Annotated in this window: 49 protein-coding genes and 1 tRNA gene (1 of these 50 running past the window's edge); 19 read left to right on the forward strand and 31 right to left on the reverse strand. The window is 63.5% G+C overall.

The window, feature by feature from the left end:
- Nucleotides 1-170: 170 nt before the first annotated feature.
- The 3 genes from GWL_RS00005 to GWL_RS00015 are packed head-to-tail and all read right to left on the reverse strand — an operon-like array spanning nucleotide 171 to nucleotide 5991.
- Nucleotides 171-1622 (reverse strand): efflux transporter outer membrane subunit, encoded by a 1452-nt coding sequence (locus GWL_RS00005; RefSeq protein WP_008325237.1) that lies wholly within the window; start codon nucleotides 1620-1622, stop codon nucleotides 171-173.
- Between the two features lie 2 nt (nucleotides 1623-1624).
- Nucleotides 1625-4771, reverse strand: a complete 3147-nt coding sequence (locus GWL_RS00010) for an efflux RND transporter permease subunit (RefSeq protein ID WP_034349630.1) — start codon at nucleotides 4769-4771, stop codon at nucleotides 1625-1627.
- An 11-nt stretch (nucleotides 4772-4782) separates the two neighbouring features.
- Nucleotides 4783-5991 carry an efflux RND transporter periplasmic adaptor subunit gene (locus tag GWL_RS00015; protein WP_008325245.1) on the reverse strand — a complete coding sequence of 403 codons (1209 nt, stop codon included), beginning with the start codon at nucleotides 5989-5991 and terminating at the stop codon, nucleotides 4783-4785.
- A 594-nt stretch (nucleotides 5992-6585) separates the two neighbouring features.
- Between GWL_RS00015 and GWL_RS00020 the strand changes: the two genes are divergently transcribed.
- Nucleotides 6586-7230 (forward strand): TetR family transcriptional regulator, encoded by a 645-nt coding sequence (locus GWL_RS00020; protein WP_008325247.1) that lies wholly within the window; start codon nucleotides 6586-6588, stop codon nucleotides 7228-7230.
- A 157-nt stretch (nucleotides 7231-7387) separates the two neighbouring features.
- Here the strand turns inward: GWL_RS00020 and GWL_RS00025 are convergent, their stop codons facing one another.
- The 3 genes from GWL_RS00025 to GWL_RS00035 all read right to left on the reverse strand — a co-directional run bounded on the left by GWL_RS00025 (nucleotide 7388) and on the right by GWL_RS00035 (nucleotide 9184).
- Nucleotides 7388-7711: a rhodanese-like domain-containing protein gene (locus GWL_RS00025; RefSeq protein ID WP_008325250.1), complete on the reverse strand. Its 324-nt coding sequence runs from the start codon at nucleotides 7709-7711 to the stop codon at nucleotides 7388-7390.
- 27 nt (nucleotides 7712-7738) lie between these two features.
- The gene (locus tag GWL_RS00030; protein ID WP_008325252.1) at nucleotides 7739-8404 is read right to left on the reverse strand and encodes a protein-L-isoaspartate O-methyltransferase; all 666 of its coding nucleotides are present in this window, start codon (nucleotides 8402-8404) and stop codon (nucleotides 7739-7741) included.
- A 150-nt stretch (nucleotides 8405-8554) separates the two neighbouring features.
- Entirely contained in the window at nucleotides 8555-9184 is a 630-nt protein-coding gene (locus GWL_RS00035) for a TetR/AcrR family transcriptional regulator (protein ID WP_008325254.1), read from the reverse strand.
- 145 nt (nucleotides 9185-9329) lie between these two features.
- Here GWL_RS00035 and GWL_RS22670 point away from each other — a divergent pair, with 145 nt between their 5' ends.
- Entirely contained in the window at nucleotides 9330-9641 is a 312-nt protein-coding gene (locus GWL_RS22670; RefSeq protein WP_008325256.1) for a YkgJ family cysteine cluster protein, read from the forward strand.
- Here GWL_RS22670 and GWL_RS23560 read toward each other — a convergent pair.
- Entirely contained in the window at nucleotides 9638-9805 is a 168-nt protein-coding gene (locus GWL_RS23560; RefSeq protein ID WP_008325257.1) for a hypothetical protein, read from the reverse strand. The genes GWL_RS22670 and GWL_RS23560 overlap by 4 nt on opposite strands.
- A 502-nt stretch (nucleotides 9806-10307) precedes the next feature.
- Here GWL_RS23560 and GWL_RS00045 point away from each other — a divergent pair.
- The 4 genes from GWL_RS00045 (at nucleotide 10308) to GWL_RS00060 (ending at nucleotide 15883) form a co-directional block, all read left to right on the forward strand.
- Nucleotides 10308-11162, forward strand: a complete 855-nt coding sequence (locus GWL_RS00045) for an undecaprenyl-diphosphate phosphatase (RefSeq protein ID WP_008325258.1) — start codon at nucleotides 10308-10310, stop codon at nucleotides 11160-11162.
- A gap of 162 nt (nucleotides 11163-11324) precedes the next feature.
- Entirely contained in the window at nucleotides 11325-12197 is an 873-nt protein-coding gene (locus tag GWL_RS00050) for an undecaprenyl-diphosphate phosphatase (protein WP_008325259.1), read from the forward strand.
- Nucleotides 12198-12234: 37 nt separating this feature from the next.
- Nucleotides 12235-14088, forward strand: a complete 1854-nt coding sequence (gene recQ / locus GWL_RS00055; protein WP_008325260.1) for a DNA helicase RecQ — start codon at nucleotides 12235-12237, stop codon at nucleotides 14086-14088.
- A gap of 226 nt (nucleotides 14089-14314) precedes the next feature.
- Nucleotides 14315-15883 carry a methyl-accepting chemotaxis protein gene (locus GWL_RS00060; protein WP_008325261.1) on the forward strand — a complete coding sequence of 523 codons (1569 nt, stop codon included), beginning with the start codon at nucleotides 14315-14317 and terminating at the stop codon, nucleotides 15881-15883.
- A gap of 244 nt (nucleotides 15884-16127) precedes the next feature.
- Here the strand turns inward: GWL_RS00060 and trmB are convergent, their stop codons facing one another.
- The 5 genes from trmB to GWL_RS00085 form a co-directional block, all read right to left on the reverse strand.
- A complete protein-coding gene (trmB, locus tag GWL_RS00065) occupies nucleotides 16128-16847 on the reverse strand; it encodes a tRNA (guanosine(46)-N7)-methyltransferase TrmB (RefSeq protein ID WP_008325264.1) in 720 nt (239 codons plus the stop codon).
- 81 nt (nucleotides 16848-16928) lie between these two features.
- A tRNA-Gly gene (locus GWL_RS00070) sits at nucleotides 16929-17002 on the reverse strand.
- Nucleotides 17003-17096: 94 nt separating this feature from the next.
- Nucleotides 17097-17264, reverse strand: a complete 168-nt coding sequence (locus GWL_RS23565; RefSeq protein WP_175344293.1) for a hypothetical protein — start codon at nucleotides 17262-17264, stop codon at nucleotides 17097-17099.
- A gap of 74 nt (nucleotides 17265-17338) precedes the next feature.
- Nucleotides 17339-17992, reverse strand: a complete 654-nt coding sequence (locus GWL_RS00080) for an alanyl-tRNA editing protein (protein WP_008325268.1) — start codon at nucleotides 17990-17992, stop codon at nucleotides 17339-17341.
- A gap of 126 nt (nucleotides 17993-18118) precedes the next feature.
- The gene (locus tag GWL_RS00085; RefSeq protein WP_008325269.1) at nucleotides 18119-21058 is read right to left on the reverse strand and encodes an HD domain-containing phosphohydrolase; all 2940 of its coding nucleotides are present in this window, start codon (nucleotides 21056-21058) and stop codon (nucleotides 18119-18121) included.
- 417 nt (nucleotides 21059-21475) lie between these two features.
- On the opposite strand from GWL_RS00085, the gene GWL_RS00090 reads away from it, so the two are divergent.
- On the forward strand, nucleotides 21476-21685 hold the full coding sequence (locus tag GWL_RS00090) for a cold-shock protein (protein WP_006461922.1): 210 nt from the start codon (nucleotides 21476-21478) through the stop codon (nucleotides 21683-21685).
- 570 nt (nucleotides 21686-22255) lie between these two features.
- Here GWL_RS00090 and GWL_RS00095 read toward each other — a convergent pair.
- Together GWL_RS00095 and GWL_RS00100 are read right to left on the reverse strand one after the other, a co-directional pair.
- Entirely contained in the window at nucleotides 22256-24259 is a 2004-nt protein-coding gene (locus tag GWL_RS00095) for a transketolase (RefSeq protein ID WP_008325273.1), read from the reverse strand.
- Nucleotides 24260-24387: 128 nt separating this feature from the next.
- Nucleotides 24388-25275, reverse strand: coding sequence for a LysR substrate-binding domain-containing protein (locus GWL_RS00100; RefSeq protein ID WP_008325275.1), 888 nt, complete (start codon nucleotides 25273-25275; stop codon nucleotides 24388-24390).
- Nucleotides 25276-25558: 283 nt separating this feature from the next.
- Between GWL_RS00100 and GWL_RS00105 the strand changes: the two genes are divergently transcribed.
- Nucleotides 25559-26308, forward strand: a complete 750-nt coding sequence (locus GWL_RS00105) for an SDR family NAD(P)-dependent oxidoreductase (RefSeq protein ID WP_008325277.1) — start codon at nucleotides 25559-25561, stop codon at nucleotides 26306-26308.
- Between the two features lie 82 nt (nucleotides 26309-26390).
- A complete protein-coding gene (locus GWL_RS00110) occupies nucleotides 26391-27428 on the forward strand; it encodes a TRAP transporter substrate-binding protein (RefSeq protein ID WP_008325279.1) in 1038 nt (345 codons plus the stop codon).
- Nucleotides 27429-27470: 42 nt separating this feature from the next.
- On the opposite strand, the gene GWL_RS23570 is transcribed toward GWL_RS00110, so the two are convergent.
- From GWL_RS23570 to GWL_RS00125, 4 genes are all read right to left on the reverse strand, one after another.
- On the reverse strand, nucleotides 27471-27626 hold the full coding sequence (locus GWL_RS23570) for a hypothetical protein (protein ID WP_008325281.1): 156 nt from the start codon (nucleotides 27624-27626) through the stop codon (nucleotides 27471-27473).
- 266 nt (nucleotides 27627-27892) lie between these two features.
- Nucleotides 27893-28102, reverse strand: a complete 210-nt coding sequence (locus tag GWL_RS00115) for a hypothetical protein (protein WP_008325282.1) — start codon at nucleotides 28100-28102, stop codon at nucleotides 27893-27895.
- Nucleotides 28103-28287: 185 nt separating this feature from the next.
- On the reverse strand, nucleotides 28288-29940 hold the full coding sequence (locus GWL_RS00120; protein ID WP_034349633.1) for a PAS domain-containing methyl-accepting chemotaxis protein: 1653 nt from the start codon (nucleotides 29938-29940) through the stop codon (nucleotides 28288-28290).
- Nucleotides 29941-30280: 340 nt separating this feature from the next.
- The gene (locus GWL_RS00125) at nucleotides 30281-30874 is read right to left on the reverse strand and encodes a hypothetical protein (protein WP_008325288.1); all 594 of its coding nucleotides are present in this window, start codon (nucleotides 30872-30874) and stop codon (nucleotides 30281-30283) included.
- Nucleotides 30875-31068: 194 nt separating this feature from the next.
- On the opposite strand from GWL_RS00125, the gene GWL_RS00130 reads away from it, so the two are divergent.
- The 3 genes from GWL_RS00130 to GWL_RS00140 all read left to right on the forward strand — a co-directional run bounded on the left by GWL_RS00130 (nucleotide 31069) and on the right by GWL_RS00140 (nucleotide 34120).
- Complete coding sequence (locus GWL_RS00130) at nucleotides 31069-31512, forward strand: nucleotide pyrophosphohydrolase (RefSeq protein WP_034349635.1); 444 nt, start codon at nucleotides 31069-31071, stop codon at nucleotides 31510-31512.
- A gap of 54 nt (nucleotides 31513-31566) precedes the next feature.
- On the forward strand, nucleotides 31567-33135 hold the full coding sequence (locus tag GWL_RS00135) for a methyltransferase regulatory domain-containing protein (protein ID WP_008325293.1): 1569 nt from the start codon (nucleotides 31567-31569) through the stop codon (nucleotides 33133-33135).
- A 151-nt stretch (nucleotides 33136-33286) separates the two neighbouring features.
- Complete coding sequence (locus tag GWL_RS00140) at nucleotides 33287-34120, forward strand: GGDEF domain-containing protein (protein ID WP_008325294.1); 834 nt, start codon at nucleotides 33287-33289, stop codon at nucleotides 34118-34120.
- An 81-nt stretch (nucleotides 34121-34201) separates the two neighbouring features.
- On the opposite strand, the gene GWL_RS00145 is transcribed toward GWL_RS00140, so the two are convergent.
- The 4 genes from GWL_RS00145 to GWL_RS00160 all read right to left on the reverse strand — a co-directional run bounded on the left by GWL_RS00145 (nucleotide 34202) and on the right by GWL_RS00160 (nucleotide 37225).
- Complete coding sequence (locus tag GWL_RS00145; RefSeq protein ID WP_008325295.1) at nucleotides 34202-34723, reverse strand: hypothetical protein; 522 nt, start codon at nucleotides 34721-34723, stop codon at nucleotides 34202-34204.
- 137 nt (nucleotides 34724-34860) lie between these two features.
- Entirely contained in the window at nucleotides 34861-35625 is a 765-nt protein-coding gene (locus tag GWL_RS00150; RefSeq protein ID WP_008325296.1) for a YafY family protein, read from the reverse strand.
- A gap of 87 nt (nucleotides 35626-35712) precedes the next feature.
- On the reverse strand, nucleotides 35713-36084 hold the full coding sequence (locus GWL_RS00155; protein ID WP_008325297.1) for a VOC family protein: 372 nt from the start codon (nucleotides 36082-36084) through the stop codon (nucleotides 35713-35715).
- Nucleotides 36085-36211: 127 nt separating this feature from the next.
- Nucleotides 36212-37225: a bile acid:sodium symporter family protein gene (locus GWL_RS00160; protein ID WP_008325298.1), complete on the reverse strand. Its 1014-nt coding sequence runs from the start codon at nucleotides 37223-37225 to the stop codon at nucleotides 36212-36214.
- 126 nt (nucleotides 37226-37351) lie between these two features.
- On the opposite strand from GWL_RS00160, the gene GWL_RS00165 reads away from it, so the two are divergent.
- Complete coding sequence (locus tag GWL_RS00165; protein WP_008325300.1) at nucleotides 37352-38200, forward strand: LysR family transcriptional regulator; 849 nt, start codon at nucleotides 37352-37354, stop codon at nucleotides 38198-38200.
- 21 nt (nucleotides 38201-38221) lie between these two features.
- Here the strand turns inward: GWL_RS00165 and GWL_RS00170 are convergent, their stop codons facing one another.
- Nucleotides 38222-38620 carry a hypothetical protein gene (locus GWL_RS00170; protein ID WP_008325302.1) on the reverse strand — a complete coding sequence of 133 codons (399 nt, stop codon included), beginning with the start codon at nucleotides 38618-38620 and terminating at the stop codon, nucleotides 38222-38224.
- A gap of 107 nt (nucleotides 38621-38727) precedes the next feature.
- Complete coding sequence (locus GWL_RS00175) at nucleotides 38728-40365, reverse strand: DUF342 domain-containing protein (RefSeq protein ID WP_008325304.1); 1638 nt, start codon at nucleotides 40363-40365, stop codon at nucleotides 38728-38730.
- 257 nt (nucleotides 40366-40622) lie between these two features.
- On the opposite strand from GWL_RS00175, the gene GWL_RS00180 reads away from it, so the two are divergent.
- The gene (locus tag GWL_RS00180) at nucleotides 40623-41561 is read left to right on the forward strand and encodes a cation diffusion facilitator family transporter (RefSeq protein WP_008325306.1); all 939 of its coding nucleotides are present in this window, start codon (nucleotides 40623-40625) and stop codon (nucleotides 41559-41561) included.
- 289 nt (nucleotides 41562-41850) lie between these two features.
- Nucleotides 41851-42432, forward strand: a complete 582-nt coding sequence (gene mntP, locus GWL_RS00185) for a manganese efflux pump MntP (RefSeq protein WP_008325308.1) — start codon at nucleotides 41851-41853, stop codon at nucleotides 42430-42432.
- 2 nt (nucleotides 42433-42434) lie between these two features.
- Here the strand turns inward: mntP and GWL_RS00190 are convergent, their stop codons facing one another.
- Both GWL_RS00190 and GWL_RS00195 read right to left on the reverse strand, forming a co-directional pair.
- The gene (locus GWL_RS00190) at nucleotides 42435-43346 is read right to left on the reverse strand and encodes a LysR family transcriptional regulator (RefSeq protein WP_008325310.1); all 912 of its coding nucleotides are present in this window, start codon (nucleotides 43344-43346) and stop codon (nucleotides 42435-42437) included.
- A gap of 70 nt (nucleotides 43347-43416) precedes the next feature.
- Entirely contained in the window at nucleotides 43417-44370 is a 954-nt protein-coding gene (locus tag GWL_RS00195) for a 2-hydroxyacid dehydrogenase (protein WP_008325312.1), read from the reverse strand.
- A 414-nt stretch (nucleotides 44371-44784) separates the two neighbouring features.
- Between GWL_RS00195 and GWL_RS00200 the strand changes: the two genes are divergently transcribed.
- The gene (locus GWL_RS00200) at nucleotides 44785-46218 is read left to right on the forward strand and encodes an MFS transporter (protein ID WP_008325314.1); all 1434 of its coding nucleotides are present in this window, start codon (nucleotides 44785-44787) and stop codon (nucleotides 46216-46218) included.
- Between the two features lie 196 nt (nucleotides 46219-46414).
- The gene (gene ilvD, locus GWL_RS00205; RefSeq protein ID WP_008325316.1) at nucleotides 46415-48277 is read left to right on the forward strand and encodes a dihydroxy-acid dehydratase; all 1863 of its coding nucleotides are present in this window, start codon (nucleotides 46415-46417) and stop codon (nucleotides 48275-48277) included.
- An 86-nt stretch (nucleotides 48278-48363) separates the two neighbouring features.
- Here the strand turns inward: ilvD and GWL_RS00210 are convergent, their stop codons facing one another.
- The 3 genes from GWL_RS00210 to GWL_RS00220 all read right to left on the reverse strand — a co-directional run bounded on the left by GWL_RS00210 (nucleotide 48364) and on the right by GWL_RS00220 (nucleotide 51755).
- Entirely contained in the window at nucleotides 48364-50244 is a 1881-nt protein-coding gene (locus GWL_RS00210) for an AI-2E family transporter (RefSeq protein ID WP_008325318.1), read from the reverse strand.
- A 145-nt stretch (nucleotides 50245-50389) separates the two neighbouring features.
- Nucleotides 50390-50782, reverse strand: coding sequence for a VOC family protein (locus GWL_RS00215; RefSeq protein ID WP_008325320.1), 393 nt, complete (start codon nucleotides 50780-50782; stop codon nucleotides 50390-50392).
- A 22-nt stretch (nucleotides 50783-50804) separates the two neighbouring features.
- Nucleotides 50805-51755, reverse strand: coding sequence for a LysR family transcriptional regulator (locus GWL_RS00220; RefSeq protein ID WP_008325326.1), 951 nt, complete (start codon nucleotides 51753-51755; stop codon nucleotides 50805-50807).
- A 141-nt stretch (nucleotides 51756-51896) separates the two neighbouring features.
- Here GWL_RS00220 and GWL_RS00225 point away from each other — a divergent pair, with 141 nt between their 5' ends.
- Nucleotides 51897-53351 (forward strand): MFS transporter, encoded by a 1455-nt coding sequence (locus GWL_RS00225; protein ID WP_008325328.1) that lies wholly within the window; start codon nucleotides 51897-51899, stop codon nucleotides 53349-53351.
- A 328-nt stretch (nucleotides 53352-53679) separates the two neighbouring features.
- Nucleotides 53680-55326, forward strand: a complete 1647-nt coding sequence (locus GWL_RS00230; RefSeq protein ID WP_008325330.1) for a methyl-accepting chemotaxis protein — start codon at nucleotides 53680-53682, stop codon at nucleotides 55324-55326.
- Nucleotides 55327-55365: 39 nt separating this feature from the next.
- Here the strand turns inward: GWL_RS00230 and GWL_RS00235 are convergent, their stop codons facing one another.
- Together GWL_RS00235 and GWL_RS00240 are read right to left on the reverse strand one after the other, a co-directional pair.
- Nucleotides 55366-56703: a nitrate/sulfonate/bicarbonate ABC transporter ATP-binding protein gene (locus GWL_RS00235; protein WP_008325332.1), complete on the reverse strand. Its 1338-nt coding sequence runs from the start codon at nucleotides 56701-56703 to the stop codon at nucleotides 55366-55368.
- A 14-nt stretch (nucleotides 56704-56717) separates the two neighbouring features.
- Nucleotides 56718-56834 carry the 3' end of an ABC transporter permease subunit gene (locus GWL_RS00240; protein WP_008325334.1) on the reverse strand. Its footprint extends 1629 nt past the window's final position, so the window shows 117 of its 1746 coding nt (coding positions 1630-1746); its start codon lies beyond the right edge, outside the window — the gene reads right to left on this strand; its stop codon occupies nucleotides 56718-56720.

A 56834-nucleotide genomic window follows, 5' to 3' on the forward strand; every position in this document is an offset into this window, starting at 1 on the left:
CCAGGGCTGTTAATTTATGCACAGGTAAAAATCTAAGATTCCACCCGAATCCCCGCACACATACCGGGCACGGCAAGCACACCCAAACGACAGACAATAAAAAAGCCGGCAGAGCCGGCTTCTTCATTTCCATCATGGCTGCATCATCATGATACGGACATGCCAACGACTTACTGCTTCGTCGCCGCCGTTACCGTATTCTCATGGATGCCCCCGCCCAGTGCCTTGTACAGATCAATCGCATTGTTCAAGCGCAACTGCCGCGCCTGAATCAAGGCCTGCTGCGCCGAGAACAGATCACGCTGCGCATCCAGCTGATCCAGCGAAGACGCAATGCCGTTCTTGAAGCGCAGGTCGGTCAGTTTCAAGCGTTCCTGCTGGGCCGCCAGGAAAGCCTCCTGTGCCTTGACCTGATCCTCCAGCGAACCACGCGCCACCAGCGCATCAGCCACTTCGCGGAAGGCAGTCTGGATGGTTTTCTCGTAAGTCACAACGGCCTTGTTCTTGCGTACTTCGGCCAGATCCAGGTTGGCGCTGTTGCGTCCGAAGTCGAAAATTGGCAGAGACAGCGAGGGACCAAAGCTCCACGCGCCCGAACCTGACTCGAACAAGCCTCCCAGCGTGCTGCTGGCACTGCCGAAGCTGCCAGTGAGCGAAATGCGCGGGAAGAAGGCCGCGCGTGCCGCGCCGATGTTGGCGTTGGCTGCCAGCAGACTCTGCTCGGCCGAACGGATGTCCGGACGATTGATCAGCAGGTCCGACGGCAGACCCGCCGGAATATCGGTGACGATCTTCTCATCCGACAGCAACTGCGCAGGCGGCAGATCCCCTACCTTCTTGCCCACCAGCAGTGTCAGCGCATTCTCGGCCTGCGCACGCTGGCGCTCCAGCTGAGCCTTGGCCACCCGGGCCGACTCGACCAGCGTCTGCGTCAGACGGAAGTCCAGCGCAGAACTGGCGCCCACGTCGAAGCGCCGCTTTGCCAGGTCGAGATCGGTCTCGCGCGACTTCAGGGTGTCATTGGCCAGCTGCAGCTGTTCTGCATAGGAGCGCTCGGACAGATACGCCTGTGCCACCTGTGCCACCAAACTGATCTGTGCCGACTTCTGGGCCTCCTCCGTGGAGAGATAAGTCGCCAGCGCCGCATCCTTCAGGTTGCGTACGCGGCCGAAGAAGTCCAGCTCGTAGGCTGGCACCGCCAGGCCGACCTGATAGCTGTTGCTGATGAACGGCTGCCCCGTCAGCGACTGACTGGCCGCAGTACGCGCGCGCGCAGCGCTGCCAGTGACGTTCAGGTTGGGCAGCAGATCAGCGCGGGCGATCTGATACTGCGCACGGGCTTCCTCGATGTTGAGCACGGCCGTGCGCAGGTCACGGTTGTTCTCCAGCGCAGCGGCGATCAGTTGCTGCAGACGCTGGTCCGGGAAGAACTGGCGCCAGCCCAGATTGACAGCCTGCAGCTCGGCACGGCCTGCTGCATCGGCCGGATAGGCCGCTTCCACCGGCGCTTGCGGACGGTCATAAGTGGGGGCCAGCGAGCAGCCCCCCAGTACGCCGGCCACCATCAGCGCTGCGCATAATTGCAGCAGGCGAGGCGAGCGCGGCAACGACAGATTGGTCATTGTCATTCTCCACTATCAATCTTGGGCGAGTGGTCGGCGTCAAACTTGCGCTGACGCTCGCTGCCCTTGAAAATCTTGCGCACGACCACGAAGAAGATCGGCACCAGGAACACTGCCAGCACGGTGGCGGTAATCATGCCGCCCATCACGCCGGTACCAATGGCGCGCTGGCTGGCAGAACCGGCACCGGAGGCGATGGCCAGCGGCAACACGCCAAGAATGAAGGCCAGCGAGGTCATGATGATGGGACGGAAGCGCAGGTGTACCGCTTCCAGCGTCGCTTCGATCAGGCCCTTGCCTTGCGCTTGCAGATCCTTGGCGAACTCGATGATCAGAATCGCGTTCTTGGCCGACAGACCCACCACTGCAATCATCCCCACCTTGAAGTAAACGTCGTTGGGCATGGCGCGCAGCGTCACCCCAAGCAGCGCACCCAGGATACCCAGCGGCACCACCAGCATCACCGCCAGCGGAATCGAGGTGCTTTCATACAAGGCGGCCAGCACCAGGAACACCGCGATCAGCGACAGCGCATACAGGGCAGGGGCCTGGTTGCCGGAGGTCTTTTCTTCCAGCGACTGGCCGGTCCATTCGAAACCGAAGCCCGGCGGCAGCTTGGTCACGAAGGATTCCATCTCGGCCATGGCTTCACCGGTACTGCGGCCAGGGGCTGCACCGCCGGCGATCTTCATGGCCGGATAGCCGTTGTAGCGGATCAGCTGCACCGGACCATTGATCCACTTCGCGGTCACGAAGGCCGAGAAGGGCACCATGCCGCCATTGGCGTTGCGGGCGTACAAGTTGGTCAGATCTTCAGGTTGCAGGCGGCGATTGGCATCGGCCTGCACGATCACGCGCTGCTGACGGCCCTGGTTGGGGAAATCGTTCACATAGGCCGAACCCAGCGCCGTGGAGAGCACACTGTTGATCGTCGAGAACGGTACGCCCAGCGCATTGGCCTTGTCGCGGTCGATGTCCAGTTGCAGCTGCGGCGCATCTTCCAGACCTTCCGGACGCACCCCGGCCAGCACCTTGCTCTGGGCCGCCATGCCCAGGATCTGGTTGCGGGCCTGCACCAGTGCAGCGTGACCCAGACCGGCGCGGTCCTGCAGACGGAAGGTGAAGCCGGTCGCATTGCCCAGTTCCGGAATCGGCGGCGGGTTCAGCGGGAAGACGATCGCATCCTTGATCCGCGAGAAGGTGCCGAATGCCTTGTGAGCAATCGCATCAGCTGATTGCGACTTGTCGCGCTCGGACCAGTCCTTCAGCGGAGTAAACACCAGTGCCGCGTTCTGGCCATTACCGGAGAACGAGTAACCCAGCACCGCAATGGCATGCTCCACCGCCGGATCCTTGAGATAGTACTGCTCGATCTGCTTAACCACCTCGGTAGTACGCGCGGTACTCGCGCCCGGCGGCAGCTGCACGTTGGTGATGATGTAGCCCTGGTCTTCGTTGGGCAGGAAGGATGCCGGCAGGCGCACATACAGCAGGCCCACGCACGCCACGATGACCACGTAGACGATCATGTAGCGACCGGCCTTGCCCAGCATGCGAGCGATCAAGCCCTGGTAGCCATTGGCGGTAGTGTTGAACTTGCGGTTGAACCAGCCGAAGAAGCCCTTCTTCTCGTGGTGGTGACCCTTCTCCACCGGCTTGAGGATGGTCGCGCACAGCGCCGGCGTGAGAGTGAAAGCCATCAGCACCGAGAACACCATCGAGGCCACCATCGACAGCGAGAACTGGCGATAGATCGCCCCCACCGCGCCACCGAAGAAGGCCATCGGGATGAACACTGCGATGAGCACCAGGGTGATACCGATCAGCGCGCCGCTGATCTGACCCATGGCCTTGCGGGTGGCGTCGGCAGGCGAGAGACCTTCCTCGCTCATGATGCGTTCGACGTTCTCCACCACCACGATGGCGTCATCGACCAGGATACCGATGGCCAGCACCATGCCGAACATGGTCAGCACGTTGATCGAGAAGCCGAACAGCAGCAGCGTGGCAAAGGTCCCCAACAGCGCCACCGGCACCACGATGGTCGGGATGATGGTGTAGCGGATGTTCTGCAGGAACAGGAACATCACCAGGAACACCAGCACGATGGCTTCGATCAGGGTCTTGACCACTTCCTCGATCGAGATCTTGACGAACTTGGAAGTGTCGTACGGGATGGTGTATTTCACGCCCGCCGGGAAGTACTTGGACAGCTCTTCCATCTTCTTGTGCACGGCCGTGGCAGTACCTAGCGCATTGGCAGTGGGCGAGAGCTGCACGCCGATGAAGGACGAGGGCTTGCCATCCAGGCGACCGGACGTGTCATAACTCTGGCCACCGACTTCGATGCGGGCCACATCGCGCAGGCGTACGCTGGAGCCATCGGCATTGGCGCGCAGCACGATGTTGCCGAACTGCTCGGGCGAGGTCAGCTGACCGTTCACCACCACGGTGGCGGCGATCTGCTGGGTGCCCGGGCTGGGCAAGGCACCCAGGGTACCGCCGGCCACCAGTGCGTTCTGTGCCTGGATGGCCGCCGTCACGTCGGCCGGAGTCAGGCTCAGGCCGATCAGCTTGTTCGGGTCGATCCAGATGCGCATGGCGCGTTCGGTACCGAACAGCTGCGCCTGACCGACACCGGGCACGCGCTTGATTTCGTTCAGGACATTGCGCGACAGATAGTCACCCAGCGCCACCGGATCAAGCTTGCCATCGGTGGAAGACAAACCGATGAAGAGCAGGAAGTTGGAACGCGACTTGGTCACCTGCACGCCCTGCTGCGTCACGGCCGCCGGCAGGCGGGCCTCGACGCGCTTCAAGCGGTTCTGCACATCCACCGCCGCCAGGTCCGGATTGGTTTCCGGCGAGAAGGTGATGGTGATCTGCACCTGGCCGTTGGCCTGGCTTTGCGACTCGATGTATTGCAGGCCATCGGCGCCGTTCATTTCCTGTTCGATCAGGCTGGTCACCGAATCGTCCAGGGTCTGTGCGGTTGCACCCGGATAGGTGGCCGTGACCACAATGGTCGGCGGCGCAATGTTGGGGTACTGGGACACCGGCAAGCCGGTGATGGCCAGCGCACCGGCCAGCATGATGAAGATCGCTAGCACCCACGCAAATACGGGGCGATCAATAAAGAACTTTCCCATCTGGCAGCCTCTTAGTTAGCTTTCGGTTGGGCACTCGCGTCCTGCTTGGCCGGCTGGCCGGCAGCAGCGGCGGGAGCGCCCGCGGGACTCCATTGGACCGGCTTGACGGTGGCGCCCGGGCGGACCTTTTGCAGACCCTCCACGATCACGCGATCACCTTCCTTCAAGCCATCGAGAATCTGCCAGTTGTTGCCGCGTGCGCCGCCGGTCTTGACCGGACGCGGTTCGACCTTGTTCTCGGCATTGACCACCATCACGATCGAACCGCCGGCGTCGCGCATCACAGCCTGTTGCGGCACCAGCAGAGCCTGCTCATCGACAGCCTGCTCGATCTTGGTCCGCACATAGGTCCCCGGCAGCAGCAGGCGCTTGGGATTGGGGAATTCGGCGCGCAGCGAGACCGAACCGGTGCTTTCATCCACACTCACATCGGAGAACAGCAGCTTGCCCGGCTGGTCGTAGGGCTGGCCGTTTTCCAGCACCAGGGTCACGCTGGCCTTGTTGTCGCCGACCTTCTTCAACTGGCCGGCCGCCATGGCCTGCTGCAGCCTCAACAGATCGGCGCTGGACTGGGTCACGTTGACATAGATCGGATCGAGCTGCTGCACCAGGGCCAGCTGGGTGGCATCCCCCTGGCCCACCAGGGCGCCCTCGGTCACCAGTGCGCGGCCGATACGGCCGGAGATGGGCGAGGTCACGGTGGCATAGCCCAGGTTCAGGCTGGCCGTCTGCACGGCCGCCTTGCCGGCGGCCACGTCGGCTTCGGCCTGCTTCTGGGCCGCCACGGCGTTGTCATATTCTTGCTTGGAGACGGCATTGACTTCCACCAGCGGCTTGTAGCGCTGCGCGGTCAGCGAAGTCTGGGTCAGGTTGGCCTGGGCGCGTGCCAGCGTGGCTTGTGCGCTTTCCAGGCTGGCCTTGTACTGGGCCGGATCGATCTTGAAGAGCACCTGGCCTGCCTTGACCTCGCTGCCTTCCTTGAAGACGCGCTTTTGCACGATGCCCGCCACCCGTGCGCGTACCTGCGCCACGCGGAAGGCTTCCACCCGGCCCGGCAGTTCATTGGTGATGGCCACGCGCTGCGGGGTGATGGTCACCACCGAGACTTCGGCCGGCGGCATCGGGCCGCCTTGCGCGGCGGGTTTCTGTCCGCAGGCAACCAGCGCGGCGGCAACGGCGACGGTCATGGTGAGGCGCGTGAAACGACTGACTGAGCTCATAGATATCTCGCACGAAAGTAAAGTTGAAGCCGCCAGGGCGGCGATGAAACGAATGCCGTAGAACCGGTCACGACGATGATGCTGACCCTGTCATCCACAGTCGGAGGGGATGGATGTTCCAGGGCGCAGGTTGTTGCAATGCAAAAGATCCCCACCGGCCTCGCGGCCAGGGTGATGAATTTTTTTGCACTTGATGAACGGCAGGGACTTGAAGCGGATGCTATTATACATACATCCATGAATGTATGTATTTCTTCTCAACATCACATTAATTTAACAAAATTGTTCGAGACGGCGTAGCAAAATATGAGCGATACCTTGCATTTCCGTGCGAAAGGGACTCAGATGCCGTCTTCGCTGCCGAGAACCTGAGCTCTTCCCTCTGCACTGCGGGTGTTGCCGCGCTGCCAGGAAGACGAAACAGAGGCCCTGATATTGTGCATGAATCTCACTTATTCCTTCATGACCATTGCTGCGCACATGAAGCCTTTGACGAATATGCGCCCGCGCCGGATGATGTGCATTTGCAACATGCGCATGGGATGGCGGGCCTGATGGGCGGCGTCATCGTTCTTTCTGCCGGAGCTTGCTGACATGGCCCGATCGACCAAGGAAGAAGCGCTGGAAACCCGTTCCCGCATCCTTGATGCGGCCGAGCAGGTGTTTCATGAGCGCGGCGTCTCCCAGACCTCGCTGGCCGACGTGGCCAAGGCGGCCGAGGTCACGCGCGGGGCCATCTACTGGCATTTCAAGAACAAGAGCGATCTGTTCGACGCCATGTGCGAGCGCGTGCGCCTGCCCATGGAAGCGGTACTGGAGGAGAACGCCAGCCCGCAGGTCGCAGATCCGCTGGGCCAGTTCCTGCGCAGCGGTGTCTATGTGCTGACCATGGCTGCGACGGACGAGCGCTGCCGGCGCGTGTTCGACATCATCTTCAACAAGTGCGAATTCGCCGACGCCCACGACCCCATCCTCATCCGCCAGCGCGAATGCCATGTGGATGGGCTGTTGCGACTGGAGCAGATCCTGCTCAACGCGGTTGCGCGCGGTCAGCTTCCGGTCACGCTGGATATCCGCCTGGCCTGCCTGGCGGCGCATGCCACCTTCAGTGGCTTGCTCACCGACTGGTTCTTTTCGCCGGACAGCTTCGACCTGGTCAAGGACGGCGAACGCATCCTGGCGGCCTCGCTCCATACCCTCAAGACTGCACCGTCCTTGCAGAAGCTGCAGCCGGACTGAATCCCTCAAGACCCGGGCGGTTCTCAGGCGATATGAAGTAAAAAGCAAAAAAACAGGGAAAATCAGGCAGGCCGGAGAACCCGGCCCCCGTCTGGTCGGCCTGCGCCATGTGCATGACGCCCGCCGGCCAGAGTGCGATATGAAGCGATAGACCGGATCAGTAGGTCGGCATCGCGGGGTCGACCTCATTGGCCCAGGCATGTACGCCACCGCTCAGGTTGATCACCCTGGTAAAGCCCTGGCGCTCCAGGAAGGCCGCCACCTGCATGCTGCGTCCGCCGTGATGGCAGATGCAGACCACCGGCTGCTCTTCATCGAGCTCCGAGAAGCGGCCGGGAATGGTGTTCATCGGGACCAGCTGCGAGCCGGCGATGTGGCAGGTCTGGTGTTCCCAGGGCTCGCGCACATCCAGCAGCAGGGGCGTGGGGCGATCCGGATCGTTGATCCAGGTCGCCAGTTCCGGGGCAGAGATATGCTCCATGATGCTTTCCTGTCTCGGCCTGCCGGCTCAGAACGTGAAGTGGGACGGCGTAATCGCTGCATGCAGCGGCTTGGCCAGGGTTTCCACGATATTGACGGTCTCGAAGGCGTGTTCCGAGGTGCGGGTAATCAGTTGCAGTTCCATCACCGGGGCCGAGCCGACGATGGCCAGCAGGCGGCCACCGATCTTGAGCTGCTTGCCGAAGGCTTCCGGCAGCACCGGCAGCGAGCCGGAGATGACGATGACGTCGTATTCAGCTGCCTTGCCGTCGGCACCGGTCCAGCCCTGCGCGCCATTGCCCAGTTGTACGTCCACATTGGCCACGCCGTAGTCGGCCAGGTTCTGCTCGGCCAGGGCCTTCAGTTCGGGGGAGATTTCCACGGTCGTCACGTGACGGGCCTTGTGGGCCAGCAGGGCCGCCATGTAGCCCGAGCCTGCGCCGATTTCCAGCACGTATTCGTGCTTCTTCACATTGGCTTCCTGCAGGATGCGCGCTTCGATCTTGGGAGCCAGCATGTTTTCACCACCCGGCAGCGGGATCTCGGTGTCGAAGAAAGCCAGGCTGCGATAGGCGGCCGGGACGAATTCTTCACGCTTGACGACCATCAGCAGGTCCAGCACATCCTGCGCCAGCACGTTCCAGGGGCGGATTTGCTGCTCGATCATGTTGAAGCGGGCTTGTTCGATATTCATGGCGGTGGCTCGATTAATCAATTGCGACGGAAAGGCAGCATTTTAGCAAACACCGCCGCCCTAATCAGCCCATCTGTGTGGGGAATAAGCCCAGCGGCAGGCTTGTGTTGCGGGTTTTCCTCAATGCAATGCGAGCGTGTCAGGCTGGCATCAGGTGTTCAGTCCATTCAGGCAGAGGTCGATCATGCTCTGCAGGTAGGCTTGCGGATCGATGGGATCAGCCGCGCAGGGTGCGAGTGAGCGTTCCCACAGCATCAGCATGATGAGGGGGGCGATGATGACCTTCTTCATCGCCTGGGCATCGATGTGGCGAAATTCCCCGCGCGCCATGCCGCGTTCGAGCACGCGTACCACCGTGGCGTCGCCGCGGGCGGTGATCTCGTCATGGTAGAAGCGCGCCAGCTCGGGGAAGTTGCCGGATTCGGCCACCATCAGCTTGGCAATACCCATCACGCCGGAGTGCGAGGCGGCCTGCCACCAGTGCATGATGAGCTCGCGCAGCAGTTCGCCGCTGCTGCCGGCATGGCCCTCGATGCGCGCCTCGGCCTGGTCCAGCAGGGGCAGCATGTTGGTACGCACCACCGACTTGAAGAGGCTTTCCTTGCCGTCGAAGTAGAGATAGAGCGTGCCCTTGGAGACGCCCGCGCGGGCCGCCACGTCTTCCAGGCGGGTGGCGGCATAGCCGCGTTCGACGAACAACTCCAGAGCCGCCGCCAGCAACTCCTGGGGGCGGTCCTGCTTGCGTCGTTCCCAACGCGGTTCTTTGGCCGATGCTGACATGAGAAACAAGATTACCGGGACGGGGCACTGTAAGTGGCAAATCGCGCCGGCGTCAAGCGAGCGGCGCAAGCCCTCCACGCATGCCGCAGAGAGCACGATGCACTACAATGCAGTCCCCGCGTACCACCGGCCACCAGGAAAGCCCATGAACTGCCGAGACGCATGCGGCGCCTGCTGCATCGCCCCCTCCATCACCAGCCCGATTCCCGGCATGCCGCATGGCAAGCCGGCCAATGTGCCCTGTGTGCAACTGGGGGAGGACATGCGCTGCAAGATCTTCGGCCAGCCGGAGCGTCCGGCCTTCTGCGCCGGCTTGCAGCCTTCGCCGGAGATGTGTGGGCAGAACCGCAGCCAGGCCATTACCTGGCTCAGTGAACTGGAGACGCTGACCGCGCCGGGCAGCAAGGCTGGCCGGCGACCGGAAGAGGACGCCCGAGGCGGCAGGACGCCGCTCTAGAAGGCTTCCTCGCGCCGCCGTCGCGCTTCTTCGCGAATATCCTCGATGAGCCGCCGGGTATCCACCTTTTCCTTGAGGTGGGCGGCATGGGCTTCACGGCTGATGGGAGCGATGGTGGTCAGCTCCTTCAGATCGGCAGTACTTTCTTCGTGTCGATGATGCACCGCTGCTCCTGAATCGATAAAAGGGAGGGAGGAACCCTGCCTTTGTACCACGGATCGGCATCATCTGGCGAGTTTGGCATCAAATGAGCGCTGATACGGGGCCGATGTGTCCTGATCCGGGTCCCGGCGAAAGATCCCGCTCCTGCCCCGCAGGGGATGGGATGAATGAAAAGTCAGCTTCGTGCGAATGGCTGACAGGAAAACGCGAGTTTTGTCACCCTGCTAAGGTAAAATCCGTTTTTGTTGCAGCGCACCGAGTGCACTTTCTGCATGCCGGTGAGGTCCAAAGGCCGCTTGATGGCAACGCAAACCGTCCTGCCCGGGTTTGGGCGGCCCCGTGACCGTGCTTGACGGTAGCCGGCCACCCAAAAACGGGAGATTGCTTCACCCGTTTGCGTATCCAGGCGCCCGGAGGGCCGAATTGGCGGGCTTTCGGGCCCGGTAGCAGCTATTTCCTTCATTTCCCTTCAACCCCACCACCACAGCCACTCACAGCACCCGTATGGATACTCTCCTCGCGCTCAAGGCGCTCATCATGGGCATCGTCGAAGGCCTGACCGAATTCCTGCCCATTTCCTCCACCGGCCACCTGATCCTGACCAACAGCCTGTTGCAGTTCACGGGTCCCGAATTTTCCAAGGACAAGGCCGACGTCTTCGAGATCGTCATCCAGGCCGGCGCCATCCTGGCGGTGTGCTGGGAGTACCGTGCGCGCATCGCTGCCGTGTTGACCGGCTTGTTCACCGACCGCAAGGCGCAGCGCCTGGTGATCAACCTGATCATCGCCTTTCTGCCGGCGGCCATCCTGGGCCTGCTGTTCAGTCGCCGCATCAAGGAAATGCTGTTCAACCCGGTCTCGGTGGCGATCGCCTTCATCGTCGGCGGCCTCATCATCCTGTGGGTGGAGCGTCGCAACAAGGACCGCATGAGCATGGCCTCGGCCCGCGTCGAAACGGTAGACGACATGACCGCCCTGGACGCCCTCAAGGTCGGCATCGCCCAGGCCTTCGCCCTGATCCCCGGTACCAGCCGCTCGGGCGCCACCATCATCGGCGGCATGATGTTCGGCCTGTCGCGCAAGGCGGCCACTGAGTTTTCGTTCTTCCTGGCCATCCCCACGCTCTTCGCCGCCACCCTCTATTCGCTCTACAAGGAACGCGCCCTGCTGTCGGCCGCCGACGTGCCGCTGTTCACCGTGGGTACCGTGGCCGCCTTCGTCTCGGCCTTCCTGTGCGTGCGCTGGTTGCTGCGCTACATCAGCTCGCACGATTTCACCATCTTCGCCTGGTATCGCATCGTCTTCGGCATCATCGTTCTGGTGACTGCCTATACCGGCGTGGTCGCCTGGGTGGAGTGATCCACCGGCGCCTGACATCGCACAGCGCATGCCTGTGCGGGCGTCAGGCGCCTGTCAGCCAGCGCCCCGGCGGGCGCGGTACACTGCAGCACCCGTGGTCGGCCTTGCTGCCGGCACCGGTTCACAACATTCTTTTCGCCAACTCCCTTCAGAGCACACCCCATGGCCAACGTCTGCAGCGCCGGGCTTGATATCGGCTTTGCCTCCCTCAGTTACGCGCAGATCGGTTTTCTCGGCATCGTCCAGGGCATCACCGAACTGCTCCCCATTTCCTCGACCGCCCACATGCGCGTGGTACCGGCCTTCCTGGGCTGGCATGATCCGGGCTCGGCCTTTTCCGCCGCCATGCAGCTGGCGGCGCTGGCCGCCGTGATCAGCTACTTCCGGCGCGATGTGACGGCGGTGACCGGTGGCAGCCTGGCTGCCTGGCGTCGCCGCGATTTCACCGATCCCATGTTCAGGCTGGCCGTGGCCATTCTCCTGGCCACCATTCCCATCGGCATTGCCGGACTGGCCTTGTCGCACGTGCTCAACGCCTGCGGCTCGCCGCTGCGCAGCCTCTCCGTGATCGGCTGGTCCTGCATCGTCATGGCGGTGCTGCTGGCGATCTCGGAACTGGTCTGCCGCCATCGCCGCAGTGTCGACCAGATGCGCCTGCGCGATGCCATGATCGTCGGGCTGGCACAGGTCGGTGCGCTCATCCCGGGGGTCTCGCGTTCCGGCTCCACGCTCACCGCCGCGCTGTTCCTGAATTTCCGTCGCGAGGAAGCCGCGCGCTTTTCCTTCCTGCTGGGTTTGCCTGCCATCGCGCTGGCTGGCTTGAAGGAGCTGGCCGTGCTGCTGCATGCGCATATCCCGCTGCAAGCCTGGGGCGTGCTGCTGTTCGGCCTGGTCGTGGCAAGTGTCTCGGCTTTTGTCGCCATCTGGGGCTTGATGAAATTCCTGGAGCGTTTCTCGACATGGCCCTTCATCGTCTATCGAGCTGCGCTGGGTGTTTTCCTGCTGTTGGCGGTGTCGCGGGGCTGGCTGCAATAAAATAGCGCCTTTGCTACGCAGCAGCTTCAGGTTTTCCATGGTCGATTTCGATTCCCTGCCTCCCGGCGCCACCCAGCAGGAACGTGCACTGCACGTGCTGGAAACGGTGTTCGGCTACTCGTCCTTTCGCGGTCATCAGGGCGAGATCGTCCAGCACGTCGCCGGTGGCGGGGATGCCTTGGTGCTCATGCCCACCGGCGGCGGCAAATCGCTCTGCTACCAGGTCCCGGCGTTGCTGCGCGCGGGCACGGGCGTGGTGGTCTCGCCGCTGATCGCGCTGATGCAGGACCAGGTCGATGCCTTGGCCGAAGTCGGGGTGCGCGCCGCTTTCCTCAATTCCACCCAGAGTTTCGACGAAGCCCTGCAAATCGAGCGGCGCCTGCGTCAGGGGGATCTGGATCTGCTCTACGTCGCCCCCGAACGCCTGATGACGCCGCGCTGTCTGGAGTTGCTGGAGTCGGCCCGCATCTCGCTGTTCGCCATCGATGAAGCGCACTGCGTCTCGCAATGGGGCCATGATTTCCGTCCGGAATACATCAAACTCTCCATCCTGCACGAGCGTTTCCCGCAGGTGCCGCGCATCGCGCTGACGGCCACCGCCGACCAGCAGACCCGCGAAGAAATCATCCACCGCCTGCAACTGGAAGATGCGCGCCAGTTCGTTTCCTCCTTCGACCGTCCCAACATCCGTTACCAGATCGTCGAGAAGGCCAACGGCCGCAAGCAGTTGCTGGACTTCATCAAGAGCGAACATCCGGACGATGCCGGCATCGTCTACTGTCTCTCGCGCAAGAAGGTCGAGGAGACTGCCGAGTTCCTGCGTGGCGAGGGCCTCAATGCGCTGGCCTATCACGCCGGCATGGACTATGCGCTGCGCACCAGGAACCAGGCGCGCTTTCTGCGCGAAGACAAGATCGTGATGGTGGCCACCATCGCCTTCGGCATGGGCATTGACAAGCCCGACGTGCGCTTCGTCTGCCACCTCGACCTGCCCAAGAGCGTGGAAGGCTATTACCAGGAAACCGGTCGCGCCGGCCGCGACGGCCTGCCTGCCGACGCCTGGATGGCCTATGGCCTGCAGGATGTGGTGCAGCAGCGCCGCATGATTGATGAATCCGAAGCCGACGAAACCTTCAAGCGCGTGCTCGGCACCAAGCTCGACGCCATGCTGTCTCTGTGCGAGACCTTGCACTGCCGGCGCGTGCATCTGCTGGATTATTTCGGCGAGCCATCCAGCCCCTGCGGCAATTGCGATACCTGCCTCACACCACCGGTTTCCTTCGATGCCACGGTCGAGGTGCAGAAGCTGCTCTCTACCGTTTACCGCGTCGAGCAACGCTTTGCACCCGGCCATGTGATCGAGGTGCTGCGCGGCATCGATGGCGAACGCGTCAAGCAGTGGCGTCACGACCAGCTTTCCGTCTTTGGTGTCGGCAGTGATCGCGGCGAGGCTGAATGGCGTGCCATCCTGCGCCAGGTGATCGCCCTGGGTCTGCTGACCGTGGACGCCGAGAACTACAGCGCCCTGAAGCTCACCGAAGCCGCCCGCCCGGTACTGCGCGGCGAGCAGCAGGTGCAGTTGCGCCGCTACCGCAAGCCGGAGAAGGCCAAGCGCAGCTCGCAGCGCTCCGGCTTCGTTGAGACCAACCTCAGCAGCGAAGAACAGGCGCTCTTCGAGAAGCTGCGCTGGTGGCGCGTGGAGACGGCGCGCGAACACAACGTGCCGGCCTACGTCATCTTCCACGACGCCACCATGCGCGAGATCGCCAAGGCGCGGCCGCAGTCGCTGGATGCGCTGCGCCACGTCACCGGCGTGGGCGAGAAGAAACTGGAGACCTATGGCGCCCAGATCATCGCCCTGATTGCCGACATGGAGTCGGCCGGCACCTGATCGGACGCCGTTCGATCATCGTCAATTCTCTTCATTTCCTTGCCTGACTGCATTATCGCCGTGGCGTCCTGACGGGCGTTTGCGGCCTGCGTTGCAGGTGCAACACAGCTTTCCTTCATAAAGCACTTTTACCGGCCATTTCGTGAGCTTGCAGCGGCTGCCTGGCGATATCATCGACGACGGGGAATCGAGTTCAACACCAACGAAGGTGAGCCGGGGGGGCCGCATGAAACTCAATGATCTGAAGATAGGCGTACGTCTGGGCATGCTGTCGGCGCTGTTGCTGGCGGCCATCGCCTTTGTCGGTGTACGCGGCGTGATGGTGCTCGGCGAAGTCTACGGGCAGGGCGCACAGGCCATGGAAACCGGCGCGCTCATCGAGCAGGCGGTGGACGCCGCCCGCAGTGCGCAGGTGCAATTCAAGATTCAGGTGCAGGAGTGGAAAAATACCTTGCTGCGCGGCAAGGACCCTGCGGCCTTCACCAAGTATCGTCAGGCTTTCATCGATGAAAGCGCCGCCACCCAGAAGCAGCTCAGTTCCCTCGAAGCGCTGATGCCGCGCATCGGCATGGATGCAGGGGCAGTCCGCAAGGCCAGGCAAGCCCACGTCGAGCTGCTTGATCGCTACCTGGAGGCCCTCAAGCTCTACGCCTCCGACGATCCGGCCGCGGTCGGGCGGGTGGATGCGCAGGTCAAGGGGGTTGACCGGCTACCGACCAAGATGATCGACGACATCGTCACGGCGGTCCTCGAACAGAGCCGCAAGAAGCGCGACGCTGTCAATGCCGACAGTCTCTCCGACTTTCAGCAGGCGCGTGTGCTGTTGCTGCTTTCGATCAGCCTGTCGCTGCTGCTGGGCCTGGCCATCACCTGGACACTGGTGCGCAGCATCGTGCGTCCGCTTGGCGAAGCGGTGCAGATTGCGCAGACGGTAGCCGCGGGCGATCTGCGTTCACAGGTCGTCATTCGCGGCAAGGACGAGACCGCGCAGCTGTTGCGCTCGCTCAAGGAGATGAACGACAACCTGGCCGGCATTGTCTCCGAAGTACGCGGCGGCACCGGTGCCATCACGGTGGCGGCTACCCAGATTGCCAGCGGCAACCGTGACCTCTCCGAGCGCACCGAAGAGCAGGCGGGCTCGCTCGAAGAGACCGCGGCCTCGATGGAAGAGATCACCTCTACCGTGCAGAAGAATGCCGAGAACACCCATGAGGCTCATCAACTGGCGGACCAGGCCTCGGGGGTGGCACGCAAGGGGGGCGAAATGGTGGGGGCGGTGGTCCAGACCATGCAGGCCATCGAGGAGAGTTCTCATCGCATCGTCGAGATCATCAGCGTCATTGATGGCATTGCCTTCCAGACCAACATTCTGGCGCTCAATGCGGCGGTGGAGGCCGCGCGTGCAGGGGAGCAGGGCCGCGGGTTTGCCGTGGTGGCCTCGGAAGTGCGCAGCCTGGCCCAGCGCAGTGCCACGGCGGCGCGCGAGATCAAGGCGCTGATCGATGATTCGGTCGACAAGATCAATGCCGGGTCGGCGCTGGTCAATGGCGCGGGCGGCACCATGGAAGAGATCATCAGCGCCATCCACAAGGTGGCTGCCATCATGGATGACATCAATGTCGCCAACCGCGAGCAGAGCGCCGGCATCGATGAAGTCAACAAGGCCGTGGTGCAGATGGACGGTGTCACGCAGCAGAATGCGGCGCTGGTGGAAGAAGCGGCGGCAGCAGCAGAAAGCCTGCAGTTCCAGGCGGAGTCGCTGTCGCGCGCGGTGGCGGTCTTCAAGCTCCAGTGAAGCCATCGCAAACAATGGCAATGGCCATGGAAACAAAAACAGAAATAAAAATGGCATGCCTTGCTGGCATGCCATTGAAGCGCATTTCTGCGGGTCTTCTGCTGGTCCTCTGCTGAACTTCGGGTGATCACTCCAGGTGATCGCTTTTGTTCATCCCCGGAGGGATTCCTGTCGGTGATCACTTTTGCTCATCATCTGCTGCATGCACGTTTGAGAGTTTCAATCGTGCATGCGGCGCAGGTATTCAGGCGCGCTTTTCGAACACCAGATCCCACACGCCATGACCCAGACGCAGGCCGCGGTTTTCGAACTTGGTGGTATCGCGGTAATGCGGACGCGGGACGTAGCCGGACGGATCGGTCGCGGTATTTTTCAGGGTCGGTTCGGCCGACAGGACTTCGAGCATCTGGATGGCATATTCTTCCCAGTCGGTGGCGCAGTGGAGATAGCCACCGGGGGCCAGGCGGGTGCTGATCAGTTGCACCAGGGGCGACTGGATCAGGCGGCGCTTGTTGTGGCGCGCCTTGTGCCAGGGATCGGGGAAGAACACATGCACGCCGGCCAGGGACTCGGGGGCGATCATGTTGGTGAGCACTTCGACGGCATCGTGCTGGATGATGCGGACGTTTTCCAGCTGGCCTTCGCCGATCAGCTTGAGGTAGCTGCCCACGCCGGGGGTATGGACTTCGACGCCGATGAAGTTTTTCTCGGGCATCAGGGCCGAGATCTTGGCGCTGGTTTCGCCCATGCCGAAGCCGATTTCGAGGATGGTCGGTGCCTGGCGTGCGAAGGTGGCATCCAGGTCCAGCGGGGCCTTGTCGTAGGGGACGAGGAAGCGCGGTCCGAGTTCTTCCAGTGCGCGTCCTTGCGCGACCGACACGCGCCCGGCGCGGGTGACGAAACTGCGGATGCGGCGCTCGCTGGGATCGTAGAACAGCGGCTTGCCGGATTTGTTTTCAGACATGGATGACTCGAAGCAATTGAGGCGCGGCCCGCACAGTCGCGCCGGTCAGGGACGGGCGAAGAGGGCCGCAGGGAAGCGATCTGGAGCGGGTGAAGGGGATCGAACCCTCGTCTTAAGCTTGGGAAGCTTCTGCTCTACCATTGAGCTACACCCGCGAGAGCGCGTATTTTACGCGGGATTCTATTGCGCGGGCAAACCTTGGTGCGGTCAGATTGGCTTGTTGATCCTGAGCCAATTCCGTTGCGCAATTTATTTATCCTGCTCCTTGGTCTCACGCGCCTTCCTGGCTTTGGCATATTGCTCGGACATTTTGCGCCATTGATTCAATTGCCGGAAATAAGTCCTCTTGATACCCACCTCGGAGAGCGGACGGATACCACGGACCGGACCGACGGGAGGGACGCGACGTTCGCTCATGATGTGTGGCTCCTGCCAGGGTTTGTTGGCCCTGATGATGATCTTGTTTTCGAAACGGTCTGGTATTTCCTTCTTCACGCCTGCCCAAGCTCATCCAACAGAATCTCGATGCGCTCCTTGCCGCGCCCGGTGTTCTTGCGCTTGAGCCGTATCGTTCCCACTTCGGCAGTGGTGCGTGGGTGCGTACCGCCGCAGGCCATGCGCGCAAATCCTTCCACTTCCCAGTAACGCCGCCCGGCCGCTTCGTCGCTGAAGGCCGTGACGATGGGCCGGTCCGCCGCCACCAGTTGCCGCGCCGCCGCCTCGATGGCCGGGAACAGCGGGGCCAGGCTGGTTTCGCTGGCGAAGTCCACGCGCGCCTTGTCCACGGCAATATGCGCGCCGATGCGTTCGATGCCGGGACGCATCTGGTAGACCAGCTGCAACACCATCTCGGCCGCGAAGTGCAGGCGCATCAGGCGATAGCGCCGCGCCCAGTCGATCTGCAGGCGAACCGCATCGCCGACCTGAAGTCCATGGCCCGATGGCAGCGTGTAGACGATGTCTTGCTCGCGCTTCTCCGCCTGCAGCACGGGATGGCCGCCCAGCGTACCGACGTCACTCTCCTGCCCACCGGAAAAAGCGAAAAAGATCGTCTGCGCCACCTGGACCCGGTCCCCATCAACGGCGCTGATCATCGTATCGAGTTCGGTCTGGTAGGGAGCGGACCAGAAAATTTTGCAAGTCATGATCGGGAGCACATGGCAACAGTTGATCGGTACGGCACATCGGCGCAAGTGTGTCACGCGCGAGACGCCAAACACAGGTGCACAAATTCTACGCTGAAAGCGGACTCACGCTTCGCATCACGGGATTCAGGCAGGCTGCGGGTCAAGCAGGTCTTCAATGGCCGCAATATCCACCGCATCCCGCTGCTCCGCCCTCAGCAGTTCATCGGCATAACTGCGCCACAAGCCACTGTGCAGGAAGTAGCGGAACAGCTCCGTATCCAGATGCTGCTCCCGGCACATCCTGGCCATGATGCGCAGCGATTCCGACAAGGTCTTGGCCGGCTTGTAAGGACGGTCCGCTGCGGTCAGCGCTTCGAAGACGTCGGCCAGCGCCATCACCCTGTCCTGCAAGGGTAGTTCGGCTGCGCGCAGGCGGCGCGGATAACCGCTGCCATCCATCTTCTCGTGATGATTGGCAGCGGTATCGGGCACGCTCTTGAGCGAGTCCGGCCACGGCAGGCGCTTCAACATCACCAGCGTCTGCACGATGTGGTTGTTGATGGCGAAGCGGTCTTCCTCGGTCAGCGTGCCGCGCCGTACCGTCAGGTTGTGCAGCTCGCCCATGTTCTGCCGGACCTGCGGCAAGCGCATGTCGAAGCCCAGAGTATTGCGCGGATCGCCCCGTTCAACCGGCGGGCGGTGCCCCTCTTCCCAGGCCACCTCGTGCTCGGGACGATCGGCCAGCAACTGCTCGGTGCAGGGAAGCGCCTGCTGCACCTGAGCGCCACGCGCGGCGGCGAGCCGCCGGCTCTCTTCGTCAGCCAGACCCAGGCTGTCATCGAAATGACGCTGCCAGGTCTGCGTGGCGATCTGGCGCAGGCGTGCGATGGCCTCGTCCGACATGGCCTCGCCGCCAACATTGCACTGCGCGACAAAGGCAAAATCCTCGCGCAACTGCTGTCGGCGCTGTTGCAGCTGCACGCGCCAGGCTTCGGCCTGGGCCGGGGGCAGGGTGGTGTAGAGCTCGCGCAGCAGATCCAGTTCGGCATCGCGCCACAGAACCTCGAAGCGCATGCGCACTTCATGGATGCGGTTGTGGATCACTTCCAGCTTGGTGGCCTTGTCCACGATGTGCTCGGGACTGGTGACCTTGCCGCAGTCGTGCAGCAGCGCGGCCAGCTGGAAGGCATAGCGCTGGTCTTCGTCGAGCCGGAAGTCGGCATAGCGGCCCTGGTCTTCCTGCGCCAGCCGGTCCACCAACTGGATGGCCAGGTGCGGTACCCGCTCGCAGTGGCCACCGGTGTAGGGACTCTTCGCATCGATGGCATCGGCCATGAGACGGATCAGGGACTCCAGCAGCGCCTTTTGTGCGGCGATCAGCTGACGTGTCTCGATGGCCACGGCCAGCATGCCCGAAAGACGCCGCGCAAAGGCCAGGAAGCGCGGATCCTCGTGGGCGCTGTCATGGGCGTGCATGAGCACCAGCAGACCTTCAAGCGAGCCATCGCGACCACGCAGATCCAGTTCCACGCGCAGGCGGCCATCCTCGGTCTCGCGTGCTTCAAGTGCACAAGCGGCCCCGGCAGCCTCTGCGCCCTGCTCGTCATAAGCCATGCTGTCGGCCAGGCCGCATTGCTGGCCATAGGCCGCAGCCCGCTGCATCTGGCTGCCCTCGCGCTGCCACAGATAGACCGCGCCACCGTCGCAGCGCGTGGCCTGCACGAACTTCTCCAGCACCTGCTGCAGCATTTCTTCGACATGCGTCTCGGTACTGAGGATGGCGCTGATGTCGAGGAAGGCTTCTACCGTCAGACTCACGTGGTCCACCATGTCGGTGAGCATGTTGATCTCGCGCAGGGTGCTGCGACGCCGGTTCTGGATGCGGAAGTCGAAGCGCGACATGCGTCCGGCCCGCAGGGCGAGTCGCTCCATGCTGCGGCCGATGGCGCGTCCGGCCCACCACCCCAATGGCAGGAAGGCCAGCACCACCAGAAAGGCCACCAGTACCAGGGTCTTGCGATTGCGGTCGAGCTGGCCCAGCAGCTCGTCGCCGGGGGCCGCAATGAGCAGCTTGAGGGCATGGCCGTCGATGACATTGAAGGGCAATGACAGACCCAGCCACTCCCGTCCGCCCACGCTGTAGAGCGTGCTGGTCTGGCCATCCCGTGCGCGCTCGGCCAGGTGCGACAGGCTCGGTACATCCAGCTCCGGCAGGCCCCGGAAACGGAAGTGCTCGCCGTCCTGCTCCAGTACGCGCGCCATGTCGCTGTAGGCGATCACGCGCTGGTTCTCGTCCACCAGCGCCAGCTCACTGTGGGGCGTCAGGCGCAGGTTGCCCAGACTGGCGGCGAGGTCATCGAGTGTCATGTCGATGGCCACCACGGCATCGGTGTTGCGGGCACGCTGCGACAGGCTGATACCGATCTGGCGCGTGGTGAAAAATACGTAAGGGGCGGAGATGGAGGGGATCAGCGAACGGTCCGCCGTGGCGTACCAGGGGCGCGTGCGCGGGTCGAAGCGATAGCCGGCCTCGTCGCGCAGGCTCAGCAGTTTCAGTTCGGCGTCGTAGAAGCGATATTGCCCGTGCTGCGCACCGTGGGCATCGTGCACGATGGTCTGCACGAGGAAAGCCGATGCAGTCGGCGCGGAGAAGAAAGCGCGCTGCTCCGCACCCCGCAGCGAGCGCACCAGCAGGAAGTCGCCATTGGGATAGCCCACGTAGACCGCCGACACCAGCGGATTGGCAACCAGGTCGATGGAGAAGGCCGCGATGCGCGTGAGGCGCTCATCAAGCCGGGTGGATTCGGTGATCGGATCGAAGGCCAGCTGGCGCAGCGTGGCCACGGCAGGGTCGATGATGCGGCGCGAGCGCTCGGTCATGATGCGCCCGGCATCCTCGGCGGAACGCTCGGCCATGTCCAGCAGCACCTGGCGTGCCCCCCACCAGCCTACTGAGACCAGCACCACCGCCAGCAGGACCATGCCCGCCATCACCAGTGCGGAAATGCCGAAGCGCACCGGCAGACCAGGCACGGTGGCGTCGTCATCAGAGGGATCAAACAAGGGGCGTTCGGGAAGGGGCATCGAGCACGCAGTGACTGGGTGACATGCAGCGGAACCCGCGATGCCATCGGCGCCGCCCACCCACCGGCGCACAACGGGACACGGCCTCTTTTATCTCCGCGTCAATATACCGGAATTACGTTGGGCCAGCAAAAAGCGGTCACGCGGCGTCTGCGGGCGTGGCCCGGTGGCGGCGACACGCCGGACATGCCGACAGAAAAACCACACATTTATCAACAGATCACGGCACGTTGTAGCAATTGGTGTACAATACGACTTGTACTTGCATCAAGTTGTATTCTTGTTGGTTCCAATTCCGCCTGACTGTCGTTCCCTCCTCGGTCGTTCTGTTTTCTTTCCTTCGGTTTCAGTTCTTGGTTTCAAGTGCCTTCCAGGCAGATGCCTTCATTCGTCCCAAACTTTCCAGAGGAAACAAACATGAGCACTCAAACCGGCGTAGTCAAATGGTTCAACGATGCCAAGGGCTTCGGCTTCATCACTCCTGATGCCGGCGGTGCCGACGTCTTCGCGCACTTCCAGGACATCCAGTCCAACGGCTTCCGCAGCCTGTCGGAAAACCAGCGCGTGTCCTTCGACCGCGGTGTCGGCCCCAAGGGTGAAAAGGCCACCAACATCAAGGTCATCTAAGACCGCGATTTTCGCGCAAGCGAAGCAGGATATCCCCGCTGTCCGCGCCTGAACGTCCCCGGAATTCCATACGCTCCAAGGACCAGGCCGGCAGACTCCGCAGCCCTTTCATGTCGGCGCGAATTCATTCGCAGACGCTCACCTGGCAGATAGCCAGGGAGGGTCGGTTCCGAAGGAGAGGGCAGCGCAGGGCGTCGCCCTTGCCAGAGACTCCCCTGTGGCCGTGCAGATAGTGCGGGCAGGTGAACTTTGACGGCAGGGGCGCGTCGATCACGGCGCAAGCCGTGTAGCAAATAGTTAATTAATCGCTCGTAGAAGCGTGACACCGGACCGCACCAACGGCGGCTTCCGGTCCACAACACATGGGCCTGCTCGCACTCACAGATTGAGTGGGAGCAGGCCCACTACCTGGATTGCGACCGCACCGGCCAGATAGACCGGGCAGGGCACTCTCGCAGCACCTGGCAGATCGCCAGGGTCATGAGGGAATCCAGCGTTAATCAATGAACGGCCCATCTGGTTTCAGATGGGCTTTTTGCGTTCTGGAACCGGATAAACGATATAAATGATTTAATCCGCCTGCACCTGCGCGCCATCCAGCAGCTGCAAAGCCTGCGCCACCACCGCCTCCGGCGTGATCCCGAAATGCCGGTACAGCACATCGGCCGGTCCCGGTGCGCCGAATCCCGTCATGCCGACGAAACCACCGCGCTCCCCCAGGTAGCGATCCCAGCCAAAGCGCAGCGCCGCCTCTATCCCCACGCGCACCGTATCACTGCCCAGCACGGCGTGACGATAGTGGCTGTCCTGCTGGTCGAACAATTCCCAGCATGGCAGTGAGACCACCGCCGTAGCCACGCCACGGGCTTCGAGCAGATCGCGCGCAGCGCAGGCGATGGCGACCTCCGAGCCAGTGGCCAGCAAGGTGACCTGGCGCGCCCCGCATTGCGCCTCTGCCAGCACATAGCCGCCGCGCGCACTCAGATTGCTCACCTCGAAACGCTTGCGTACCGGCGGCAAGCTTTGTCGAGCCAACACCATGCTCACCGGCCCGCTCCGGTGCTGCATGGCGACTTCCCAGCATTCCACCACCTCGCTGGCATCGGCCGGACGCATCACCAGCATGTTGGGCATGGCGCGCAGCGCGGCGAGGATTTCCACCGGCTGATGTGTCGGCCCGTTCTTGCCGATGCCAATGGAGTCATGGCTGAACACGAACTTGACCGGCAAGCCCATCAACGCGGCCATGCGCATGGCCGGGCGTTCGTAATCCGAGAAGGCCAGATAGGTCACGGCCAGCGGGATCACGCCGCCATGCGCGGCCATGCCATTGGCCATCGCGCCCATCACATGTTCACGCACCCCGCAATGCACGTAGGCACCGCTGCGGTCGGCGGCAGTAAAGGCGTTGAGCGAACCCTTGTGCGCGGTCGGTGCTTCGAGATCGGCGCAGCCGACCATGCGTTCCGGGATCACTTCGGCCAGCAACTGGTTGAGGGCGGCCGAGATCAGGATGCCGCCTTGCGCCTGCGCGGGCTCATGCGCGGTGCGTTTGAATTGCAGCAACACGTCCTGCCATCGGTCGGGCAAGTCACCGCGCAGGAGGCGTTCGAATTCGGCGCGTTGTGTCGCCGGCAGGGCCTGCAGACGCCGCTGCCAGGCCGCATGTTCATCGCGATGGCGCTGACCGAATCCGCGCCACGGCGAGAGGATCTCCGGTGGAATCTCGAAGGGCGCATGCGGCCATTGCAGCAGCGCGCGTGCGGCCTGGGCATCCTCCGGATACAGGCGGGCACTGTGACCGCCGCGCTGGCCCTGCACGCGCGGGATACCACGTCCGATGACGGTACGGCAGGCGATCATCGAAGGCCGGTCCGAGGCGTGTGCGGCATCCAGTGCGCGCGAGACGGCATCGATATCGTGCCCGTCCACTTCCACCACATGCCAGCCCGCCACGCGGAAGCGCTCGGCCACGTTCTCGCTGATGGAAAGCTCGGTGGCGCCGTCATCGGTGATCTGGTTGTCGTCCCACAGCAGGGTGAGCTTGGACAGACGCAGGTGACCGGCCAGCGAAATCATTTCCTGGCCGATGCCTTCTTGCAGGCAGCCGTCGCCGACGAAGGCATAGGTGCGATGGTTGACGATGTCGTCGCCGAAACGCGCATTCAGATAAGCCTCGGCCACGGCCATGCCCAGGGCATTGGCGATGCCCTGGCCGAGCGGACCGGTGGTGACTTCGATGCCCAGATGCGGCGCGTATTCCGGATGGCCGGCGCAGTGCGAGCCGAACTCGCGGAAGTTGCGCAGTTCCTCCAGCGTGATGTGTTCGTAACCGGTGAGGTAGAGCAGGCTATAGAGCAGCATCGAGCCGTGACCATTGGAGAGCACCACGCGGTCGCGGTCAGGCCAGGTCGGGTCGTCCGCATGAAAGCGCAGATGGCGCGCATACAGGGCCGTGGCGATCTCGGCCATGCCCAGCGGAACGCCCTGGTGGCCCTCGGTGGCACGCACGATGGCATCGATGGACAGGAAGCGGATGGCATGCGCCAGCGGCTGCAGGGGATGTGGGGTCATGACAGCAAGGCGCGCCGACCCGGTGGCGGGGCGGTGCGTCAGTCTCCGTTGTAATGGTGGAGGCTTATTCTTGGCGCGCAGTGCACATGCAGGCAAGCGATGAAAATTCAGGCTTGGCTGAATTGGCTTCAACTAGACGAAATCGTTCCGCTCTCTTCGCGCAACCACTGCAGGAACAGCACCACCTCAGGCCGCGACTTGTTGCGCGCCGGACAGACCGCGAAGTGTTGCGTGATCTCCAGTGTCATGCCCTCGGCAAACACCGGCTGCAGGCGAGTGCTGGCCAGATGGCCGGCACCGAAGGCGTTGCTCTCGAAGACCACGCCCAATCCCTGTACCGCCGCTTCGATGCTCATCATGGCGCGGTCGAAGCGCAGTGCGATGCGTTCCGGGCGCAGGTCCGGTGCGTAGCGGGCAAACCATTCCGGCCATTGCAGCAGACTGCCGCGCGACTGGATCAGCGGTGCCAGCACCAGGTCTTCCGGTGTCTCGATGCGGTGACGCGCGAGGAAGTCCGGGCTGGCCATCGGAATCACCTGCTCCGAGAGCACCGGTTCGATTTCCAGATCCGGCCAGTGCGGCACGCCACAGCGGATATCCAGGTCCACCTGTCCGATCTCGAAATCGGATATTTCCGGCGAGGCCGACAAGCCGAAGGCAATCTCCGGATGGCGCTGCGTGAAGCGGCCGATGCGCGGCATCAGCCAGAGACTGGCAAAGCTGGGACTGGAGTGGATCTGCAGCGAATTCTCCACACCATGTCGCAGATCGTCGGTGGCCGAATTGATCGCACCGAGCGCACCGGCCACCCGGTTGAGATAGCTCTGCCCTGCCGGCGTGAGTTCCACCCCCTTGGTGGAGCGCTCGAACAGACGCAGCCCCAGCAGCTTTTCCAGTCGCGCGACCTGGTGGCTGATGGCCGAGGGCGTCAGGTGCAGTTCGGCAGCGGCAAGGTTGAAACTCTTCCTGCGCGCGATCGCCTCGAAGGCCATCAGGGAGGTCAATGGAGGAATCATGGTGTCTCGGTTTTTTGCTCTTGTGAAGGATTCTGCTGCGCTACAGCATGCACCGGCGTGGGCGTGCGGCCGATTTTAGCGCATCGATGCGGCAGATGAAGCTTCGTCACATTTCCATGACAAAGCATCACTTGTCGGCGTCGGATGAAAGTTCGAAGATCGCCGCCAGAACAACAGGCAGACACCCATCCACGGGCGCCATGGCAGCGCAAGCCGCCGGTCGGCGAGGTGGCGCAGGTCTTCGCTGTTGCTCGTTCGCATGCCACTTTCAGGAGACCACACCATGCTGCTCAAGAACAAAGTCGCCGTCATCACCGGCGGCGCCGGCCTCAATGGCCTGGGATTTTCCACCGCGCGCCTGATGGCCGCACAAGGCGCACGCGTCGTCATCCTCGATCTGGAACGCGCCGAGCCCTCGACGGCAGCGGCTCGCCTGGGCGAGGGTCATCTGGGCCTGGTGGCCGACGTCACCGACAAGGCGTCCTGCGAGGCGGCGGCGCAGGTCGTGCTGCAGCAGTTCGGTCGCATCGATATCCTGGTCAACAATGCCGGCATCACCCAGCCGGCCAGGTTCCTCGACATCAGCGGCAAGGACTACGACCGTATCCTCGACGTCAGCCTGCGCGGCACGCTCTACATGTCACAGGCCGTATTGCCGGCCATGCGCGCGCAGCAGAGCGGTTCCATCGTGTGCATCTCCTCGGTGTCGGCCCAGCGCGGTGGCGGTATTCTGGGCGGTCCGCACTATTCGGCGGCCAAGGCCGGGGTATTGGGGCTGGCGCGCGCCATGGCGCGCGAGTTCGGACCGGAAGGCATCCGCGTCAATTGCGTCACGCCAGGTCTCATCTCGACCGACATCAACAAGGACATCCTGAGCGCGGAGAAAAAGGCCGAGATCGCCCAGACCATTCCCCTGGGCCGTCTGGGCGGGCCGGAGGATGTGGGCGGCGTATGCGTGTTCCTGGCCAGCGACCTGTCGCAGTACTGCACCGGCATCACGCTGGATGTCAACGGCGGCATGCTGATCCATTGAGTTGTTCTGGCGCCGGCGTAGCGGCCGGCGCGGCTTCATCGATTCCCACCATGAGTTCTAAAAAAACGACAGGAGACAGAAGATGAAAGACGAGATCGCATCCAAGAAATTCCACCGCCGCCAGGTATTGAAGGCGGGCGCCGTGGCCGCTGCATTGCCGCTGTTTTCCATTCTCACGCGGCCAGCCAGTGCGGCCGAGTTTACTTATAAATTCGCCACCGGCCAGGACCCGTCCCACCCGGTCAACAAACGCGCCCAGGAAGCCATCGACCGCATCCGCAACGCCACCAACGGACGCATGGAGATCAAGCTGTTCCCGGCCAACCAGCTGGGGTCGGATACCGACCTGATGTCGCAGATCCGCAATGGCGGCGTGGAGTTCTTCAATCAGGCCAACACGGTGCTCTCCACCCTGGTGCCGGCAGCCGGCATCGTCAATACCGGCTTTGCCTTCCAGGATTACGCCGCCGTCTGGAAAGCCATGGATGGCGCCCTGGGGGCCCATGTGCGCGCACAGATCGAGAAGGTCGGCCTGTTGGCCATGTCCAAGCCCTGGGATAATGGTTTTCGCGAGATCACCACCTCGACCAGGCCGATCAGGAGTGCTGCCGACGTCAAGGGCCTGAAGCTGCGCGTGCCGGCGGCACCGATGCTGACCTCGCTGTTTTCGGCGCTGGGCGCGAGCCCCACACCGATCAACTTCAACGAGGTCTATTCCTCGCTGCAAACCAAGCTGGTGGAAGGGCAGGAAAATCCCCTGGCCATCATCAGCACTGCGCGCCTGTACGAAGTACAGAAATTCTGCACGCTGTCCAATCACGTATGGGATGCCTACTGGATCCTGGGTAATCGTCGCGCCTTTGAAAGGCTGCCCAAGGACATCCAGGAAATCGTGCGCCGTGAACTCGACCAGGCCGCTACCGATGAGCGTGCCGACATCGCCACCTTCTCCGGGATGGCGCGCAATGACCTGGCGGGCAAGGGTTTGCAGATCATCGAGGCCGACAAGGATTCGTTCAAGCAGGCGCTGGCGCAGGCCAACTTCTACAAGGACATGCGTGCCAAGTTCGGCGAGGACGCCTGGAAACTGCTGGAAGGCAGCGTAGGGGCGCTGGGCTGAAATGAAAAAGGCCGGACGATGGTCCGGCCGCTCGTATCGCGCTCAGCGCGGCCCGCCACCGTGGCCGCCATCGCCCCAGCCGCCGCGCGGCCCACCTCCGCCGCCCGGTCCCGGCCCGCAGAACCAGGGGGCGCAGACGCAGCCACCCAGTGTGGTCAGCAGCAGTGCTGCTGCCAGCAGTGTCGTCAATCGTTTCATGGTCAACCTCATGCAAAGAAAAGGAAAGAGATGCAGTGAGGCAGCATTGAACACCGACAGTTTGCTAAGCGCAGTCAGGCAATTGCAACAAAGGATGTCGACACCTTTCGCACAGGCTCAGTCAACACCGTGCACGTGCTCCTTGTCCATGTGCGCAGCTCCCGGTGAAAACGGATGGCCAGCAGAGAGGCTTCGGGCTGGCGGTCAGTCGCAAAGCGGGGATGATTGCATGGCGCCATTGCTGCGCCATGCTGCTGTACTCAGGATCAGGCCGAGGTATCGATGATGTTGCCAATGGCCTTGATGCCCGAACTCACGCTGTCGGCCACCGAGTGGGCGGCCGAGGAAACGGCATCGACCGTGGTGTCGTAGGCGCTCTCGATGTCATCACCGACTTCGGAGGCGACATTCTTGATCGGCTGGATGATGGTGTTGTAGAAGCTGCTGTTGCTGGAGGAGACCGAAGATACGCTCATGTGAAACTCCCTTGTAGTAGGTAGGCAGCCGGCATCCCCCTCTGGTGAGGGAGATGCGGACAGGAGTTCATCATAGGCAAGCGCGCCGCCCCTGCAAAGGTGCGGACGGCCCTGCAACGGGTAAAGAAATGCAATGCCTTGTAAAGCGGTGTTGGCATGTCGTTGCAGCGACATGCCCTGCCCACTTACTGCGCCAGCGCCAGGGTCGATTCCTTCTGGCGTGTCGCGGTGGCGGCTGACGCAGCAGCCGGCGAGCGCGGGCTGCCGTAGCTGATCTTGAATACCGAGACCGCCTGGCTCAGCTTGATGGACTGGTCGCGCAGGTTTTCGGCGGCTGCGGCCGCCTGCTCCACCAGGGCGGCATTCTGCTGCGTGGTTTCATCGATGGCATTGACGGCCTGGTTGAGCTGCTCGATGCCGCCGCTCTGTTCGTTGCTGGCCACCGTGATCTCGGCCATGGTCACCGCCATGTTTTCCACCGCGCCCCCGAGGTCGCCCATGGCTTGCGCGGTTTCGCGCACCAGCTGGTTGCCGCTTTCGACCTTGGCGCGCGAGTCGTCGATGAGACCCTTGATGTCCTTGGCCGCGGCGGCCGAACGTTGCGCCAGGGTCCGTACTTCGGATGCCACCACCGCAAAGCCGCGCCCTTGCTCGCCGGCGCGGGCGGCTTCGACGGCGGCGTTGAGCGCCAGGATGTTGGTCTGGAAGGAGATGCCGTCGATGAGTCCGATGATGTCCACGATCTTGTGCGAAGCGGCGTCGATCTCCTGCATGGTCTTGCCCATGCGTTGCACCGACTGGCTGCCGCGCTGGGCGATGGCCGAGGCCGATTGCGCCTGGCGGTCGGCGTTGGCGGCCGAGTCGGCATTCTGGCGCACGGTGGCGGCGAACTGCTCGACACTGGAGGCCGTCTCCTCCAGCGCCGAGGCCTGCGATTCGGTGCGGCCCGAGAGGTCCATGTTGCCGCTGGCGATCTCGCCGGTGGAGATGGTCATGGATTCGACGTTGCGGCGTACGTCACCGATGATGGCGCGCAGGTTCACGTTGAGCTGTTGCAGGGCTTGCAGCAGCAGTCCCATATCGCCGCGTGCATCGGTATCGATATGCAGATCGAGGTCGCCACCGGCCAGGCCATGGACAGCCTTGATGGCGCGTCGCAAGGGCGCCACGACGCTCGCATGCAGCACCGCCCACGATCCCAGCAGCAGGACGGCGCCAGCCAGCGTGCCCAGCCAGACCGCATACGGGCTGCCCCCGGCTGATTGCAAGGCAGTGCCGGCCACGGCACCACCGAGAATGAACATGAGCGTCAATACGCTCATGAGCCAACCCAGTCGCCTGGCCAGCGACAGATCACGCAGCCCCTGCAGCCAGCCGATCAAGCCGGTGCGCGCCACTGCGCCGCGACGGATGCGCAGGCCGCGCGCCTGGCCGGCGACGAAGCGGCGATAGGCGCTCTCGGCAGCCTGCACCTGTTCCCGCGTGGGGCGCGTACGCACCGACATGTAGCCGACCGCGCGGCCGTTCTCGCGCACCGGGGTGACGTTGGCCTGGACCCAGTAGTAGTCGCCGTTCTTGCAGCGGTTCTTGACCAGTCCGTTCCAGGGCAGTCCTTCCTTGAGGGTGGCCCACATGTCGGCAAAGGCTTCGCGCGGCATCTCGGGATGGCGCACGATGTTCTGCGGTGCCCCGATGAGCTCCTCTTCGTCGAAACCGCTGATGTCCACGAAGTAGGGATTGACGTAGGTGATGTTGCCCTGCAGGTCGGTCTTGGAGACGATGGACTTGCCATCCTCCAACAAGCGTTCATTGGTGGTGATCGGTAGATTTGTGCGCATGCTTGCCCCCATTGCCCTGACCGGTCCTGACGTTGCGGGATCACGGTCCTGCCGCTGTTATAGAAAGCCGTCGCACTTCTTCCCCAAGCGCGACGACCCTGGTGTAAAGGCGTTCTGTGGCCTTTCCGCTTCTCATGCAGGCTGCCAGCCTGTGTCCGGCCTGGTCGGCGCAACGCGGAAACCACGATCATCAGAATCTAAACCCAGGTCCGCGCTTTCAATCCTTTAAACAGGCAGACCTTTCCATGGGTGCATCAGAAACAGGGGCAGCAGAGGCTTTGATGGGTGGAAACTGTTTCCACCCGTCATCGTCATCGTCACCGGCAGGCCGGGGCGCAGATCATTGGCGCGGCTGTACCTGAAACAGCACGCCCTGCGGGACCACTTCTACCGAGAGCAACTGGTCGGCCACCACTTCAGTCATGCGCTGGCCGGGATTGTCCAGGGCGACCGTGGTGAGTCGGGTAATCAGGGGCAGCAGCTTGTCTTGTCCACCGGAGATGAAGCTGCGCGCGGCACTGGTCGCACAGATCAGGAATTCGTCACGGGCGCCGGGGACCTTGTTGGTCATCATCACGCCGACGTTGCGCAGCTCGCCCTTCTTGTTGAGCGTACCGATGAGCGTGGTCTGGGCCGGCCCCACGTGGGTATCGAGCACATATTCGTACTGGCCCGGATGCAGGCGCGCCGCATCGAGCATGTAGAGACGGGCCATGTGCTCGGGCTCTTCCACGTTCATGTCCTTGAGCACGTCGGCCAGGCGCTTGTTGAAGCGATCGGAGAATTGCCTGGGGGTGACGCCCAGCGTGGTCTGCGCCGCTTCATGGGCGGCCAGTTCGTCGTCGATATGACGATCACAGCCTGTGGCCAGGATCACGGTGGCCAGCAGGGCGCAGGACAGAAGACGCAGCGGGGAACGGAGAAGTGTCAGCATGTTCGTCAGAATGTGGCGTGTTTCCTCGAACCCATTTCATCAACAGGCGTGAGATGGATTGAGGCATTGTGCATCATTGCCGCTACCTCCAACCTGTCGCAGATCAAGCGTGCAGGCCGGTTTGTGTGGGTTGGTGATAAAGTACCTGGCCGACAACAAGGCAATACTACAACATCCGATCCGACGCCAAGCCCATGACAGACTCTCCCCCCGGCCCGCTTCCTCCTGCGGGCGCCCCGTCCGATCTGCACGAACTGCGCGAGCTCATCCGCCGTTTTTCCGGCGAGCGTGACTGGCTGCGTTTCCACACGCCCAAGAACCTGGCCATGGCCCTGTCGGTGGAGGTGGCCGAGCTGATGGAACATTTCCAGTGGCTGCCCACCGGCGCCGACCATGAACTGGACGATGCCGCGCGCACGGGCATCCGTCATGAAATGGCCGATGTGCTGGTCTATCTCATCCAGCTGGCCGACCACACCGGGGTGGATCTGCGCAGCGCAGTGCTGGAGAAGATGGAACTGAATCGCCGCAAGTACCCGGTCGAGCTGGCTCGTGGCAATGCGCGCAAATACAGTGCCCTGGCCAGCCCGGCCGATGATGCCGATGAAGGCGCGCCCGATGCCCCGACTCGCACCTGAGGCTGGCCTCTTCCTTGCTTGCCCACTTCCCACGTTCGCTGCCCGGAGCCTGCCTTGACCAACTGGAATGACGGTTACGTCGTCGACATCGCCTATACCTACGGCTACTACCCCGGCATGAATCCGGCACGCCTGCCCTTGGCCTTCGCCTTCCACGGTCTGCAGGCGCCGGCCATCCAGACTGCCTGCGAACTGGGCTTCGGCCAGGGGCTGTCGACCAACTTCCACGCTGCGGCGTCCACCACGCGCTGGTGGGGCAATGATTTCAATCCCTTGCAGGCCGCCTTCGCCCGGGAGCTGGCGGCCGCCAGCGGCAGCGGCGCGCAGCTGGAGGACTCCAGCTTCTCGCACTTCTGTCGTCGCGACGATCTGCCGGATTTCGATTTCATCGCCCTGCACGGTATCTGGAGCTGGGTGTCCGAAGACAACCGCTCCATCATTCTGGATTTCATCGACCGCAAGCTCAAACCGGGCGGGGTGCTCTACCTGAGCTACAACACCCAGCCGGGCTGGTCGGCTTTCATGCCGCTGCGCGACCTGCTGGTGCAGCACACGCAACTGGCCGGCAACGAGGAACGCGGCCTGCCTACCGCGGACCGCATCGAGGCTGCGCTGGCCTTCGCGACGCGTCTGTTCGAGACCGACCCGGTCTACGCCCAGGCCAACCCCTTCATGCGGGACCGGCTCAAGCTGCTGTTGCAGCAGCCGCGCAGTTACCTGGCGCACGAGTACTTCAACCGTGACTGGCATGCCGAAGCGTTTGCCGAGATCCATCGTCGCTTCTCGCCGGCGGGTTTGCAGTTTGCCTGTCCGGCGCACTACATCGACCATCTCGACATGGCCAACCTGACGCCCGCGCAGCGCCAGTGCCTGGCCGGGATCGACGACCCGGTGCTGTACCAGAGCACGCGCGATTTCATGGTCAACCAGACTTTCCGCCGCGATTACTGGGTCCGTGGCGCCCAGGTGCAGGACGAGCGCCAGCGTGTGCAGGCCCTGGCGCTGCAAAGCGTGGTACTGCTGACCGAACCGGACAAGGTGCCGCTGACGATCCAGAACGTGGCCTCCGAGATCACGCTCAACCGCCTGATCTACGAGCCCATCCTGCAGGCGCTCTCGGACTACCGGCCGCACACTCTGGTGGATCTGGCGGCCTCGCTGGCGCATCGCAATCTGAATCTGGCGCAGGTGATCGACTCGGCCCTCATGCTCATCGGTACCGGCCACGCCGCACCGCTGCCTCCCGAGCCCGACGCCGCCACCCAGGCCCAGATCGCGCGCCGCACGGCCGACCTCAATGCCTATCTGCTGCAACGCGCGGCGCTGGTGCTGCCGGACAGCCAGGAGGGCGACATCAGCCACCTGGTCAGCCCGCTGACCGGAGGCGGCGTGAAGGTGGACCGGGTCGAGCAGTTGTTTCTGCTGGCGCGTGAAGTCTGCGGCGATGACGTCGAAGCCTGGCCCGCGCAGGCCTGGCGGCATATCGCCGCGCAGGGCAAGCGGCTGGTACGCGATGGCGTGCGGCTGGAAGCCGAGGATGAGAACCTGGCCGAACTGGCCACCCAGGCGCGACTGTTTGCACGGACCCGGCTCCCCCTGCTGCGGGCCTTGCAGGTGGCCTGATCCGGCGCGCAATGCGCGTTGCATCGCAGCGCACTAGCCTGTAGCATTCCGCGTGGCCGTATTGTCGGCCTGCACGGCCGCATCTGCCGCATCTGCCTTGTCTGCCATCGAGGCGCCGAAGCTCTCTTTAAGGAAAGTCGGTTTCCAGCTTATGTCCCTGTCCCGCAAACTCCAAACACGCCTGACCCTGGCCGGCACCGCTGCCGCGCTGCTGACAGCCATCGTGCTCACCGCCATGGCCCTCAATGGCAGTACCCAGGGCCTGGCCGTCGCCGCCGTGCTGCTGGTGCTCGTATCGGCGCTGCTGTCCTGGGGGCTGGCGCGGCAGTTGCTGCAACCGTTGTCCGAGCTGGAAGCTGGCATGCAGCAGCTGCAGGATGAGCACAAGCAACTGGTGGAGCAACGTGACGATGCCCGCACCCACCTGGAAGAAATGGAAAAGACTCTGGCCCGCGTGGGTCTGGAGGATGCGCTCACGGGCCTGGCCAACCGACGCCAGTTCGAGCGCGGACTGCTGGAAGAATTCAACCGTGCGGCCCGTACCAGTCTGTCGCTGGCCATCATCATGATCGACATCGATCTCTTCGACGAGTACAACGCCAGCTATGGCCGCATGGCCGGTGACAAGGTACTGCGCCGCGTCGGCAGCGCCATCCGTGATACCAACGTACGCCCGGAGGACCTGCTGGCGCGCTTCGGTACCCAGGAGATCGCCGTGCTGCTGCCGGGCTCGCGCCTGGAAGGCGCGCTGATCGTGGCCGAGCGCATCCGCACGTCGATCGAGCAACTCAACATCGAGCACAGCGCCAGTCCTACCGGCCGCGTGACCATCAGCATCGGCATCGCTGCCGTGGCACCGCAGCGCCAGGTGGACGAACCCGATACCGTGCTGCGCGAATCGGAACAGGCGCTGGCGCTGGCCAAGGCGTCGGGCCGCGACTGCATTCGTACCAGCGAAGATCTCGTGAAGGCGTCGATAGCGTAGCTACCCCCAGGACCCAATGACAATGCCGCGCGATGGTCGCCCACCGCGCGGCATTTTTCATGGGGCTGGCCCAGCTCGGAGTCAGGGTTGCTCGGGCCCTGGGACCAGGAATTTGGATTTGGCGCAATACATCTTGGCGTTGGTGTCGTTGTAGACGATCTTGCTGCCGGCCTGCGACTGTCGCACCGGATAGGCCGAGTCATCCTCGGGCGTGAAGCGGATGCCCAGCGCCGCCTTGATGGCATCGCTCAGCTTGACCGGCGTGGTCTTGAAGTAGGCGCCGATGAAATCAGCCTGGCTGTTGCTGTCATTGACCAGGAAATCGGTGGGCTGCATGCCCCACAGCGAGACATTGGAGGCCTTGAACCAGTAGGCACCGCCCTCGGTCTTGTAGGGCGGGCCGAAGGCGGCGACCAGGTAATCGAAGAAATACTTGCTGTTGAGCTGGTTCAGGCACAGCAGGGCATTGCCGACTTCGATGCCGAAGCTGGGCTGCGGCGCGGCCTGAGCCGCCGGTGCTGCAGCCATGGCACCGGCCAGCGTGAGCACCAGCGCAGACACGCGCGGACGCAGGCAGGTGCACAGGCGAGATACGATCTTCAAGCGAACTCCCGGAAATTGCCGTCTTGGCATGTTGTCGGTACGGCGCGCAGGGCGGGCCGGGGAGTCGATTGTAGGGGGCTTTCGTGATTTTTTCCAAGCGGCACCGTATTTTTGCGGTGTCAAGGCGGCAGGTGGAGTCAGGCGGGTGGGGTGGACGGTGTGTCCGTACCTGTCGAGGTCGCAGAGGAGGCGCGCGCCTGGCGCCGCATGGCGCGCACGAAGTCTGGCAGGCGGCGACCATTGCGGTCCGGATAGTGGCCGTGTTCGCTCATCTGTTGCACCCGGTCCAGGCGGAAGGAGCGGAAGTCCTCGCGCCGCTCGCACCAGGCCGCCAGCAGCCAGGTTCCGCCAAAGAAGGCCAGCGCCAGTGGCCATACCACGCGTTGACTGCTGCGCTGCTGGGCATCGGTGTAATGCAGCAGCAGCTTGTGGCGGCTGTTGATGGCCTGGCGGATGGCTTCCAGCCGCTCACCCTGGCTGCCATCGTCCTGCATGGCCGGAGCAAAGAGCGGCGTGGCCTCGACGAAATCGCGCTTTTCCCTGGGCAGGGCCAGCACCACCTTGGCCAGCGCCGATGCGGCCGCAGCCCCCAGTTGCGGGCCGCCCCAGGCCTGCACCATGCGCATGCCGATCACCAGTGCATCGATTTCATCGCTGTTGAACATCAGCGGCGGCAGGTCATAGCCCGGCTTGATGCGATAGCCGACCCCGGCTTCGCCATCCACCGGCACGCCTGACAGCGACAGGTCGCGGATGTCGCGATAGACCGTGCGTTCCGACACCGACAGCCACTGCGCCAGCTGACGCGCCGTGGTGAGACGGCGTCCGCGCAGGTATTGGGTGATCTGGAACAGGCGATCGGCTCGACGCATGACTGGCAGAGAAAAAAAGATGCGCGCCATTCTGGCACGCATGCTCCTGGCCCGCCACGAACTTCGATGCTGCTGTGCAAGATGCGGGCGTGAGATTCAGCGGGCGCGCCACAGCATTCAGTGCATGGCGTGCAGGGCCAGGCGATTGCCTTCGCTGTCGATGAACTGGGCGATATAGCCGATATCGTTGGGCAGTTGGAAACGCTGCATGGTGACTTCGCCACCGGCGGCCTCGACGCGATCCAGGACGGCCTGGATGGAAGGGCCTGCATCGAGATAGATCAGCGTGCCCTGACGGGTCGGCTCCAGCCAGCCGGGCGCGGTCAGGCAGCCGACGGACTGGCCATCGTCACGCACGAAGATGGCCATCGGTCCTTCTTCCGACAGTTGTTCCTGGCGCAGCGTGGTGGCAAAGACGGCTTCGTAGAAACGGGTGGCGCGCTGCAGGTCCTTGGTGGCGATCTCGAACCAGTTGACTTGGGTTTGCATGATGTTCTTCCTTTTCTTGTGAGGGGAGCGTTGTGCATGCCGATTGGCATGGAGCGCATCATGCGTGAGGGCTACTGACACCGTTCTGTCAGTAGCCCTCGCGCCCTGAGGAAGAAACCTTCACGCATCAGCGCGTCGCCGTGGCCGGGACGCCCTCCGGCTGCGCGGTCTGACCGATTTGTTCACTATCGTGCCGGGCCGCATAGCGCCGCGCCAGCACTGCGCACAGCATTAGCTGCATCTGGTGGAACAGCATGATCGGCAGCAGCACCACGGCCGCACCGCTGCCGGCAAACAGCACCGAAGCGATGGGAATACCCGAGGCCAGCGACTTCTTGGAGCCGCAGAAGACCAGCACGATTTCATCACCACGCGGCATCTTCAGGGCGCGGGCGCCATAGGTGGTTGCCAGCAGCACGGTCCCCAGCAGCACGGCATTGACCAGCACCAGCAAGGCCAGCTGCGCGGGCGGAAACAGGTGCCACACGCCCTGCGCCACGGCCACGCTGAAGGCGGCATAGACCGACAGCAGAATGCCGCCGCGATCAACCACGTTGACGATGACCTTGTGGCGATTGATCCAGGCGCCGATCCAGGGCCGCATCAGGTTGCCCAGCACGAAGGGCAGCAGCAGCTGCAGCAGGATGCTCAGCACCTGCGTCATGCCATTGGCCTGGTGGTGACGATGCAGCAGCAGCGTCACCAGCAACGGCGTGATGACGATGCCCAGCAGGTTGGAGGCGGTGGCGCCGCAGATCGCCGCCGGCACGTTGCCGCGAGCGATCGAGGTAAAACCGATGGAAGATTGCACCGTGGAGGAGAGCGTACAGACAAACAGCACACCCATCCACAACTGCGGCGTCAGCAGGTCGGGCACGGCGCTCCTGAGGGCCAGGCCCAGCAGGGGAAACAGCAGGAAGGTGGAGGCCAGCGTGAGCAGATGCAGGCGTGGCTGCTTCAGCCCCGACAGCGCCGCCTCCCGCGAGAGCTTGGCGCCGTGCAGGAAGAACAGCAGCGAGATGGCCGCATTGCTGGCGATGTGCATGAAATGCTCGAAGCCGCCGGCGGCCGGGAACAAGGTGGCCAGCAGCACGGTGCCGATGAGCAACTGGGTGAAGCGGTCAGGGAGGAAGCGGTTCATGGCGCGCTCGCGAAGAAAATGGAAGGAAATTGCCCGGGTTTGCCCTCATCATAGGAAAGTGCACGGCTATCGGGAACCCCTCTGATCACGTTGACTGTCATCGGAAAATCCGATGATAATGGCCGCATGCTCAATCCCCTCTGGCTCCAGACCTTTGCCACGGCTGCCACGGCTTCCAGCTTCACCGAGGCCGGGCGCCAGCTTGGCCTGACGCAATCCACCGTGAGCGACCATATCCGTCGCCTGGAAGAAAGTCTGGGGCGACGCCTGTTCGTGCGCGACACGCATTCCTTGGCGCTGACCGCCGATGGCGAGAGCCTGCTGGTGCATGCGCGCCTGATCCTGCAGGCCCATGCGCGGGCCGAAGCGCAGTTCAGTGCCCCGCGCCTGCGCGGCCGGGTCCGCTTCGGCACCTCCGACGACCTTGCCATGGGCCCGCTGCCGGACATGCTGGCGGCCTTTCGCAGCCAGCATCCGGAAGTCGAACTGGAAATCACCATCGGCCTCACCAGCGATCTGTATGCCGCGCTGGAGCAAGGCAAGCTGGACCTGCTGGTCGGCAAGCGCCGCGCGGGGGAATCACGCGGCCACAGCATGTTTTCCACCCCCATGCAGTGGCTTACGCGCCCCGATACGCTGGTCGATCTGAGCGAACCCCTGCCGCTGATCCTGCTGCCCGAGCCCAGCATCACCCGCGCGGCCACCTTGCAGGCACTGGGCAAGTCGGGTCATCACTGGCGCATCGTCTGCACCAGTGGCAGTCATGCCGGCTGCATGGCGGCTGCGCGCGGCGGGCTGGGTCTGGCAGCCCTGCCGCAGCACCTGGGCTCACGCGACCTGGTGGAACCCTTGAATCACGCGGCCCTGCCGCGCCTGCCGGATGTGGAATATGTGGCCCTGACCGCGCGGCGCCTGTCGCGCCCGGCCGATACGCTCTACCAGATCCTCATGGCCAGCCGCCTGAGTCGTGGCTGAACAGCTTGTCCGGGGCGGGTTTCAGGTCGTCTCGACAATCAGGGCGGGGTCCGCCAGTGAACGGATGCGCCGGTCCACGAAGTAGCCACCGGCTTCCACGTAGCGCAGATAATGGCGCCCGCATTGCGTGCAGCGGGCGACGTTGCAGCGGTTGCAGGGATACCAGGCCGGTGCGATGGGCGCCTCCGGCGAGGCATAGCGCGTGCCGTGCGGATGGTATTCGGTGAAAGTCGGTTCGTCGTAGGGGTCGGTGATGAGCGTGGCCACGTCCACCAGCTGGGTTTCCGGCAAGGACAGCGGCAGGCTGATCCAGCCGCGGCTGTCGGCTGTGCGGCAATTGCAGGGCGTGGTGATGGCCGCACTCTCGGTAGCCAGGGCGCGCAATTGCGCCAGGTCTGGATGGGGAAGCAGGTCTTGCATGGGAGCAATGGATCAGTGGTAAAGCCTGATGTCCTGTGGATAAACGCAGTGCCAATGCGAGAAACGATTTATCCACAGGCTGGCGCAAACAAGAAAACCGGGCAAACCTACTTTTTCGGGTTGTAGCGGATATCGCCTTCAAACAGCTGTGCCGTACCGCCTCCCAGGTCGGATTGCACCGGCCACACCTCATGTCCGATGCGCAACTCGGTTCCTTCGTAGACTGCCTTGGCCACGATGATGCGAGCGTCTTCCGCGGCCACCATGCCTTCCTTCATCTGGCTCACTTCTTCCAGCAGCACCTTGACCTCGTAGGCCAGCGCCTTGCGCTTGTCGCTGGTCTCATGGAGGATTTCCGGCGTGGCCTTCTCGGGGTTGAGCTTGTAGTAGCTCTGTTGCTTGATGGTACGGTCCAGCTCGGCCACCTTGCGCGTGTATTCCTGTTCCTTGATGGCGATCTTCTCTTCCAGATACGGATCAAGACCGACCTGGATGCGCGTATGCGTGGTGGTCGAGGCGCCGATCACGTTGGCACGAATGACGTTGGTGGCTTCCACGCGCCCGCCGATGATGTGGCCGGTGCGCGGATTGCCCTTGCCCACCGTGATCTCGTTGCCGGCCAGCAGTTCGCAATGGCGGGCATTGCCCAGCACCAGAATGTCTTCGGCGGCTTCGATGTGGGCGCTCTCGGCGAACATCACCTGCACCGATTTTTGTGAACTGATGCGCGAGGCAATGGCGGTGGTCCCGGCCTGCGCGGTCACGCCTTCGCTGTGGCCGATCACGCCGCCCTTGACGGTGACGCTGCCGCCGGCCACGATCTCGGCCGCTTCCACGGTACCGTTGATCACCACGTCGCCACCTACGTGCATCTTCATGCCCGTGAGCACGTCGCCCGAGACCTTGACCGTGCCTTCAAAGCTCAGGTTGCCGGTGGAGAGGTCGACGTTTTCCACATCCAGCACCGGATTGACCTTCACGCCATTCTTGATGACCGTGGGCTGGCCCGGCACGATGGCCACCAGCAGATTGGGGTCGTCCTCGCTGGGCTCGGCACCGATACATTCCTTGGAGAAGGGGGCGTCGGCAATCGGCCGCGCCGGTACCTTGCCGCCGCGGATGTCGATGCCGTCCTGGCCCGGTACGGGCGGAATGCGGCGCATCAGCGCATCGCCCACCTTGACCAGCAGGATATGGCCCATGTCGGCGTAGGAGACCACGGCATCTTCGTCAATGTCGGCCAGCTCCTCTTCCTTTTCTTCCAGCAGGCTCTCGAAACGAGCCGGCTCGGCCGGCGTGGGCATGAGACCCTGGGCCACTACCAGCTTGTTGCAGAAACCGGCCGACAGCGCGCCGCGCAATTGCTCGTGCAGGATGCCGTAGGTGATCCCGGCCGCGCGGATGGCGTTGACCACTTCCACGCTCTTGGCGCGGCCACCATAGGGCGGCACCAGGGTCAGCGAGGCCGTCATCAGGTCATCGGCCACCTCCAGCGAGAACTCGCCATCGCGCCGTTCGGCGATGACCTGCGTGACCGCCTCCTTGGCATCTTCTGCCTTGCGCACGAAGGCGTTGAGGATCGAATCCTGGAAAAACAGCTTGGTCAGACCATGATCGGTCATGGACTGTTTCAGGAAGGCCAGCGTGAGCGGCGGGAAGCCCGGCGTGGGCTGCCACGTTGCGCTCAGTTCGCCGCTGGCCCGGTCGAACGCAAACGACAGCGGTTGCGGAGTTGCTTGGTTCATGCTGTTCCTCGATGTGATGCTGCACCGGGTCTGCTGCGGATCCCCTGCGGGTGATGGCGGCCGCGATATCGTCTTGTGCAATGGAGGCGTGCGCCCTCAAGGCGCCATCCATACGTGCCGGGTCGGCATCCTGCCGGCGGCAGTCCCCCTGACGCAATACAGTTGACATTGTAATGTGGCAAGATGATCCAGTAATTTGTTCGATAGCACAAGTTTTGCCAATTTTGGCTCTAGATTAGGCTCTTATCGTTGGTTTTATGTTAAGTACCCAAATAGAAGACTTCAAGGGGGAAGATCCTCGCGACGACGCCTTGAGTGCGGCACGTTATCGTGCCGGGCGTGCCAGTACGCTGGTGAGCATCGTGGTCAACATCGCGCTGGTGATGCTGCAGGTCACGGCGGGCGTGTTTTCCGGTTCGCAGGCGCTCATTGCGGACGGCATCCATTCGCTGTCCGATCTCATTTCCGACTTCGTGGTGCTGCTGGCCGGGCACCACAGCCGCAAGCAGGCCGACGACGATCATCAATATGGTCACCAGCGTTACGAAACGGCGGCCTCGCTGGCACTCGGTGCGCTGCTGCTGGCCGTGGGTCTGGGCATGCTGGTATCGGCGGCGCAGAAGATCCAGCATTACGGCCACACCCCGCCGGTACATGTGGCGGCCTTGTGGGTGGCACTGGCGGCCTTGCTGGCCAAGGAACTGCTGTTTCGCTACATGCTGCGCATCGCCGAGCGCGTGCGTTCGAGCATGCTGGTGGCCAATGCCTGGCATGCGCGTTCGGATGCGGCCTCGTCGCTGGTGGTGGCCTTGGGCATCGTCGGCAGCCTGGCCGGTTTCACCTTGCTTGATCCGGTGGCGGCGGCGGTCGTGGGTTTGATGGTGGTGCGCACCGGCTGGGGATTTTTCTGGAGCGCGCTGCATGACCTGATGGACCGTGCCGTCTCGGCCGAGGAAGCCGAGGCCATCCGCGCCACCATCCTCGCCACGCCCGGCGTGCAGGGGCTGCATGATCTGCGTACGCGTCGCATGGGTGATCTGACACTGGTGGACGTGCATCTGGAAATCGATGGCGCCCTCACCGTCACCGAGGGCCATGCCATTGCCATCGATGCGCGCCGGCGGGTGCTGGCGGCGCATCATGTGCTGGATGTGATGACGCATGTGGATCCGGTGGAGCAGGGGGCAGCGCACTGATCGTCACAATGACTGCGTGGCAATACACTGTGTAGCGTGGAGCACTACATTGTGACGAACTCTGCACGACGACTTGTCGGGCACGGCCGTCTTCGTTTAGAATCCGGGCTTCTCTTTGGGGAGTAGCCAGCTTCCGGGTCATCCGGAAGAGCCCGTGTCAACATTCTCGGCAGCATCGATGCCGTGGCGCGGGTAGCCATCCAGGTAGGCGAGACCATAGACGTATCCTGCGGCCAGGCTGGGCGCGCAGGCACGTCCATGGACTTCGCCCGGCCAAGGAACCCCGTTAATGAATTTCCCCGCTCTCGTTCTTCTCGCGCTCGCGATGTCCACTGACGCCTTTGCGGCAGCCATCGGCAAGGGTGCCGCCATGCAGAAGCCACGCTTGCTGCAGGCGCTGCGTATCGGTCTGCTGTTCGGCGTGATCGAAGCCATCACTCCCCTCATCGGCTGGTTTGCCGGTTCCGTGGCCACCAAGTGGGTTGCCGAATGGGACCACTGGATCGCCTTCGTACTGCTGCTGGTGCTGGGCGCGCGCATGATCCGCGAAGGTCTGAGCGAGGATGATGAGCAAGACGAGGCCGATGTCACCCCGCAGAAGCAATCCGTGGTCATGCTGGCGCTCACCGCTGTGGCGACCAGCATCGACGCCATGGCCGTGGGCGTGGGCCTGGCCTTCATCGACGTCAACATCCTGGAAGCCTCATTGCTGATCGGCCTGGCCACCACCACCATGGTCACCATCGGCGTGATGGTCGGCCGCGTGCTGGGCCATCTGATCGGCAAGCGTGCCGAGATTGTCGGGGGTGTGGTTCTCATCGGCGTGGGCGCAGCGATTCTCTACGAGCACATGAGCCGCGCGGGCGCCTGAGTTCAGGCCCGGCGCAGTCGTGCTGCGCGCTCGGCACAGTATCCGGTGGCCATCAGGCGAAAGGCCGTCACCGCCGGATTGTCCTGGTCCGCACGCCACGCCATGCTCATCTCGGCACGCGGCACCTCCCCGGCCAGTGGCCGGAACTCCACCCGATCGTAATGGAAACGCTGTGCCGAGGCAGGCAGGATGCCAACGCCCAGGCCGGCGCGTACCAGTGAGAGGATGGTATGGCTCTGGTCGATGTACTGGGTGAAATCCGGTTTGACGTCCGCCGCGCCCAGCATGGCCATGATGCGTTCGTAAAAGTACTTGCCATGCGTGGGGGAGTGCATGATGAAGGGCTGACCATCGAGCTGGGTGGTGGCGATGCGTTCATGCAGCGCCAGCGCATGCCCCTGGGGCATGGCCAGCACCAGCGGTTCCTCATCGACCAGCTGCAACTCCAGCGGCTGGCGCGACGATACCGGGCGCAGGAAGCCGATATCGATGGTGTTGGCGCTAAAGGCTTCCAGCTGCGCCACCGAAATCAGTTCGAACAGCACCACATCGATCTCGGGCAGGCTCTTGCGCGCCTGCATGAGCAACTCCGGGATCAGCTCGTAGCCGGCCGCGCCCGTGAAGCCTACCCGCACGCGCCCGGTCTTGCCCTGGCTGGCGCGGCGTACCGTGCTCTCGGCCTGTTCCGACAATTGCAGCAGGCGCGACGCGTCGGCCAGGAACACCCGGCCTTCGGTGGTGAGCCGCACCGTGCGCCCCACCCGTTCGAACAACTGCACACCCAGCCGGTGTTCCAGCAGGTGGATCTGGCGTGACAGAGGCGGCTGGGTCATGTTCAGCAACGCCGCCGCACGACGGAAATTGAGTTCGGTCGCAGCGACCACGAAACAACGGACTTGAGCCAGATCGAGCATGAGGATGTGCCGGTAAGGGGAGCGCCTGCATTATAGGCATGGCCGCTCCCCGCTGCGGCCGTGGTCGGATTCAGGTGGTCAGGCTACCTTCGGGACGCTGTCCTGCCAGCCCTTGGGCCAGACTGGCCAGCACCATCTCGCCCATGGCCGTGCGCGATTCCACGGTGGCGCTGGCGCGATGCGCCTGCAACACCACCTGGTCCATCTGCAGCAGGGCCGGCGGCACGTTGGGTTCGTCCACGAACACATCCAGCCCCGCACCGGCAATGACGCCACGTTGCAGGGCATCCACCAGATCCTCTTCCACCACCAGCTTGCCGCGCGCGATATTGATGAGAATGCCTTCGCGTCCCAGCGCATCCAGGACGGCGGCGTTGATGATGCCCTGCGCCTTGTCGGCGGCAGCGGCCAGCACCAGTACATCGCTCTGGCGCGCCAGCTGCAGCAATGCCGGTTGGAACGTGTAGGGCAGGTCGTCCATGGCGCGCAGGTCGGTGTAGGCGATGGGGCAGCCAAAGGCCGCTGCGCGCTGGGCGATGGCACGGCCGACCTTGCCCATGCCGACGATGCCCACGCGCTTGCCGCTGAGGCGACGCGAGAGGGGAATCGCCGTCGGCGAAGGATGGCGCACCCAGTCACCGCGCTGCACGAAGGCGTGACCCGGACAGATCTGCCGACTCACCGCCAGCATCAGGCCCAGCGCCAGATCGGCCACGTCCTCGGTCAGTGCACCGAAGGTGCCAGTGACCGGCAAGCCCTTGCTGCGCGCATGGTTCAGATCCACTGCATCGGTCCCTACGCCATTGACGGCCACGACCTTCAAGGCCGGCAGGCGATCCATGAGGGCGTTGCTGATACCGGTATGGCCGCCGGTGATGACCCCTTCGATGACGGCCCCGTGGCGTGCGATGTAGGCTTCCTTGTCCTCCTGCTCGAACAGGCGGTGCATGTGATAGAGATTCTCCAGCTTGTCATTGATGGCCGGAACCAGGATGGGATTGAGCTGCAGTACGTGGCGTTTCATGGGAGAACTCCTTCTCGTTCGATGGCAATGCGGGGCGATGATGCGGGCATTCCGCCAGCACGTCCAATCCGAAAAGGCTATCAATTGATTCAGGAAATGGCACCTGATCGGGTATCAATATCGATTCAATCTGCACATCACCTGATAGCCAGAAAAGATTGGACGCCACGCAGGGGCACGGCCATGATTCCCGGCGTCGGCCTGCAAGACACGCAAGGTCGCCATCAACGTCGGGCGCCAACAGATCCCTTTGCGGGACGCACAACAAAGCCCGCCACCTGCACTGGAGACAAGCATGAACCTGGGATCACACCGGAGGCAGCGCGCGCTGCCCTCCTGACACGGGCGCATCGCCACGCCGTTGCCGCCAACCATAACGATAACCACGAGACACGCCACCAAAGGAGTTCGACGATGAATCCTGTCGACGCCGCCGACCCCGTCGGCCGCCATAGTTCCACCGCCTCCTCTGCAATTGCTGCCCCTGCGGCCAGCCGTTTGTCAGAGCAGAAACCCACCCGCTACCGTTGGGTGGTGATGGGCCTGATCTTCCTGATCTGGGCCATTGCCTGCGCCGATCGCGCCAATTTCGGCATCGCCCTGCCGTACATGAAAAAGGAGTACGGCATCTCCAACACCGAGGCCGGACTGATCGTGAGTCTGTTTTCGTTTGCCTATGGTCTGGTGCAGATTCCGGTCGGGTTGATGTACAAGCGCCTGAGTGCCAAGACCACCGGCATGCTGTTTTCCGTCTTCATGTTGCTGACCTCGTTGTTTACCGGGCTCATGGGCACGACTTCCTCGGTGCTGCTGTTGCAGCTCTACCGTGTCGGTCTCGGTTTGTCGGAAGGGCCACTGGGCATTGGCTGTACCAACGTCATCAATCGCTGGTTCCCGCCGGAGGAAAAGGGGACCGCTACCGGACTGTGGATTGCGGCCTCCAAGCTGGGTCCGCTGATCGTGCCGACGGTGTGCATCATCGTCATCCAGCTCTGGGGCTGGCGCGAAATCTTTTACGTGTTTGCGGTGCCGGGCATCTTCCTGGCCATTCTGTGGTTCTTCCTGGTGACCAATTCGCCCGCCGAAAACCGCTTCTGCAATGAGGCCGAGCGCCGTTACATCACCCAGGAGCTGTCGGCCGGTGCGGCCAGCGCCGGCACTGTTGCGGGGCAGGGTGCGCAGGTGGCACCGATGCCATGGCTGGACGGCATCAACCGTACCCGTCGTGTGCCGCGCCTGGAGACCTTGCGCCAGGTCTTCACGTCCTGGAACGTGATCGGCGTGGCTCTCGGCTATGGCTGCATGATCGGCATCAGCAATATCTTCATGTCGTGGATCCCGACCTATCTGGTCACGGTCAAGGGATTTGCTTCGGTGAAGATGGGTTTCCTTGCCTCGGCACCGTTCATCGGTGCGGTCGCGGGCAACATGCTGGGGGGCGTGATCTCGGACCGCCTGCTGGGTGGCCGCCGCAAGCCCATGATGCTGCTGGGCGCGCTGGGTACCGCCGTGATGACGCTCATGCTGGTGGATGCGCCCGACAGCGTGCTCTATCTGGGCGCCATGCTGATGTTGTCGGGCCTGATGCTGGGGATCGGCTTTGCCGGTTATTCGGCCTATCCCATGGGCCTGGCCACCAAGTCCACCTACCCGACCGCGTTCGGCATCGTCAATTCGCTGGGCCAGATCGGTGGCGCCTGTGCACCCCTGGCCGTGGGAATGCTGCTGGACCGCTATGACTGGAGCAGTGTCTTCCTTTACATGGTCGGCACTTCGCTGCTGTGCCTGGTGCTGCTGTTGAGCGTAGTGGAGCCGATCACGGTACGCAAGGCGGGGGACGAAGCCTGAGCGCGCAGTGCATGGAGAAAGCGACTGGCCCGCGTTGTTGCGGGCCTTTCTGTTTCTGACGAGGAATATTTGTGCCGATGCGTATTAATATCTGTTGGATATTAATACGCATCGAATTATATATTGGACAAACACTCTCCTCGGAGGCACTCTTGTGCTCCCTTTTTCCCTAAGCAGCCCTGAGGAGACACCCATCATGCCGACCTATCGTTCCTATACCACTACCCAAGGCCGCAACATGGCCGGCGCGCGTGCGCTGTGGCGTGCCACCGGCATGAAGGATGGCGATTTCACCAAGCCCATCATCGCGGTCGTGAACTCCTTCACCCAGTTCGTGCCGGGTCACGTGCACCTGAAGGACCTGGGCCAGCTGGTGGCGCGCGAGATCGAGGCGGCTGGCGGCGTGGCCAAGGAATTCAACACCATCGCCGTGGATGACGGCATCGCCATGGGCCACGACGGCATGCTGTACTCGCTGCCCTCGCGCGACCTGATTGCCGATTCGGTCGAATACATGGTCAACGCCCACTGCGCCGACGCCATGGTCTGCATCTCCAATTGCGACAAGATCACCCCGGGCATGCTCATGGCCGCCATGCGCCTGAACATCCCCGTGGTCTTCGTCTCCGGTGGTCCGATGGAGGCCGGCAAGGTCATCAAGACCGTCAACACCGACAAGAAGGTCATCAAGCTGGACCTGGTCGACGCCATGATCCAGGCCGGCGACAAGAACATCTCGGATGCCGACGTGGCCGAAGTGGAGCGCTCGGCCTGTCCGACCTGCGGTTCCTGCTCGGGCATGTTCACCGCCAACTCGATGAACTGCCTGACCGAAGTGCTGGGCCTGTCGCTGCCGGGCAATGGCACCATCGTCGCCACCCACGCCGACCGCAAGGAACTGTTCCTGCGCGCCGGCCGCCTGATCGTCGAACTGGCCAAGCGCCACTATGAACAGGATGACTACAGCATCCTTCCGCGCAACATCTGCACCAAGGAAACCTGGGAAAACGCCATGACCCTGGACGTCTCCATGGGCGGCTCCACCAACACCGTGCTGCACCTCCTGGCCGCAGCCCACGAAGCCAAGGTGGAATTCACCATGGCCGACATCGACCGCATTTCGCGCCGTGTTCCCTGCCTGTGCAAGGTCGCGCCGATGACCAACAAGTACCACATCGAAGACGTGCACCGCGCCGGTGGCATCATCTCCATCCTCGGTGAGTTGGCCCGTGCCGGCCTGCTGGACACTTCGCGTCCGACCGTGCACAGCAAGACCCTGGGTGAAGCCATCGAGAAATTCGACATCCGCGTCACCAGCGATCCGGCCGTGCACAAGCTGTTCCGCGCCGCCCCCGGTGGTGTGCCGACGCAAGTGGCCTTCTCGCAGGAAGAGCGTTTTGAAGACAGCGACCTGGATCGCGCCAACGGCTGCATCCGTGATCGCGAACACGCCTATTCTCAAGATGGCGGCCTGGCGGTCCTGTACGGCAACATCGCCGAGAAGGGCTGCATCGTCAAGACCGCAGGCGTGGATGAAAGCATCCTGAAGTTCTCCGGCACCGCACGTGTCTTCGAGAGCCAGGACGCCGCCGTCGAAGGCATCCTGGGCGACAAGGTCAAGGCCGGCGACGTGGTCATCGTGCGCTACGAAGGTCCCAAGGGCGGCCCCGGCATGCAGGAAATGCTGTACCCGACTTCGTACATCAAGTCCAAGGGTCTCGGCAAGGCTTGCGCGCTGTTCACCGATGGTCGTTTCTCCGGTGGTTCCTCCGGCCTGGTGATTGGCCATGCTTCGCCGGAAGCGGCTGAAGGCGGTGCCATCGGTCTGGTGGAAGAGGGCGACATGATCGACATCGACATCCCCAACCGCAGCATCAACCTGCGCATTTCCGGTGAAGAACTGGCCAAGCGTCGCGCCGACATGGAAGCCCGTGGCGATGCCGCGTGGCAGCCGGGCAACCGCCAGCGCGTGGTTTCGCAGGCACTGCAGGCTTATGCCGCGCTGACCACCTCGGCCGATCGTGGTGCCGTGCGTGATCTGTCGCAGTTGAAGCGCTGATCGTACGTGGCCGTCGCCGGTCACCGCTGCCAAAAAAATCGCCCGGTGCAAGCCGGGCGATTTTTTTTTGCTGCGTCTGGCCAGGCTCAGACCTTGATTGCCGGCCGCATGTGCGTAGACGCAAATGCCAGCCCTTCCTCGAAGGACGACAGCACCATGTCCACCTGTTCCTTCACGGTCGCGGCCTCGACTTCCTCGTTGAAGAAGGACGGACGAATCGTTACCAGCAGCGCATGCGGCAGGTTCTCGCGCAGGTCGCGTACTACCCCCATCCAGGCGTCCAGTTTCTCTCGCACCGGATAGACCAGGAACACGATGGACACCAGTTCGGCCTTGCTGGTATCGGGCGGTCCTTCCTCGGGCTGGTCCAGCGTGATGCTGCGGGCATCGATGCCGGTCACGCGCAACGCATGCACCAGCAGTTCGGAGAGCAGGTCATCGCGCTCATGGCGCAAGCCACCGCACAGCACCACCGACCCTTGCGGCACATCCAGCGAACCCTGCCAGCGTCCCAGCCGCGCCTGGCGCAGTTCACGCAGATGCGCACCGACGCTGCTGTTGAGCAGAGGTACCTCGCGGCGCCGACGCAGGCTGCGCGGCGCGCCGGGACTTTGCGTGAGCACTTCGGTCAACTGCGAGACCGCATGCAGCAGACGCTCCTGCTGCGCTCCTTCGATGCGACCATGGCGCAAATCCAGCGCCGCCAGGGCCAGGCCGGGCAGCAGGATCTGGTCGCAGTACTTGGCAAAGCTCTGCTTCTGCAGATGCGTGCGGGCATCGCGGATGATGGCGTCCGATTCACCGGCCAGGGCACGCTGGTAGAAACGCTCGGCGTGTGTCATGTCGGGCGCCTCGCCCAGCAGGATGGTGATCGGTTCCAGGGCCGACACATGGCGCCCGGCCACCACCAGGCACAGCGTCAGCGGAGTGGAGAGCAGCAGGCCGATGGGCCCCCACAGCGTGCCCCAGAACAGCGCCGAGACGATCACCGCCAGCGGCGAGAGGCCCGAGCTGTGACCATACACGCGCGGTTCGATGAAATTGGCCACGATCACTTCCAGCCCCACATAGAACGCCAGGAAAGACAGCGCCAGCCACCAGCCCGGATCGATGGCGGCGATGAAGATCGAGATCATCAGGCCCGAGGCCAGTGCACCCAGGTAGGGGACGAAGCGCAGCACCCCGGCCAGCGCGCCCCAGAGCACCGCATGCGGTACGCCCCCGGCGGCCAGCACCGCACCCATGATGAGGCCGAACACCAGGTTGACCAGGAACTGTGAAAAGAAGAAACGCGATACGCCCTCTGCCGCATCGCCCAGTGCCTGCATGGTGCGGCTCATCTCGGTCAGCCCGGCCAGGCGGATCAGGCGTTCGCGCAGGGATTCCTGTTCCAGCAGGATGAACACCAGCAAGACCAGCACGATGCCGGCCTGGCCGATCGGTCCCCAGGCCAGCGCAAAGAGGCGCCGCAAGGCCCCGCGCACCGACATGCGGGTATCGGTTTCGGGCGCGGCGGCGGCTGCTGCTGCAGCGGCGGCACGACTGTTCTTCTTGCCGCTGCGCGCGCTCTCCGGCAGCGGCTGCGGGATCACCGCGCTCAGTTCGGCCTCCAGCCGGGCGAAGGGACGCTCGGTCATGGCACGCACGCTTTCTACCTTGTCCTGGATGGCTTCGCGGTATTGCGGCAGATCGCTGGTTACGCTCACCAGCTGGAAGGTCAGCACCACCGCCAGTGCCACCAGGCAGCCGCCCACCAGCAGCACCGATACCATGGCGGCGGCAGCCCGGTTCAGGCCCAGGGCGGCGAGCTTCCTCACCAGCGGCAGGATGATCAGGCTGGCAATGCCGGCCACTGCCAGCGGGGCCAGGATGTCGCGGCCGAAGTAGAGCATGCCCAGTACCACGGCCGCCCCCAGGAGGGTGGTGGAATTCAGGCGTGAGAAGGCGGAAGTCTTGAGGTTTTGCATGGAGAGGATGAGGGCAGGAAGGCGGGCCGGTCAGCGATGCAGCGCGAGTATAGCCCTTGCCCTTGCAGTGCGCGCATCGCGCCTTGACGTTTTCTGCACCATGCCCCGCAACATCAGGTGCAGCGAGGCTTGCAGAGGGGGTGGTTCAGCGCGACACTTCATACAATTCCAGCGGCAGGCCATCCGGGTCGGCGAAGAAGGTGAAGCGCCGGCCCGTGTATTCATCCACGCGGATCTCTTCCACGACCACGCCACGGGCTTCCAGTTCGGCCTTGCTGGCGGCGACGTCGGCGACCGAAAAGGACAGATGGCGCAGACCGCAGGCCTCGGGACGCGAAGGACGCGACGGTGGGGCGGGGAAGGAGAACAGTTCTATCTGCGTACCGTCGGGCAGGCCCAGGTCCAGTTTCCACGAGTCGCGTGCCTCGCGGTAATGTTCGGCAATCACGCGCAGGCCCAGCAGATCGACGTAGAACGCGCGGGAGGCCGCATAGTCGGAACAGATGAGGGCCACATGATGGATGCCTTGCAGCTGCATGGGATGCTTTCAGAAAGAGGGTTCAGCCGGGACGGCCCTTGGGGCCACGCTGCTCCAGCCCGGCGCAGACCGCGCGCACCTTGTCGCGCAGCCAGCGATGGGCCGGGTCCAGCTCCACGCGGGGATGCCACATCAGCGAGACGATGATGGGGTCGGTGGCCACCGGCAGTTCGAACAGATGGATGCCGGAGGCACTGCCATCCTTGCGCGGTGCCCCCGCCTGGGTCAGGAAGGAGTAGGGCACCATGGTCACCAGGTCGGAGCAACGCACCACCGCCAGCGCGCCCGGAAAGCTGGGCACGACTGCCACCACCTTGCGCACCAGGCCGCGCCCGGCCAGCGCGGCATCGATGGGGCCGTTGCGCTCGCCTCGTGGCGAGGCGCTCACATGCTCGTGGGCGCAATAGCGCTCGGCACTGACGCGGCGCAAGGCGGCCAATGGATGTCCGATGCGTACCGCACCCACGAAGCGATCACGAAACAGGGTTTGCAGACGCACCTCCGGTCCCATCTCGCTGGCCACGCCGATCTCGATGTCGGCACTGCCTTCGCGCAGTGGCAGCGGACTGCGCTCCACCTTGGGCGCGAAGCGCAGCCGCACCAGCGGGGCCTCTGCCGCCACGGCACTGATGAGTGCGGCACCGCAGGCTTCGATGAAGCCTTCATTGGCGCGCAGGGTGAAATCCCGCTCCAGCCGGGCCAGGTCCAGTTCCGGTACCGAGGGACGCAAGACCGATCGGGCTTCGTGCACTACATTGCGCACCCGTTCGCGCAGGGCTTCTGCGCAGGGAGTCAGCACCATCTGTCGTCCGGCCCGTACCAGCAACTGGTCGCCGGTGGCCTGGCGCAGGCGGGTCAGGGTGCGGCTCATGGCCGAGGCACTCAGGCCCAGGCGGCGCGCAGCCCCGGCCACGCTGGCTTCGGCGATGAGGGCATCGAGGGCGATCAGCAGGTTGAGGTCGGTATCGGGCATGACGGCATCCTAGCATGCGGTGGCAGACATGATTGGAGACATGGCGTTGCATGCAATGATCCAATGCAGGCCGTGCGTCTTCCGCCTTGTCTCGCGGCTGGCTATAGTGAAGACCTGATTCGATCTTCACAAGCGATCTCCATGTCACTCTTTTCCGATCTGCCCGGCGACGAAGGCCTGCCGGGCGTACAGCGCCGCCGCGCCATGCTGGCCGTGATGACGGCCACCACCATGGCCGTCTTCGACGGCACCATCATCAACGTGGCCCTCCCGCAGATCAGCCAGGCCCTGCAGACCTCTGCCGCCGCCTCGGTATGGGTCGCCAATGCCTACCTGCTGGCTACGGCCATGACGCTGGCCGCCTTCGCCGCCTTGTCGTCGCGACTGGGCTTCCGCTCCCAGTTCACGGCGGGGCTGGCTGTCTTCACGCTGGCCTCGCTGGGCTGTGCATTGTCGCATTCGGTGGACCTGCTCATTGCCATGCGCGTGTTGCAGGGCCTGGGCGGTGCAGCCATGCTGAGCATTGCGCCGGCCATTCATCGCACCGTCTTTCCCAACCGCCTGCTGGGGCGCATCCTCGGCCTCAATGCCGTGCTGGTGGCGGCCAGTACCGCCATCGGTCCGGTACTGGGCGGCACCTTGCTGGCTGCGCTGGGCTGGGAATGGATCTTCCTCATCAACGTGCCGCTGGGCATCCTCGCCGTGCTGCTGTCGTGGAGCGCCATTCCGGAAACACGCAAGCCGGCGCAGGCGCCCTTCGACGTGGCCGGTGCGCTGTGGTCGGCGCTGGCCATGGGCGCCATCATCATGGCGGCCGATACCTGTGCGCGCTTTGCCGAACCGGGCCAGGGTACCCACGCCATGCTGGAGGCGGCAGCCTACGCCCTGGTGGCGCTGCTGGCCGGTACCGCCTTCGTGCGCGGCCAGCGCCGTGTACCGGAACCGCTGTTGCCGCTGGACATCTTTGCCAATGCACGTTTCTCGCTGGCCGCACTGACCTCGCTGGCGTCCTTCGTGGGGCAGGGCATCGCTTTCGTGGCCTTGCCCTTCCTGTTCCAGAACGGCTATGGATACACCGCCTTTGAATCGGCAGCACTGTTCACCCCGTGGCCGCTGGGTATCGTGCTGGTGGCGCCGCATGCAGGCAAGCTGGCCGACCGTCATTCTCCGGCGTTGCTGTCGAGCCTGGGCCTGGCGCTCTTTACGGTCGGGCTGGGCTTGCTGGCCTTGCTGCCCGATCACGCCCAGGCCTGGGACATCGGCTGGCGTGCACTGGTGTGCGGCATGGGTTTCGGTTTCTTCCAGAGCCCCAACAATCGCGAGATGCTCTCCAATGTCACCCGCGAGCGCAGTGGCAATGCCTCGGGCGTGCTGGCCATCATGCGTACCTTCGGCCAGTGCCTGGGCGCGGCCATGCTGGGCACGATCCTGGCGATCTACACCGCCGGTGCGGTGGCCCAAGGTGAGCTCAAGATGAGTGCGACGCAGGATGGCGAGGCGATCCGTCTTGCCCTGTGGGTCGCGGTCCTGGCCACCGCGCTGGCTACGGCAGTGAGCGCCAGCCGCCTGCGTCGCAAGGCGCAATCGCCCGCCTGATCTGCATTTGCGAGCCATGCTGCAGAAAACGTCAAGCCCCCCGGAACTCGTTATTGACTGAAATGTACCTGAATTGGTAACTTTTTAGTGAGCCCTTAAATCCTCGTTGATTCTCGCTTTGTCCCGGCAGGCGGGAGCATAGACTGCTTCTGCTTGCCGGCGTGCCGACTGCCACTCAGGGCGAATTACAAGCACAACAGCGTCCCGTTTCATCCTCCTCGCCCCACTCAAGCGTTCAGGTTTCGCAGTCCACCCTTGCAAGCTCCGTCCAACTCTCTCCGGCCTCATCCTGCATCGGCCGGGGGATACCACAAAAGGGGGCAATACCATGGGCAAGTTGAAAGTCGTGACCAGGCTGGCATTGGGCTTCGGCCTGATTCTCGTGTTTCTGTTGGGCATTTCCTTGCTGGGCATGGCGGGCATGTCGCGCATCAATGATGCCCTCAGCGACATCACCTCCGTCAACAATGCCGAAACCAGGCTGGTTGCCACCATGCGCAACGCACTGAGCCAGCGCGCCATCGCCATTCGCAACATTGCCCTGCTCGATGACCAGGAAGGCATGCGCGTGGAAGCGCAGACGCTGGCGCGCCAGGAAAAGATCTATGGCGATGCCTTGCTCGCGCTGGACAAGATGTTCAACACCGAAGCGGCCACCAGCGAGCGCGAGAAACAGTTGCTGGCCCAGATCAGGTCCGACGAGGCGGCCGCCGTGCCGTTGATGGCCAAGGCGCTGCAATTGGGGCTGGATAACCAGCCGGCCGATGCCGTCAAGGTGCTCATCACCGAAGTGCGGCCCAAGCAGCAGGCCTGGATCAAGTCGCTGACTGAGCTGGCCGAATTCGAAGACCAGCTCAATGACGACGCAGCCGCCAGTGCCCGCAGCACCTATGCCTGGCTTCGTTCCATCATGCTCAGCGCAGTGGCGCTGGCCTTGCTCGCAGGCGTGGTCGCCTCGGCGATGATCGCGCGCAGCATCCTGCGCCAGCTGGGGGCCGAACCATCGGAAGCGCAGGCCGTCGCGCGCGAGATTGCCTCGGGCGATCTCACGGCCACGGTGCGTCTGCGCGAGGGCGACGGCGCCAGCCTCATGGCGTCGATCGAGCAGATGCGTTATCAGTTGAACGTAATCGCACACGGCATCAAGTCGGCGGCCGAGACGATTTCGGTGGCCAGTGGCCAGATTGCCCAGGGCAATTTCGACCTCTCGCAACGTACGGAAGAACAAGCGGCCTCGCTGGAGGAAACCGCCGCCAGCATGGAAGAGCTGACCACCACCGTGCGCCAGAACACCAGCCATGCCAGCGAAGCCTTGCGCCTCTCGGGCGGTGCCGCGCAGACGGCCGCCAGCGGCAGCGAAGCCTTTGATCGCGTGGTCTCGACCATGGACAAGATTTCGGCCAGTTCCGGCAAGATGGCCGACATCATCGGCGTGATCGAAGGCATCGCCTTCCAGACCAATATCCTCGCCTTGAATGCGGCTGTGGAAGCGGCCCGCGCCGGCGAGCAGGGGCGCGGCTTTGCGGTGGTGGCCTCGGAGGTGCGCTCGCTGGCACAACGCAGCGCCGTGGCGTCCAAGGAGATCAAGGATCTGATCGGTGAATCGATGGCACACGTGGGGGCGGGCTCGCAACTGGTGGCCAGCGCCGGTCAGCAGATGAGCGGCATCGTGGCTTCGGTGCAGCGCTTCGGCGAGATCATGAACGAGATTTCCACTGCCACCCAGGAGCAGGGCAGCGGTATCGAGCAGATCAATACCGCCATCGTGCAGATGGATCAGGTGACCCAGCAGAATGCAGCGCTGGTGGAACAGGCCAGTGCGGCGGCGCAGTCGCTGTCGCAGCAGGCCTCGGGTTTGCTGAAGGTGGTGTCGGTCTTCAAGATTCGCCAGGATGCCTCGACCATGACCGACAACGCACCCGCAAGCCCGACGGCACCGGCCTTGCAGAGCGCGCCGCTGGCGGCCCTGCACTGAGACCGATACCGAGAGAGCGAACCGGCAGGGGGACGGCACTCAGCCTTGGGGGCCGTCGTCCTCGTCCTCGTCCTTGGGCACGAACACCATGCCGCTCTTGGCGTTGTAATCCATGAGACCGGCATAGCGGCCCCAGGCGATCATGGTCTCGAAGGTCTTTTCGGGATTGTCATAGGGCAGGGCGCTGCCGATGTCCTTCAATACGCGCTCGGCCTCGATCTCCTCGGCCTCGCCCAGCACCGCCAGGATGATGTGGAAGATGCGCAGCTTGTAGACCTGCTCGGCAAAGATGGCGCGCTGTCCCTGGCGGTCGGCCGCCACGAAGCGGCGGCCGAGATCGGTCAGGTAGACCTCCTGCTTGGGGGTGTCCACCAGTTCCAGGATCTCTGCGGCCTTCACGGTAGCGATGGTCTCGCCGAATTCCTTGCCGATCTCGTCGGAGATGTCGTAGATGTTGTTCAACTCCGGTTCGTCGTTCAACAGGCTCATCAGGCCCAGGATCTGCCCCACCGGGATCAGCGGGATGGATTCCATGCGCTTGCGTCCGCGCGAGATCGGCTCACCCGGCACGTGCACTTCCGGCGGCAGGTCGGGCAGCGTCAGGGTGGTGATGGCTTCGTGGATGATGTTGACCAGACGTTGGAATTCCGGGCTCTTGGAGTCGCGCGGATAGGGTAGCGGGTTCTCCAGCACCAGACCCAGGCGACCCGGACGCGGGAACACCACGACGATGCGGGTGGCCATTTCCACCGCTTCCTCGATGTTGTGGGTAACCATGAAGATGGAGGTCAGGCCGCTGTCCGGTGCGCGCCACAGGCTGATGAGTTCCTGGCGCAGGTTTTCGGCGGTCAGCACGTCCAGGGCGCTGAAGGCTTCGTCCAGGCACAAGAGCTTGGGCTTGGAGACCAGCGCCCGTGCAATGCCCACGCGCTGGCGCATGCCGCCCGAGAGTTCGCGCGGATAGGCGCTATGGTAGTTGCCCAGGCCGATCAGTTCGATGGCGCGGTCGACCGCCGCGTCGCGTTCCTCGCGGGTCGGATTGTGCGACATCAGGCCTACGGCCACGTTCTGTTCCACGGTCAGCCAGGGATAGAGGGCGAAGGTCTGGAACACCACCGACGCATCACGATTGACACCATTGAGCTGTTTGCCGGCGGCCATGGTGTGGCCCGAGCTGGGTTCCACCAGGCCGGTCAGGCAGCGCAGGATGGTCGACTTGCCCGAGCCGGACTGGCCCAGCAGCGCCAGCAGTTCGCCTTCGTGGACGGCCAGGTCGATGTTGTCGAGCACCTTGAGCTCGTGGCCGCCGGCGGTATTGTAGGATTTGCTGACCGCGCACAGTTCGGCGACGGCAGGGCGTTGTTGCGAGGGTGTCATGGGTTGGCTCACGATCAATCGAGGCGGAAACGGCGTTCGGCGAAGGCATACAGGCGACGCCAGACAAACTTGTTCATCAGCACGACGAACATCGACATCACGCCGATGCTGGCGATGATGAGAGGCGTGTC

The organism is Herbaspirillum sp. GW103 (genome assembly GCF_000261365.1).
In the GTDB taxonomy this organism is placed as follows: Bacteria; Pseudomonadota; Gammaproteobacteria; order Burkholderiales; family Burkholderiaceae_D; genus Herbaspirillum.

What these genes read in the sequence shown, in the direction of transcription:
- GWL_RS00005 (WP_008325237.1), bottom strand. Translation starts at nt 1,622, where the DNA reads ATGACCAATCTGTCGTTGCCGCGCTCGCCTCGCCTGCTGCAATTATGC.
- GWL_RS00010 (WP_034349630.1), bottom strand. Translation starts at nt 4,771, where the DNA reads ATGGGAAAGTTCTTTATTGATCGCCCCGTATTTGCGTGGGTGCTAGCG.
- GWL_RS00015 (WP_008325245.1), bottom strand. Translation starts at nt 5,991, where the DNA reads ATGAGCTCAGTCAGTCGTTTCACGCGCCTCACCATGACCGTCGCCGTT.
- GWL_RS00020 (WP_008325247.1), top strand. Translation starts at nt 6,586, where the DNA reads ATGGCCCGATCGACCAAGGAAGAAGCGCTGGAAACCCGTTCCCGCATC.
- GWL_RS00025 (WP_008325250.1), bottom strand. Translation starts at nt 7,711, where the DNA reads ATGGAGCATATCTCTGCCCCGGAACTGGCGACCTGGATCAACGATCCG.
- GWL_RS00030 (WP_008325252.1), bottom strand. Translation starts at nt 8,404, where the DNA reads ATGAATATCGAACAAGCCCGCTTCAACATGATCGAGCAGCAAATCCGC.
- GWL_RS00035 (WP_008325254.1), bottom strand. Translation starts at nt 9,184, where the DNA reads ATGTCAGCATCGGCCAAAGAACCGCGTTGGGAACGACGCAAGCAGGAC.
- GWL_RS22670 (WP_008325256.1), top strand. Translation starts at nt 9,330, where the DNA reads ATGAACTGCCGAGACGCATGCGGCGCCTGCTGCATCGCCCCCTCCATC.
- GWL_RS00045 (WP_008325258.1), top strand. Translation starts at nt 10,308, where the DNA reads ATGGATACTCTCCTCGCGCTCAAGGCGCTCATCATGGGCATCGTCGAA.
- GWL_RS00050 (WP_008325259.1), top strand. Translation starts at nt 11,325, where the DNA reads ATGGCCAACGTCTGCAGCGCCGGGCTTGATATCGGCTTTGCCTCCCTC.
- recQ (WP_008325260.1), top strand. Translation starts at nt 12,235, where the DNA reads ATGGTCGATTTCGATTCCCTGCCTCCCGGCGCCACCCAGCAGGAACGT.
- GWL_RS00060 (WP_008325261.1), top strand. Translation starts at nt 14,315, where the DNA reads ATGAAACTCAATGATCTGAAGATAGGCGTACGTCTGGGCATGCTGTCG.
- trmB (WP_008325264.1), bottom strand. Translation starts at nt 16,847, where the DNA reads ATGTCTGAAAACAAATCCGGCAAGCCGCTGTTCTACGATCCCAGCGAG.
- GWL_RS23565 (WP_175344293.1), bottom strand. Translation starts at nt 17,264, where the DNA reads ATGAGCGAACGTCGCGTCCCTCCCGTCGGTCCGGTCCGTGGTATCCGT.
- GWL_RS00080 (WP_008325268.1), bottom strand. Translation starts at nt 17,992, where the DNA reads ATGACTTGCAAAATTTTCTGGTCCGCTCCCTACCAGACCGAACTCGAT.
- GWL_RS00085 (WP_008325269.1), bottom strand. Translation starts at nt 21,058, where the DNA reads ATGCCCCTTCCCGAACGCCCCTTGTTTGATCCCTCTGATGACGACGCC.
- GWL_RS00090 (WP_006461922.1), top strand. Translation starts at nt 21,476, where the DNA reads ATGAGCACTCAAACCGGCGTAGTCAAATGGTTCAACGATGCCAAGGGC.
- GWL_RS00095 (WP_008325273.1), bottom strand. Translation starts at nt 24,259, where the DNA reads ATGACCCCACATCCCCTGCAGCCGCTGGCGCATGCCATCCGCTTCCTG.
- GWL_RS00100 (WP_008325275.1), bottom strand. Translation starts at nt 25,275, where the DNA reads ATGATTCCTCCATTGACCTCCCTGATGGCCTTCGAGGCGATCGCGCGC.
- GWL_RS00105 (WP_008325277.1), top strand. Translation starts at nt 25,559, where the DNA reads ATGCTGCTCAAGAACAAAGTCGCCGTCATCACCGGCGGCGCCGGCCTC.
- GWL_RS00110 (WP_008325279.1), top strand. Translation starts at nt 26,391, where the DNA reads ATGAAAGACGAGATCGCATCCAAGAAATTCCACCGCCGCCAGGTATTG.
- GWL_RS23570 (WP_008325281.1), bottom strand. Translation starts at nt 27,626, where the DNA reads ATGAAACGATTGACGACACTGCTGGCAGCAGCACTGCTGCTGACCACA.
- GWL_RS00115 (WP_008325282.1), bottom strand. Translation starts at nt 28,102, where the DNA reads ATGAGCGTATCTTCGGTCTCCTCCAGCAACAGCAGCTTCTACAACACC.
- GWL_RS00120 (WP_034349633.1), bottom strand. Translation starts at nt 29,940, where the DNA reads ATGCGCACAAATCTACCGATCACCACCAATGAACGCTTGTTGGAGGAT.
- GWL_RS00125 (WP_008325288.1), bottom strand. Translation starts at nt 30,874, where the DNA reads ATGCTGACACTTCTCCGTTCCCCGCTGCGTCTTCTGTCCTGCGCCCTG.
- GWL_RS00130 (WP_034349635.1), top strand. Translation starts at nt 31,069, where the DNA reads ATGACAGACTCTCCCCCCGGCCCGCTTCCTCCTGCGGGCGCCCCGTCC.
- GWL_RS00140 (WP_008325294.1), top strand. Translation starts at nt 33,287, where the DNA reads ATGTCCCTGTCCCGCAAACTCCAAACACGCCTGACCCTGGCCGGCACC.
- GWL_RS00150 (WP_008325296.1), bottom strand. Translation starts at nt 35,625, where the DNA reads ATGGCGCGCATCTTTTTTTCTCTGCCAGTCATGCGTCGAGCCGATCGC.
- GWL_RS00155 (WP_008325297.1), bottom strand. Translation starts at nt 36,084, where the DNA reads ATGCAAACCCAAGTCAACTGGTTCGAGATCGCCACCAAGGACCTGCAG.
- GWL_RS00160 (WP_008325298.1), bottom strand. Translation starts at nt 37,225, where the DNA reads ATGAACCGCTTCCTCCCTGACCGCTTCACCCAGTTGCTCATCGGCACC.
- GWL_RS00165 (WP_008325300.1), top strand. Translation starts at nt 37,352, where the DNA reads ATGCTCAATCCCCTCTGGCTCCAGACCTTTGCCACGGCTGCCACGGCT.
- GWL_RS00170 (WP_008325302.1), bottom strand. Translation starts at nt 38,620, where the DNA reads ATGCAAGACCTGCTTCCCCATCCAGACCTGGCGCAATTGCGCGCCCTG.
- GWL_RS00175 (WP_008325304.1), bottom strand. Translation starts at nt 40,365, where the DNA reads ATGAACCAAGCAACTCCGCAACCGCTGTCGTTTGCGTTCGACCGGGCC.
- GWL_RS00180 (WP_008325306.1), top strand. Translation starts at nt 40,623, where the DNA reads ATGTTAAGTACCCAAATAGAAGACTTCAAGGGGGAAGATCCTCGCGAC.
- mntP (WP_008325308.1), top strand. Translation starts at nt 41,851, where the DNA reads ATGAATTTCCCCGCTCTCGTTCTTCTCGCGCTCGCGATGTCCACTGAC.
- GWL_RS00190 (WP_008325310.1), bottom strand. Translation starts at nt 43,346, where the DNA reads ATGCTCGATCTGGCTCAAGTCCGTTGTTTCGTGGTCGCTGCGACCGAA.
- GWL_RS00195 (WP_008325312.1), bottom strand. Translation starts at nt 44,370, where the DNA reads ATGAAACGCCACGTACTGCAGCTCAATCCCATCCTGGTTCCGGCCATC.
- GWL_RS00200 (WP_008325314.1), top strand. Translation starts at nt 44,785, where the DNA reads ATGAATCCTGTCGACGCCGCCGACCCCGTCGGCCGCCATAGTTCCACC.
- ilvD (WP_008325316.1), top strand. Translation starts at nt 46,415, where the DNA reads ATGCCGACCTATCGTTCCTATACCACTACCCAAGGCCGCAACATGGCC.
- GWL_RS00210 (WP_008325318.1), bottom strand. Translation starts at nt 50,244, where the DNA reads ATGCAAAACCTCAAGACTTCCGCCTTCTCACGCCTGAATTCCACCACC.
- GWL_RS00215 (WP_008325320.1), bottom strand. Translation starts at nt 50,782, where the DNA reads ATGCAGCTGCAAGGCATCCATCATGTGGCCCTCATCTGTTCCGACTAT.
- GWL_RS00220 (WP_008325326.1), bottom strand. Translation starts at nt 51,755, where the DNA reads ATGCCCGATACCGACCTCAACCTGCTGATCGCCCTCGATGCCCTCATC.
- GWL_RS00225 (WP_008325328.1), top strand. Translation starts at nt 51,897, where the DNA reads ATGTCACTCTTTTCCGATCTGCCCGGCGACGAAGGCCTGCCGGGCGTA.
- GWL_RS00230 (WP_008325330.1), top strand. Translation starts at nt 53,680, where the DNA reads ATGGGCAAGTTGAAAGTCGTGACCAGGCTGGCATTGGGCTTCGGCCTG.
- GWL_RS00235 (WP_008325332.1), bottom strand. Translation starts at nt 56,703, where the DNA reads ATGACACCCTCGCAACAACGCCCTGCCGTCGCCGAACTGTGCGCGGTC.